The organism is Rhizobium sp. SG2393 (assembly GCF_042610495.1).
Taxonomy (GTDB): Bacteria; Pseudomonadota; Alphaproteobacteria; order Rhizobiales; family Rhizobiaceae; genus RU20A.
In genome coordinates this window covers 1,587,779-1,642,713 of the sequence record NZ_JBHGAP010000001.1, presented here as the reverse complement: position 1 = coordinate 1,642,713, position 54,935 = coordinate 1,587,779, and the positions used below count along the sequence as shown (strand labels likewise).

Here is a 54,935-nt window from a genome sequence, read left to right as displayed (position 1 = left end):
CTTTGCAGACGACCCCTCGGCAGCCGCCACGCCGGCTGCGACCCTCACGCTCCTCACGGCGGGCTACAGCGAACATTGACGAAAACGACAATGCCGGACACGCGCGCGTCCGGCATTTCCGTACTCTTGTCATTCACGCGTGTCAGGCAGCAACCGCACCCGGCACTGCACCGCCGGCATCCGTCAGAAGGAAGGCTTCGCCGCAGGCCTTGGCCAGCGTGCGCACGCGCAGGATATAGCTCTGGCGCTCGGTGACGGAGATCACACCGCGGGCGTCGAGCAGGTTGAAGACGTGGGAGGCCTTGATGCACTGGTCATAGGCCGGCAGCACGCATTTGTGCAGCATGCCGGGCTCCGAAGGGTGGCCGGCGGACAAAAGCGCCTGGCACTCCGTTTCGGCGTCGATGAAATGCTGGTGCAGCATCGCCGTGTTGGCATATTCGAAATTGTGGCGCGAATATTCCTGCTCGGCCTGAAGGAAAACCTGGCCGTAGGTGATCTTCTCGTCGCCCTCGCGGCCGTTGAAGTTGAGATCGTAGACATTGTCCACGCCCTGCACATACATGGCGAGACGCTCGAGGCCGTAGGTCAGTTCGCCCGAGACGGGTGCGCATTCGATGCCGCAGACCTGCTGGAAATAGGTGAACTGCGAGACTTCCATGCCGTCGCACCAGCACTCCCAGCCCAGCCCCCAGGCCCCCAGCGTCGGGCTTTCCCAGTCGTCTTCCACGAAGCGGATGTCGTGCAGCAGCGGATCCAGCCCGATCGCCTCCAGCGAGCCGAGATAGAGTTCCTGAAGGTTCGACGGGTTCGGCTTCAGGATGACCTGATACTGGTAGTAATGCTGGAGACGGTTCGGGTTTTCGCCATAGCGTCCGTCGGTCGGCCGGCGCGAGGGCTGCACATAGGCCGCGCGCCAGGGCTTCGGGCCGAGCGCGCGCAGCGTCGTTGCGGGGTGGAACGTACCGGCGCCGACTTCCATGTCGTAGGGCTGGAGTACCGCGCAGCCCTTGTCCGCCCAGTAGGCGTGTAGCGTCAGGATCAACGCCTGGAACGAACGCTTCGGATTCATGTGGTCGGGAACGGTGGTCATGGTGAAATAGCCCGAATGCCGTGGAGATGGCCGGACGAGTGCCACGAGAGGGGGAGGAAGGTCAACAGTGAAGGTCGGTGCCGCGGCGCCAACCGCCTTGGCTCAATCCTTCTTCACCCGATATTCGCCCGTCACGGGATCCTTGATCAGCGTGCCCTGCGTGCCGGTCTGCTGCTCGCGGCGCACGCGTTCGCGCTGGCGGGCGAGGCGTTCGGCGTCGGCGATGAACTTGCGGTAGCCGAGCCAGGCGATGCCGGCGATCAGCAGGATGAGGATCAGTTGCGGCATCGGCCCCTCCGGTGCATGGGTCGGCGGCGTCCTGAGCGGACGCGGCCGGGCGGCGGAGTGTTATCCGCCGGTCCCGTCTTTTGTTCTTTCGGCCTTAAAGGCCGTATCGGCTCCACAATGCCCTTTCCTCCGCCGCTTCGGCAAGGCCTGAAGCAAGCGAGGCGGCGAGCGGCCGGGCGGCATCGCCGAGACTGGCCGAAACGCCGGGGACCCGGCGGCCGAAGAGGCCGCGGGCCGGCTGGATGAGGCGCAGTTCCGCCTTGGCGCCGAAGCGGCGCTTCAGCGTGCCGCTGAGATCGCCGATGCCATCCACGAGGCCGAGTTCGCGGCCCTTCGTGCCGGTCCAGAAGAGGCCGGAGAAGAGCGTCGGATCATCGGCAAGCTTCGTGCCGCGGCGGGCCTTCACCATGTCGATGAAGGTCTGGTGGATCTCGAGCTGCAGGCTCTTCAGATAGTCGATGTCGCTCTCGCGCTCCGGCTGGAAGGGATCGAGGATCGCCTTGTTTTCGCCCGCCGTATAGACGCGCCGCTCGACGCCGATCTTCTTCAACAGTTCCGGAAAGCCGAAGCCGCCGGAGACGACGCCGATCGAGCCGACGATAGAGGAGGGGTCGGCGAAGATCTCGTCGCCCGCCACCGCGATCATGTAACCGCCGGAGGCGGCCGCATCCTCGACGAAGACGATGACGCGCTTGTTCTTCTCCTCGGCGAGATCGCGGATGCGCTGGTAGATGAGCCGCGCCTGAACCGGCGACCCGCCAGGCGAATTGATCGACAGTGCCACCGCCGGCGCTTCCTTTACGGAGAAGGCGCGTTCGAGCAGGGGCGCCACGCTTGCGAGGTTGAGGGCGGGGCGGAACTGGCTGCCACCGGCGAAGATCGCGCCGTTCAGGCGCACCACCGGGATGACGGTGGTCTCGCCGCGAAACTTGCGGGGCAGCAGCTTTTTGAGAAACGCTTTCATGTCGTGCCTTGCTGAAACAGTCGGTCTGGATGGACCGGATGTAGGGATTGGCTGCCGCCACGCAATGGAGGGCCGATAAAAGCCTGCGTGATCGCCTGCGCGGTGCCGTGGCGTCTACCCCGCCGGCCGGCCCTTCCGGGCATAGGCGGCGCGGCCGTTGTTGAAGTCATCCACATCGTCGGCGAAGCGGTGTCCGTCCTCGACATGCATGATGAGTGGCGCGCGGATGGTGAGGCGCGCCCGGCTCTGCTTGATCGCCGTGACGAGGATACGCACGGCGTTTTCGCCGGTGCGGGGGTGGAGTGCTGTGATCTCGATACCGCCGAGCCGGCGGCCGCAGGCGTCGATGATCTCGGCAATCGATTCCGGCCGGGCGATCAGCGAAAGCTGCCCGCCGGGTTTCAGCATGGCTGCGCCGGTGCGGATCCACGACGCCATCAGCCCGTCCGTCATCGCATGCGCCTCGGCCTTCAGCGCATCCGGCGTGCGGCGGTCGGCGCCGTCGTTGAAGGGCGGGTTCATGATGACGTGGTCGAAGGCATCGTCGGCAAGGCCGGCTGCGACGCGGGCGCGGCCGGTCAAGGTCACATCCGCCTCGACCACGGCAAGGCGGGGCGCGAAGAGGGCATTGGCGGGATGGGCGACGGTTTCCCGGGCAAAGGCGGCCATGACCGGCGAGCGCTCGACCAGAAGCACCTCCGCAAGGGGCAGCCGTGCGGCAACCGCAAGACCGGCGGCACCCGCGCCGGCGCCGAGATCGGCGACCCGCATCGGCCCGTCGCCCGTCACCAGCGCTGCCAGCAGCATGGCATCCATGCCGGAGCGATGGCCGCGCTTTTCCGGCTGCACGACATGGAAACGTCCGCGATGGAAGGCATCCACGGTGCGTCCGAGATCGGCCGCGTCCCTCGATGCCGGTGCGGCTGGTGACGTTACCATCCGCCTTCCTCCTCCGGCGGGCGAAGCTCGTGGGCGAGGCCGGCATCGGCAAGGATGCTGCGCGCTTCTTCGGCATCCTCGCTCGGCACCAGCAGGCGGCGCGGCAGCAGGCCGAGCGAGCCTTCCAGAACGCTCATGCCCTGGTCAGCCACGAGGCAGGCGATCCCTGCCTCCTTCAAAAGGCTCTGCGAAAAGGAAAGCACGACGGCGTCGTTGGTGCGGATCAGTTCTTTCATGGTCTCGCCCGTGGCCCTTGTTGCGGCCTTGCCGTCTTCATCCGCACCCTTCCGGGGCAGGTTTCCCTTGTGTCTTTCGGACGACGAGACAATTCGCCTCTTGCCGCCCGGTGCCCCGGTTTCTATTGTTCTTTTCAGAAATGCAACAGGAGTCCGGGTTTTGGGCGTCGTCGTATCGCTGGAAGACAGCAAGAACAGGCAGGCATCGGTGAAGCCGCTGGTGGATCTCACCAAGGGCGACATGGAGCGGGTGAACCAGCTTATCCTCTCCAAGGCCGGCTCCGACGTGCAGATGATCCCTGAGGTGGCCAACCACCTGATTTCGTCCGGCGGCAAGCGGCTGCGCCCCATGCTGACGCTCGCCTCCGCCGCCATGTTCGGCTATGCCGGCGACAGCCACATCAAGCTCGCCACCAGCGTCGAGTTCATGCACACGGCAACGCTCCTGCATGACGATGTTGTGGACGAAAGCGACCTGCGCCGCGGCAAATCCACGGCCCGCACCATCTGGGGCAACCAGGCAAGCGTGCTCGTCGGCGATTTCCTGCTCGGCCAGGCCTTCCGCATGATGGTGGACGTCGGCTCGCTGGATGCGCTCGACGTGCTCTCCACCGCCGCTTCCGTGATCGCCGAGGGCGAGGTGCTGCAGCTCTCCGTCGCCAAGAACATGGAGACGACAGAGGACGATTACCTGCAGGTGATCCGTGCCAAGACGGCCGCGCTCTTTGCCGCCGCCGCCGAAGTCGGGCCGATCATTGCGGGTGCCTCGCGCGCCGAGCGCAATGCGCTGAAATCCTACGGCATGAACCTCGGGCTCGCCTTCCAGCTCGTCGATGACGTGCTCGACTATGGCGGTTCGGCCGCCGAGCTGGGCAAGAATGTCGGCGACGACTTCCGCGAGGGCAAGATCACCCTGCCGGTCATCCTCTCCTATCGCCGTGGCACGCCGGACGAGCGTCAGTTCTGGCGCACGGCGATCGAGGGCGGGGAGAATGGCGACGAAAACCTGGAAAAGGCTCTCGCCCTCATCACCCGCTACAATGGCCTTGGCGATACGATCGCGCGCGCCCAGCATTACGGCACCATCGCCCGGGACGCGCTGGCGCCGATGCCGGCCTCGGCGCTGAAATCGGCCCTGCTCGAAGTCATCGACTTCTGTATCGAACGCCTGAACTGAGCCGGGCGGCAGAAGGCGTGATATGGCGGCGTCGGGCGGCCGCGCACTGCTGTGCGACGGTTCACACCCTTGCGGCAATGCGGCAAAAAAGTCATGCTTCACCACGATACCGACGCATTGCTTTGGAATGAGTCGCGTCGCGGGCGCCGCGCGGGTTGCGGCCAGAAAGGCTTCTTATGCGGAAAGATCGTTTTCTACGTCTCCTGAACGGCGCGGCCATCATCGCGGTCATGGGCCTTGGGGCCGCCGTGGTTTCAGCCGAAGACAAGCCGGCCGAGCCGAAGGCCGAGGTGACCTTCGAGACGCGCGACGTCAACACGTTTTCGGGCGCGTATCTCGCTGCCCGGACGGCCGATATCGACCGCGACTTCGTGACGGCGACGGAACTCTACCGCAAGGCGCTCGCGCTGCAGCCCGACAATGCCGATATCGCCCAGCGACTGATGATCACCTATCTCATGAACGGTGACTTCAAGAAGGCCGTGGAGTCGGCCGATACGCTGAAGTCGGATGCTTCCGTCGAGCGTATCACCTCCATGGTGCGCGGCGTGGATGCCATCCAGTCGAAGAACTACCGCAAGGCTGGCGAGATCCTGAAATACGAGGGACCGAACGACCTCGACCGCCTGATGACGGGCCTGCTGCAGGCCTGGGCCATTGCCGGCGAAGGCAAGACCAAGCAGGCGCTTTCGGCCGTCGACAAGCTCGAGGGGCCGGAATGGTTCGGCATCTTCAAGAATTACGTCTCCGGGACCATCGCCCTGCAGGCGGGTGACCTGGATGCTGCGCGCAGCCGCCTGAACACCACCATTCTCGACCGCGATGGCGCGAGCGGCGCGCCGGATACCTTCATGCGCGCCGTCTTTGCGCTGGCTCGCCTCGAGGCGAATGCGGGCAACAAGCAGAAGGCGCTCGACACGATTGCCGTCGGCGAGGGCGTCGTCAACAATTACACGCCTCTCGATGCGCTGCGTGCCAGCATCGAAAAGGGTGAGAAGCAGGTGCAGCAGGTGGCAACGCCTGCCGACGGTGCGGCATCCGTGCTGTTTGCCGTCGCCGCAGCGCTGAACCGTGGCGGTGCCGAAGATATCGTCACGCTCTATCTCCAGACGGCGCGGGCGCTCGACCCCGACAGCGCCGACATCCTGATCATGCTCGGCGGCATTGCCGAGACGCTGAAGAAGCCGGAGCAGGCCGTGGCGCTTTACCGGCAGGTGCCGGACGATTCGCCCATGCGTCGCCTGTCGGAGCTTCAGCTCGGCCTCAGCCTCGCCTCCGTCGGCCGCGTCGATGAAGCCAAGACGCATTTGCAGGCCCTGATCGACCAGGATCCGAAGAACATGCGCAGCTATCTGGCGCTCGGCAGCGTGTTGTCGGATGCCAAGGACTACAAGGCCATGGGTGCGCTCTATGATCGCGCCGCCGAGGCCATCGGTCCGACGCCGCAGCGCAGTGACTGGACGATCTTCTTCCAGCGCGGCATCGCCTATGAACGTCTGAAGGAATGGCCGAAGGCCGAGCCGAACTTCAAGAAGGCGCTGGAGCTCAATCCCGACCAGGCCCAGGTATTGAACTATCTCGGTTATTCCTGGGTGGACATGAACATGAACCTCGACGAGGCCATGAACATGATCCGCAAAGCCGTAGAGCTGAAGCCGGATGACGGCTACATCGTCGATTCGCTCGGCTGGGCCTATTTCCGCCTCGGCAAGTTCGACGAGGCTGTGGTGGAACTGGAGCGTGCTGCCGAGCTGATGGCTGGCGACCCGACGATCAACGACCATCTGGGGGACGCCTACTGGCGTGTCGGCCGCAAGCTGGAAGCGACGTTCCAGTGGCGTCAGGCGCTGGAACTGAAGCCGGAGCCGACGGAGATCCCGAAGATCCAGGCCAAGATCGACAACGGCCTGCCGCCGCTCGACAACACGATCCCGGCTGCCGATGCCGGCAACGGCGTGCAGCCGAAGAAGGAGCCGGAAGCCGACGTGGCGACCGGCAAGAAGTCCTGATCCGCCCCGGAGCGGAGCGGTGACGGCGGACACATGGGTGGACCGGCAGGCGGGCCTGCCGGTGGCCATGGCTGAAGGCCCTGCGGGTGCTCTGCCGGACATGGCACTGACCCGTCTGGCGCCGGCCAAGATCAATCTGGCGCTTCATGTCGTCGGCCAGCGGGCCGATGGCTACCACCTCCTGGAAAGCATCGTGACTTTCGCGGATGCCGGCGACCGGGTCGGCGTGACGCCGGCGGAGGCCGACCGTTTTACCGTCAGCGGGCCGTTTGCCTCTCTCGTGCCACTTGGCGCGGCGGGTGTCGAAGGCAATCTGGTGCTGAAGGCGCGCGACGGGCTGAGGGCGCTTGCGGCCGGGCATGGGCTGCCTGCCGGGCCCGTGCATCTTCATCTTGCGAAGAACCTGCCGGTACAGTCCGGTATCGGCGGCGGTTCGGCCGATGCGGCGGCTGCGCTCGCCCTGTTGTGGGATCTCTGGGGGCTCGGTCGTCACTTCGCGATCCCGTCTGCGGCGTCTCATCCGGACATGGCGGCGCTTGCCCTGTCGCTCGGTGCCGACGTGCCCATGTGCCTCTCCGGCGTGCCTGCTCTTATCACCGGCATTGGCGAGGGCATCACGCCGCTTCCTGATCTGCCCGGCCTTTCCGTGCTTCTCGTCAATCCGCTGGTCGGCGTTTCCACGCCGGCAATCTTCCGCCGCCTCAGCGACAAGAACAATCCGCCACTCGTCATGCCTTCCGCGGCGGCAGGCGCGTCGGACTGGCTTGCCGCCCTTGCCGGCATGCGCAATGATCTGGAGCCGCCGGCGCGCGCGCTCGAACCTGTCATCGATACCGTGCTCGCGGCCCTTGCCGCAGCCGGAGCGCGGCTTGTCAGGATGTCGGGCTCGGGGGCCACCTGTTTCGGGATCTTCGAGGATGATCATGCCCGGGACAGGGCGGCCGCGCGGTTTGCCGCCGATTTCCCGAGCTGGTATGTCCAGCCCTGCCACACGAAAGGAACAGGCCATGCCCCGGCTTGACCCCGACAGACCCTTCGTCCCGGTCCGGTTCGCCGTTCTGACCGTGTCCGACACGCGCACGGTGGCCGACGACCGCTCCGGAGATACGCTTGCCTCGCTTATCGAAGGCGAAGGCCACCAGCTGGCCGCACGCGCGATCGTGCCCGACGACAAGGCGGCCATCGTCCGGACTGTCACCGGCTGGATCGAGGCGGGTATCGTGGATGTGGTGGTCACGACGGGCGGTACGGGCTTTACCGGACGCGACGTGACGCCGGACGCGATCGAGCCGCTGTTCGACAAGCGCATGGAAGGCTTTTCCGTCGTGTTCCATCGCCTCTCCTATGAGAAGATCGGGACCTCCACCGTGCAGTCGCGCGCGACCGCCGGCCTGATCGGTGCGACCTTCGTCTTCGTGCTGCCCGGCTCGCCCGGCGCCTGCCGCGATGCGTGGGAAGGGGTGCTGAAGCCGCAGTTCGACTATCGGCACCGCCCCTGCAATTTCGTGGAAATCATGCCGCGGCTGGACGAACACCTGAAGCGTGGCGGTTAGGGTCAAAACCCGATCCGAATACTTGTCCTGAGAGGTTTTGACCCTGACGCATCATCCGGCCGGCGTGAAGCCGGGGTCGACGGGATGTTGTTTCATTCTGCCAGATCGACGAGCGATCCGAGCGCCTTGAGGGCCGGACGGGGGCGTTTGCCGATCGGGCCTGTCCCGCGGCATTCACCGGCCGTGCTGACGCCGCGCTACCCAGGCGGGGGCAATTTCGGTTCGCATGCGTTTCGCGCCGCTCAAGGCGGCAAGTTCGCTGGGCGTGCGGCCATGGGTGGCAAGGCGCAGCGCCTCGCTCTTGCGCAGCAGGCAGCCATGCTCAAGGGCGGCCGGGCGGCTGAAGAGGCGGGCAATAAGCGAACGGCGAAGCTGGCGTGCCGGTGTCAGCCGGACGGGGCCGCCACCAAGCGCCATATGCTCGGCCATCTCTTCCACCCAGCGGCCCATGGGGCGGGCGCCGGGTTCCAGCATCAGCAGCCATTCGCCGCGCGTGCGGCCAACGGCGTCTGCAAGCGTCGTATCTGTGAGAAACAGGCAGCCGGCCGCATCGGCCACGGCCGAACTGCCGTCCTTCGAGCCGCGATCGAGGATCACGACATCGCTGACCAGACCTTCCACGGCGCCGGCCACGAGCACTGTCAGCGTCGCTGCCAGCTCCGCCTCGTCGTCCAAAATCTCGATCAACACACTCAGCATAAGGTTTCGTATCGCATCGCACACCAAAACGCCACATGGCAGCGGCTGCATTGATGAAAGCGCTTTTAACGCCGTTAACGGCACGGCCAGACCGGGCAGCGCAACATCCCCTCTGATAGTTTGTTCTTGCAATGTTCTCATTCTCGCGCTAGATAAAGCGTCACCGGATGCCGGCCATGGGGCCGGCGGATCGGAGAGGATCCATGGCAGAGCTGAGTGAACTCAGGCAGGGCGCGCTTGCTCCCGGCCACCGGGCAGATGTGGCCGATGCGCTGGTGGAGCGCTCGGGTGCACGCATCGAGGTCGACCGCCGGCGCGGGCGTGGCGCCGGGCTCAACCCCAGCGGTCGTTTCGAGCCGGTCTCGCGCGAGGCCTTTGACGATGGCTGGCAGACGCTGGAAGAGCTTCCGCCATTCCGCACCGAGGTGCAGGTGGAAAAGCCGCGCAGCATCATTGCGCGCAACGACAGTCCCGACATTCCCTTCGACCGCTCGGTCAATCCCTATCGGGGCTGCGAGCATGGCTGCATCTATTGTTTCGCGCGGCCGACCCACGCCTATATGGGGCTTTCGGCCGGGCTCGATTTCGAGGCGAAGCTGTTTGCCAAGCCGGATGCGGCCAAGCTGCTGGAGCGGGAACTGGCCAAGCCCGGCTACAAGCCCAGGCCGATCGCAATCGGCACGAATACGGATCCCTATCAGCCGATCGAGCGGGAATGGCGCATCATGCGGCAGGTGCTCGAAGTTTTGCGCGATGCCCACCATCCGGTGATGATCGTGACAAAATCGGCGCTGGTGACCCGCGACATCGACATTCTCGCTCCCATGGCGGAGAAGGGGTTGGCCCGTGTCGGCCTGTCCGTCACCACGCTCGACCGGAAGCTTGCCCGCAGCATGGAGCCGCGCGCCTCGACGCCGTCAAAGCGGCTGGAGGCGATCCGGCAGGTGACGGAGGCCGGCATTCCTGCCGGCGTTCTCGTTTCGCCGATCATTCCGGCGCTGAACGATCACGAGATCGAGCGCGTGCTGGAGGCCGCGAAGGCGGCCGGCGCCACCGAGGCCAGCTATGTGCTGCTGCGCCTGCCGCTGGAAGTCAGTCCGCTCTTCCGCGACTGGCTGCTGCGGGAATATCCCGACCGCTATCGCCATGTCATGTCGCTGGTGCGCTCCATGCGCGGTGGCAAGGATTACGATGCGGAATTCGGCAAGCGCATGAAGGGGGCAGGGCCCTATGCCTGGCAGATCGGCCGCCGCTTCGAACTCGCCGCCAAGCGCCTGGCGCTCAATCTGGCGAAGCGGCAGCTGAACTGCGAGCTCTTCGTGCCGCCGCGCGGGCACGGGGTGCAGCTGTCTTTGCTCTGATACGGGTGGACGGGCAGGATGGCCTGGGCACGTTTGGAGGAAAGGGCTTGCGGGCACCGGATTTCCGGCGCGCAGCGGAACGGGAGCGATGCGGTTCACCAAAAACCGAAGGCGCCTCCGCTTCTCTCGGAGACGCCTTCTTTCGCTCCCGGCGAGAGCCCGGACGGTCGGCCGCAGGGTAGCCTTTTGTCCGGGTATGCTTTCGAGAGGTCAGTTTACCCTGAGTTCGAGGGTCGACGGATCAAAAACCTGTGATTGGACTTCGGGCGTGGTCGTCGGCCCGCTATCGGTCAGGCCGGCCGTCGCTGTCTCGACGGGCTTGCCCGGCTCGGTCGCGCCAACGGATGCGGTCTGCGCGGTCGTATCGACGCCGCCGGCGGCAACGAGCGTGCCGGCGGTGGTCGTGGCAGCCGCCGCGAGCGAGCCGCCGGTGGTGCTGTCCACGCCGCGGAAAAGGTCCGGCGGCAGCGCGCTGACGAAGGTGACCGGCGAGCCGCCGAGCCAGGCCTCGGTGCGCAGCATTTTCAGCTGCCCGTTGACGGTGCGGATTTCGCGACGCTCCGTGCCCGGCTGAACCGTCGGAACCTGATAGGCGCTCGCCGTTTCCTTCTTTGGAAGCGAAACGCACTGGGCGCAGGTGATGGTTTCAACGCTTCCGGCCGTGTCCGATGACGGGCCGGTGGTGATGAGCTCGATCGAGCTTGCAGCGGCAGGGCCGGCGCCAAGCAACAGGGCGGACATGAGCACGGAACGCATGAAACAACTCTCCATATCAGGGGGAGAGCGTACCCGCTAAATCTTACGGTCCGGTCAGGAGAAATGGTTAACGTCTTCCCGTTTCGCGCGAGAGCGGAGGCATCCCCGATCCCGCTCGTCGTGGCGTCAGTGCGGGAAATCTGGGCTCGATGGGTTTCGAACCTTCGGGCATGTCACCTAGAAGCGTATCGCTGTTTCAGGAAAAGAGCTGCAAAAGCAGGATCCTACAGCATGCCGCGTGAATCCCGGGTCAGGCAGCATGCTGTTGCACGCGTTTCTATTGCCGGTCGATGGCCCGCCAGCCGATGTCGGAGCGCGTGAAGCCGTTTTCGAAGCGCACGGCCGCGACGGCCTCGTAGGCCGCATCACGGGCGTCTTTGACGCTGGTTCCCAGCGCGGTGACATTGAGGACGCGCCCGCCGGTTGCCACCAGTTTCCCATCCTTCAGCGCGGTGCCGGCGTGGAACACCTTGGCGCGTTCGGTATCAGCAGGCAGGCCGGCAATCGGCTGGCCCTTGTCGTAGGCCGCAGGATAGCCCTTGGAGGCGACGACCACAGTCAGGGCGGCGTCGTCGCGCCATTCGGCTGCCATGTCGGCGAGGCGACCGGTCGCGGCAGCGTGCAGGATTGGCAGGAGATCGCTCTTCAGCCGCATCATCAGCACCTGACATTCCGGATCGCCGAAGCGGACGTTGTATTCGATGAGCTCCGGTCCCTTGGCGGTGATCATCACGCCGGCGAAAAGCACGCCCGAGAAGGGGTGGCCGCTGTCGGCCATGCCGGCAATGGTCGGCTCGATGATCTCGGCCATCGTCCGGGCGATCATCTCGTCGGTCATGACAGGGGCGGGGGAATAGGCGCCCATGCCACCGGTGTTCGGACCGGTGTCGCCGTCGCCCACCCGCTTGTGGTCCTGGGCAGACGCCAGCGGCAGCGCCGCCTTTCCATCGGTGATGCAGAAGAAGCTTGCTTCCTCGCCGTCGAGAAAGGCTTCGATCACCACTTCGGCGCCGGCTGCGCCGAAGGCGCCGGCAAAGCAGTCGTCGATGGCGGCCAGCGCTTCATCAACGGTCATGGCGACCGTCACGCCCTTGCCCGCCGCAAGACCATCGGCCTTGATGACGATGGGTGCGCCTTCTGCCTCGACATAGGCGCGGGCCGAAGCCGCGTCGGAAAAGCGGCGATAGGCGCCGGTCGGGATGTTGTAGCGGGCGCAGATGTCCTTGGTGAACCCCTTGGAGCCTTCCAGCTGCGCGGCGGCCTTCGATGGGCCGAAGACGGCGATGCCGGCCTCACGCAGCCTGTCGGCAATGCCGGCCACCAGCGGGGCCTCGGGGCCGACCACGACGAACTCGATCGCGGTCTCCTTGCAGAAGGCAATGACGGCGTCGTGATTGTCGATATCCAGGGAAACGAGCGTGGCTTCCTCAGCAATCCCCGGATTGCCGGGGGCGGCGTAGAGCGCGGTCAGGAGCGGCGACTGCCGGAGCTTCCAGGCCAGCGCATGTTCGCGTCCACCCGAACCGATCAAGAGAACCTTCATCGTACACCCCCATTCGACCATCGTCATCGCCGTTTCCGCCCCTTGCGGTCGACAGGCTGCGGTTAAGGGCCGGGGCGTTGGAGGTCAAGGAAAAATCCGGTGGCAGAGGAAACGCGGCGCCGACCGCTCACACCCCGTCCGCGCAATCGCGTCGATTGCCGCCAGACTGCGTCAACGCGGTGATCGCGCCCGTCTTGACCCTGCGCGCGCCGCGCGGCAATCAAGGGGCATGATGACATCTCGTTCAGACACTGCAACCGGCAGCGCTGCCGCACCCGACACCGGCCGCGTGGCCGATGCCCCCTCGCAGAACTGGGTCTATCGGGTGCTGCCGCGCAGCCTCTGGCCGCATGCGCAGCTTGCCCGCTGGGATCGACCGATCGGCTGGCAGCTCCTGCTTTGGCCCTGCCTCTGGTCGGCGACGCTGGCGGCCGGGGCGCAGGCTGCGGTGGGGCCGGTGGCTCTCGGCACCTATGCCTGGCATCTCGTGCTCTTCCTTATCGGCGCGATCGCCATGCGGGGCGCGGGTTGCACCTATAATGATCTCGTCGATCACCGCATCGACATGGCGGTGGCACGCACGCGGTCGCGGCCGCTGCCATCGGGACGGATCGAGCGGAAGGCGGCTTTCGTGTTCATGGCGCTGCAGGCGCTGGTCGGGCTCGTCGTGCTTCTGCAGTTCAACGGGTTTTCCATTGCGCTCGGCATCGCTTCGCTGGTGGTGGTGGCTGCCTATCCCTTCGCCAAACGCGTGACCGACTGGCCGCAGCTTGTGCTCGGGCTTGCCTTCTCCTGGGGGGCGCTCATGGGGTGGGCAGCGGCTTTCGGTCGGCTCGATGCCGCACCGGTGCTGCTCTATGTCGCCGCAATCCTCTGGACCATCGGTTATGACACGATCTACGCCTATCAGGACCGGGAGGATGATGCCCTGGTCGGCGTGCGCTCCACGGCGCGGCGTTTCGGTGACCGCCCACGGCCCTGGCTTGCTGCCATTTACGGCGGCGCGGTGCTGTTCCTGGTGCTGGCCTTTCTTGCCGGCAACGCCGGCTTGTTGGCCTGGGTGGCGCTTCTTGTCGCGGCCGTCATGCTCGCATGGCAGATCCTGGTGCTCGACATCCGCGATCCCGCCGACTGCCTAGCGCTTTTCCGGCTCAACGGCACGGTCGGGCTGATCCTGTTTGCCGGTCTTGTCGCTGCGCTCGTCTGGCGGTTGATCGTCTGATCGGCGGCTGCCGAACGCCAAAGGAAACCCCGCGCCGGGGTCAGCACGGTGCGGGGCTCGGCATGTCACCGAAAATCCTGATATCGACGGACCAAGGGCAGGCTGGGGGCAGCGCCATCGAAGGTCTGCGCGGTGGCGGGGATCACGCCCAGCTCGGTTCCGAGCGCTTGTTGCGGCGGTCGCGGCGCAGATAGGCGGCGACGAGAATGCGGGTCAGGCGAGCGAAACGGTTGATCATCTGGCGCATCGGGAACCTCCTTGTCTGTTGCGACCAAAGCTACGGGTGGGCTATGGCACGAACGTGGCGGGAGGCCTGTTTCCTTGGCAACACATTGACTTTCAAAAACAAAAAACCGACCGCAGGGGGTCGGTCGGCTTTTTGCACTGGAGAGAATGTGGCCGAAATCAGGAGCGCGCGATGATCTCGCGGCCGTCGATCCTGAGGGTGACGCCGAGCTTGCCGGTGGAGCGGCGAACGAGGAAGCGCGGGCGGCGGTCGGCGAAGTAGGAGTAGCGGCGACGCTGGCGAGGACGGGCGGTGCGAACCTCGCCCAGATGCTCTTCCAGCGGACGGGCGACGCCATCGGCTTCCACCATCAGCATGGGGATGCGGTAGGATTCGGCCCAGGCGCGCCAGTCGGCGGCGATGTCGCAGAGGTCGTGCGCCACCAGAAGCGGTACGCAGAGTTCGGGATCCTCGTGGTGTAGTTCCAGCGTCACCGTCACCAGGCCGTCGCCATGGTCGATGGCGCGGGCAGCCACACCCTTGAAGGCGCGGGCCGGCAGGGCGATGGAGAGCGGCAGGCCGCTCGAGGGTAGGATCTTGCGCAGCACCGCGCCGCGCTCGTCGAGCTGGATGGTGACACTACCGGGATACCCAGGCACTGCGAAGCTTGCCTGTTGCGGGAAGCGCTGCGGATCGAGTCTCAGCGTATTTCCGAGCCATGCCGGCTGGGTCAGTGTATTGCGCATCGTGTATTCGCCCTTGTTTTACCCTGAGAGCTGCTTTCCGCAGTCTTCTCGTCGGGACGTTTTCCGTCCTCTGATGGGCTCAATGTACGGGCGGCCACTTTGAGGGCGCTTAATTTTCGCGGTTAAGAAAACTTTGCATTTCTCGATGGTTAGCAAAGGCCAACGGGTCAGGGTTGCCAGTGTGTGAAGCTTTTGCGCAAAAATTTCCGCGTCGGCGGCACTGCCTCCGGTGAAGGGAAGAATGGGCGACAGGTTCGCGCAAGCCTGGCGGCCCACCGTCGCCGGCGGGCGCGTCGCAGGTCTCCCCTGGGGCGCCGGCCTGTCGGTTAACGCGCTGTCAATGCCTCAGTGGCAAGCTTTCGGGCGGAGCCGGTGCCGGAGCAGCCCGTCCTTGTCGCCGAAGGCCTGCGATCCGCATGAGGCGGTCAGCGGCGAAACGAGAAACGATCCGGTCGGGCGCAGGCGCCGTGCCAGGGTCCGCAATGCCCGGAGAACTCCTGTGACATCGACGTTTCTGGATTACAATCTGATCGCCCGCGACATGAATGCGAGCCTGAACCGCGTTGCCAAGGAAAAGCTGGTGGCGCGGGATGCCGAATATTACAAGAACAATATCGGCAAGGTCACATCGATCGACGACTTCCTGAAGGACTACAGGCTCTACTCCTACGCCATGAAGGCGCACGGGCTAGAAGACATGACCTATGCCAAGGCCTTCATGAAGAAGGTCATGGAAAGCGACCTGACCGACGACAAGAGCTTTGCCAACAAGCTGACGGACGACCGTTACCGCAAGTTTGCCGCTGCCTTCAACTTCGCCAAATCCACCGCCGTCGCGCAGACGGGAGCGCAGACCGACAGCATCATCGGGCTCTATACGAACAAGGTGCAATCGCTGTCCGATACGCTGACGGCGGAAAGCAATTACTACGGCGCCGTGATCGACAGCGTCAGCACGGTCGATCAGCTTCTCACCAATGAGAGGTTGAAGGACTTCGCGCTGAAGGCGCTGAAGATCGATCCGACCTATGTTTCCTTCGATCACCTGAAGAAGGTTCTGACCAGCGACCGGAACGATCCCAACAGCTATCTGAATACGCTGAACTACGGGTCAAACACCGATACGCTCGACAAGTTCAAGGCGCTCAACGCCGCCTTCAACTTCCAGACGGACGGAACGCTGGCCTCCGGCACGAAGCCCCAGAACGATACGCAGAAGGCGTCGATCCAGGAGGGCTACATTCTCAACGGCAGCACGCGTGCCACGCGTGCGGCGGCGCTCGCGAACGACCAGTATTATCGTGACACGATCGGTTCCGTCACGAAGGTCGGCGACATCCTGTCCAATCCGCGGCTGTTGTCCTATATCGTCACAGCCTTCGGTCTGCCGACCAGCACCCTGACTTCGACATTCGAAAACATCGTCACAAGCGACCTCAACGATCCCACGAGCTATGCGAATACGCAGGGCGGTGAGTTCAACAAGGCCTACAAGGCGATGGCCGCCGCCTTCAATTTCCAGACGGATGGAACGCTGGCCGCCGGCGCAAAGGCGCAGACCGATGCGCAGATCACCACGACATCCAACGGTTATTTTTCCTTCTATGACGACAAGGATGATGCTGCAGACGAGGACCTGATCAAGAGGTTCAAGTTGGAAGTCGGAACGATCACCAAGGTTGACGATCTGATCGCCAGCCAGCGCATGATGCAGCTTGCGTCCGTCGCCTTCGACATCAAGCCCGGCGAATACAGCGTGCGCACCCTCAAGCGTGTGCTGACCAGCGATCTCAACGATCCCGCAAGCTATGCCAACAAGCTCGGCGACGACCGGCTGATCAAGTTTGCCAAGGCCTTCAACTTCAAGGCGGACGGTACGACGGCGGCGCCGCGGCTGGCGCAGGATGAATCCGAAATCCTGAACGTGTCGAAGAAATACGTTCTCGAGAAGAGCCGTTTCGGCACCGAAGCGGACAAGAAGAAGGCACAGGACGAGGCCTCCTACTACAGTTCGAAGATTGCCGGTGTCGAAAAGCTGGACGATTTTCTCAAAGACCGGCGCCTCGTGGATTTCGTGCTGACGGCCTATGACATGGATCCGAAGAAGGTGACGACGGCCGATCTGAAGAAGATGTTCCAGGCCGATCCGAACGATCCCAAGAGCGCGTTGAACACGACGACGAACCGCGAATTCAAGGTGCTGGTTTCGTCCTTCAATTTCGGCACGGACGGCAAGATTACGCGCCGGCCGGATACCGAGATCCAGACACGCCGCGGCGTGACCGAAACGCAGGAATTCTACCTGAACCAGACGCTGGAACAGGATGCCGGCGCGCAGAACGAGGGTGTGCGGCTGGCGCTGTATTTCGAGCGCAAGGCCAGTTCCCTCTCGTCGGCCTACGATATCCTTGCCGATCCCGCACTCCTGTCCTTCGTGCAGACCACGTTCGAAATTCCGAAGGAGATGTCGAGCGCCGGCGTGGAAATCCAGAAGGCGCAGATCGACAAGGTGCTGACCGTCAAGGATCTTCAGGATCCCGAGAAGGTCAACAAGCTCGTGAAGCGCTTCACGGCCATGTATGATCTCGCCAACGACCAGACAGTGTCGCCCGCCGTTACGCTGATGTCGGGCGGAAGCTCGGTCGGCATCAGCGCCGATACGCTCTTTACCTTGTCGCAACTGCGCCTTGGTGGCCGCTAAGAGACTGCCTGGGAGCCTCGGTCGGGACCGGCCTCAACCGGTCCCGTAGGGGTCTCAGCGCGTCGGGATCGGCACGTCGCCGCGGTAGTCGTAGAAGCCGCGGCCCGACTTGCGGCCAAGCCAGCCAGCCTCGACATATTTCACCAGCAGCGGGCAGGGGCGGTACTTCGAATCCGCCAGGCCGTCATGCAGCACCTGCATGATCGAGAGGCAGGTGTCGAGGCCGATGAAGTCTGCGAGTTGCAGCGGGCCCATCGGGTGGTTGGCGCCGAGCTTCATGGCGGTGTCGATCGCCTCGACGGAGCCGACGCCCTCATAGAGCGTGTAGATCGCCTCGTTGATCATCGGCAGCAGGATGCGGTTGACGATGAAGGCCGGGAAGTCTTCCGCCACCGTGATGGTCTTGTCGAGCGAGGAGACGAAGGCGCGGGCGGTCGCGAAGGTCGTTTCCTCCGTGGCGATGCCGCGCACGAGTTCCACGAGCTTCATCACCGGCACCGGGTTCATGAAATGGATGCCCATGAAGCGCTCCGGCCTATCCGTGGCCGATGCAAGGCGCGTGATGGAGAGCGACGAGGTGTTGGTGGCGAGGATCGCCTCCGGCTTCAGCACCGGGCAGACGGTGCCGTAGATCTTGCGCTTGACCTGCTCGTCTTCCGTCGCCGCCTCGATGACGAGATCCATGGAGGAGAGATCATGGGCGTCGGCCGAGCCCTTGATGTGGGAGAGCGCGCGCTTGCGGTCCTCGTCGGTCATCTTTCCGGACGAGACCTGACGGGCGAGGTTGCCATGGATCGTTGCGAGGCCTGTCTCGATCCGCTCGGCGGAGACATCGTAGATGTGGACGTTGTAGCCGGCTGCGGCCGAGACGTGTGCAATGCCGCACCCCATCTGCCCCGCACCGATAATTCCGACGTTCTTGATCATCGATCCCGCTTCCATTGTGAGCTGGCCGGACGAACCGGCGTCCGAAACGAAAAACCGGGCCGCCCTTGGGAAGCGGCCCGGTTTGATTGTTAAAGCGACAGGCGATGTTTTTCCAGTGGATTCGCCCGGGCGCCCATCGGTCTCAGAGCGCCTTTTCCAGTTCCGGCAGGATCTCGAAGATGTCGCCGACGAGGCCGTAATCGGCGACCTGGAAGATCGGGGCTTCCTCGTCCTTGTTGATGGCGACGATGACCTTGCTGTCCTTCATGCCGGCCAGATGCTGGATGGCGCCGGAAATGCCGCAGGCGATGTAGAGCTGCGGGGCCACGACCTTGCCGGTCTGGCCGACCTGCCAGTCGTTCGGCGCGTAGCCGGCATCGACCGCTGCACGCGACGCACCGACGGCTGCACCGAGCTTGTCGGCGACGGGCAGGATGACTTCCTTGAACTTGTCCGAAGAGCCAAGGGCGCGACCACCGGAAACGATGATCTTCGCCGAGGTCAGTTCCGGACGGTCCGAGGAGGAGAGCGCGTCGGCCACATGGGCGGAGACGCCCGGGTTCGCGGCAGCCGAGACGGTCTCGACGGCAGCCGAGCCGCCGGCCGGTGCTGCGGCAAAGGAGGCCGTGCGCACGGTGATGACCTTCTTGGCGTCGGTCGACTGCACTGTCTGGATCGCGTTGCCGGCATAGATCGGGCGCTTGAACGTGTCGGCCGAGACGACTTCGATAATCTCGGAGACCTGCGCGACATCGAGCAGGGCGGCAACGCGCGGCAGGACGTTCTTGCCGACCGAGGTGGCGGCGGCCAGAATCACGTCGTAGGAACCGGCAAGCGAGACGATGAGGGCGGCGAGCGGCTCGGCAAGGCTGTGGCCAAGCGCTGCGTCGTCGGCGACGAGCACCTTGGAAACGCCGGAAAGCTTGGCAGCCTCGTCGGCGACGGCGGATGCGCCGGCACCGGCGACCAGCACATGCACGTCGCCACCGATCTGGGTGGCGGCCGTCAGTGCCTTGGCGGTCTGGTCGGACAGCGTCTTGTTGTCGTGGTCAGCCAGAAGAAGAATGGCCATGGTCTTAATCTCCTTGTTTCTGCCTGATCAGAGAACGCCGGCTTCGGTCTTGAGCTTGTCGACGAGCTCGGCGACGGTCTTCACCTTGATGCCGGCCTTGCGGCCTGCGGGCTCCTCGGTCTTGAGGACCTTGAGGCGGGGCGCGGTATCGACGCCGAAGTCGGCCGGGCTCTTCTTGTCGAGCGGCTTCTTCTTCGCCTTCATGATGTTCGGCAGCGAGGCGTAGCGCGGCTCGTTGAGGCGCAGGTCGGTCGTCACGATCGCCGGCAGCTTGACTTCGATGGTCTGGAGACCGCCATCGACTTCGCGCGTGACGTTGGCCTTGGAGGCATCGACGATCTCGACCTTGGAGGCGAAGGTGCCCTGGGCCCAGCCGAGCAGGGCGGCGAGCATCTGGCCGGTCTGGTTCGAGTCGTCATCGATCGCCTGCTTGCCGACGATGACGAGGCCGGGCTGTTCGGCTTCGACGACGCCCTTGACGATCTTGGCGACGGCGAGCGGCTCGACGGCATCTTCGGTTTCGACGAGGATGGCGCGGTCCGCACCCATGGCGAGTGCAGTGCGCAGCGTTTCCTCGGCCTTGGCCGGGCCGACTGAGACGACGACGACTTCGGTTGCCTTGCCGGCTTCCTTGAGGCGCAGCGCCTCCTCGACGGAGATTTCGTCGAAGGGGTTCATCGACATCTTGACGTTGGCGAGTTCAACGCCGGAACCATCGGGCTTGACGCGGATCTTGACGTTGTAGTCCACCACTCGCTTGACCGTTACGAGGATTTTCATGGGAACCCTTCCTGAGAACACGTTGCGCGCAAGATGCATCTTCGACCGTGTGGCCGATTGTCGGTTGGCGACATCGATACGCGATTTTTGTCCAAATTCAATCTTTGCCCGTGGCCCTGCGGCTTCCTCCCACAGAATTGAGCGACGTTTACGTACACGTAAATATTGACGGGATCAAGACCGATGCATCAGGGCTGCGGATGTGGCACGGCGCCGCAGGCCGAGCGCAGGCGCAAAAGCCTGCAAAAAGGGGAGTTTGGGCCTCGTGCGGTTGTCAGCTTTGGTCATTGGCCCTTGCCCCAGGGGCCTGGGCCCTCACCACCGGCATCGAGCCGTGTGGCCTGGATGGCCGGAACGGAGCGCGGGCGTACGGCGCGGGGCGTGACGATGGTGCGGTCGAAAAGCGGCACGCCGGTGCGTCGCAGAAAGACAACCAGAACGAGGCCGGCGACAATGCCGCCGACATGGGCGCCCCAGGAGGTGGTGCCCTCCCGGTCGATGGCGAGCATCAGAAACTGCTGGCCGACCCAGAGCAGGAGGGGGATGACAGCGGGGAGCGGCAACGGAATGCGCATCAGCACGAGCACCCAGACGCGCACCTTCGGATGCAGCATGAGATAGGCCGCCACCACGCCGGAGATCGCCCCGGATGCGCCGATGAGCGGCGCTTCGGAGCCCATGTTGACGAGCCCATGAGCGAGCGCTCCGGCGGCGGCGCAGGCGAGGTAGAAGGCGAGGAAGCGCAGGTGCCCCATCGCATCCTCGACGTTGTCGCCGAAGACCCAGAGGAACAGCATGTTACCGGCCAGGTGCCAGAAGTCGCCGTGCAGGAAGGCGTAGGTCAGGTAGGTCGCCTGTTCCGGCACGACGACGAAGGCAGGATCGAGATCGGCATACTGGAAGGCGACGGCCGGGATATAGCCGAAGCCGAGAATGGCGGCTTCGGCGGTCTGCTCGCTCGCCATCGGCCCCGTCACCAGCCAGATCAGCACGTTGATGACGATCAGCGCGATCGTCACATATTGCCGGTCGATGTGCTTCAGGTCGTTGGCGTCGTGCAGGGGTATGAACATCCGGTCTCCGGCCGTTTCGTTGCCGCTGGCCTGCGGTCGCTCATCGGTTCTTGCCGGGCACCCATAGCACGTCGGTGCGGCCGCGGTCATTGGCGGTGCGGGCGGCGACGAAGAGGAGGTCGGAGAGGCGGTTGACGTAGGCGATCGCGGGCGCGCCCACCGTTTCATGGGCGGCGAGGGCGACCATGTGCCGCTCCGCCCGGCGCGCAATCGTGCGGGCCAGGTGCAGCGCGGTGGACAGCGGATTGCCGGCCGGCAGCACGAAGGAGGTCAAAGGCTCCAGATCGGCGTTCAGTGCGTCGATCTCGGCTTCCAGCCGGTCGACCTGGGCCTGCACGATGCGCAGTGGCTCCCAGGCCGGAGGTTCGTCCGTTTCCGGTGTGGCGAGGTCCGCGCCGAGGTCGAAGAGGTCGTTCTGGATCGCTGACAGCATGGCCTCGATCTCGGGGTACTGCGCCGTCGAGAGCCGCGCCATGCCGATGACGCTGTTCAACTCGTCCACCGTGCCATAGGCCTCGATGCGCAGGTCGTCCTTGCGCCGGCGCGGGCCGGAGACGAGGCCCGTCGTGCCGTCGTCGCCGGTGCGGGTGTAGATCTTGTTGAGCTTGACCATGCCTGTCTGTGTCCTCTGCCGGATGGATTATGCGGGGCGTCCGCCGCCGGTGATCCACAGCACCAGCATGATGAGAACGATGGCGACGGCCTGCAGCACGACGCGGGCCTGCATCAGCTTGTTCGAGGTGTTGCCGCTGCCGCCCTTGGCCATGTTGAGGAGGCCGCGTACGAGCACGATGACGACAAGGCCCATGACGAGCAGGGTGAGGCCTGTGAGAAAACTGGACATGGGACTTTCCCTTTCAGACGATCAGCCGAGACGGCCGATGAAGCGATAGAAGAGGTCTGCCGGCAGCAGCTTCTTCAGGAGGGCGCCCTGGCGCGCGGGCGTCGTGACGATGTAATGCGGTTTCGGCCGCCGGGCGTTCAGCGCGTGGCTCAAAACGGCGTAGACCGCGTCCGGCCCGAGCTTGCCCTTGGCGGGGCCGCTCACGCCCTTCAGCCGGCGAAGCTGGCGGTCGTATTCGGCGGCGTGGACCGAGCCCTTGATGTCGATGTGCCGCTCGATATGGGTCAGCGCATTGGCCATGAAGCGGGACTCGATCGGTCCGGGCTCGATCAGCGAGACCCCGATGCCGCTGCCGGCAAGCTCCATGCGCATGGTCAATGTCAGTCCTTCGAGTGCGAATTTCGAGGCGTTGTAGGCGCCTCGCCACTTATACGGCACGATGCCGAGGATGGATGAGCACTGCACGATGCGGCCTTGACCCTGGCGGCGCATGACGGGGATGATGCGCCGCGTCAGGTCGTGCCAGCCGATGACGTTGGTTTCGAGCTGCAAGCGCAGCGCCTCGGTCGGCAGGTCCTCCACCGCGCCGGCCTGGCCATAGGCGCCGTTGTTAAAGAGCGCGTCTAGGCGACCGCCGGTCTTTGCGAGTACAGCCGCCACCAGTGCGGCAATCGTGTCGGCCTGCGTATAATCCATGATATGGGTTTCGATGCCGTCGGCCTCAAGGCCGGCGCGGTCTTCCTCGCGCCGGACGGTGGCAAAAACCCGCCAGCCGTCGGCCTTCAGCGCCCGGGCGCAATGGGCGCCGATGCCGGTGGAGCAGCCGGTGATGAGGATGCTGCGGCTGCCTGCCGGTGGCGCCGTCTGCGCACGCGTCTCCATCATGGTGCCTGCCTTTCCTGCGGTCTGATCGCGTGTCCGGCCGGGCGGGAATCTCGCCCCAGCCGGTGGAATTTCCGGTCCCGTTTCCCATATTCGAGCACAGGTTACAATTGCTCCGCGCTGTCGCGGGCGGGGCGCAGACGGGGCGGATGAGGATGCGCAATGCGCTTGGCGTGGCATGGAAGGTGGTCTTCGATGCCGTCTGGCACTTCTCCGAGGATGACGGCTGGGCCATGGCAAGCCATGTTGCGCTGTCGAGCCTTCTTGCGCTCTTTCCCTTCCTGATCTTCGGCACCGCGCTCGGCTCCTTCCTTGGCGCCGACCAGTTCGCCCAGACCGCCGTGCACGTGATATTCGACACCTGGCCGGAATCGATCGCCCGGCCGATCTCGCAGGAGGTCGTTGCCGTGCTGACCACGCCGCGCGGCGGGCTGCTGACGGTGTCGGTGCTGGCGGCGGCATACTTTGCCTCCAACGGGGTGGAGGCGCTGCGCGTCTCGCTCAACCGCGCCTATCGCGTTGCCGAGACCCGGCCGTGGTATCGTACCCGTGTCGTCAGCATCGGTTTCGTGCTGGCCGGCGTGGTGGCGCTGGCTCTCATCAGCATCCTGCTCGTCGCCGTGCCGCTTGGCTTGCGCTTTGCCGGCGAGTGGCTGCCCTTCCTCAGCGGCGTGCTGGCGATCATCGACGATTGGGGCTTCCTCGGCGTTCTGGCGATCCTGCTCGTTGCGCTCGCCATCTGCCATCTCTACCTGCCGGCCGGAAGGCGCAAGATTGCCGATGTGTTGCCGGGCATCCTGCTGACGATGATCTTCTGGACCGTCGGCGCCTACGGGTTTGCCGCCTATCTCTCGAGCTTCGCGACCTACGCCTCCACCTATGCGGGGCTCGCCTCGATCATGATCGCGCTGGTCTTTCTCTACATGATCGGCGCGATGTTCATCATCGGCGGCGAGATCAATGCGGCGATCATGAAGTACAAGGTCAAGCGCATGGTGATCCAGCACTGGCGCAACCGTCGCGAGGCCGCGCCTGTGGACGAAAGCGCCGTCAGCGACGCCGAGGCCTCAGCCCTGATCGCCCAGAACCAGCGCACGTAGCGCGTCTGCCGACATGCCGGCTTCGCGATAGGCGGCGATGGCCGTGTCGCCGTTGCTCTTCGACAGCTTGCGGCCATCGCTGCCGAGAATGAGGCGATGGTGATGGTAGACGGGCTCTGGAAGCTCCAGAAGCCGCTGGAGCAGGCAGTGGACGCTCGTCGCGTAAAAGAGGTCGCGGCCGCGCACCACATGGGTCACGCCCTGTTCGGCGTCGTCGACCGTCACCGAGAGGTGATAGCTCGACGGGGCATCCGACCGGGACAACACGACATCGCCCCAGGCGGCAGGGTCAGCCTCGATCGTGCCTGCTTCACATTCATGGCCTTCGCCCGTTTCGTTCCACATCAGCGGCCCGCCGGCCGCCTCGACCGCCCGTGCCATGTCCAGCCGCCAGGCGAAGGGTTTGCTGCCTTCGGTCAGGCGGGCGCGGGCAGGGGAAGAGAGATCCCTTTCGCGGCCGGGATAGAGCGGCGCGCCATCCGGGTCGCGCGGCCAGGGCTCGCCGGTCTCGGCTTCGGCCTTCGTCACGGCAGCGCGGATCTCGCCACGGCTGAGGATGGAGGGGTAGACCAGGCCCATCCTTGAGAGGCGATCCAGCGCGGCCCGGTAGGCCGGCAGGCGCTCAGACTGGCGGCGCGGCGGTTCCGGCCAGTCAAGTCCCAGCCAGTGCAGATCCTCTATGATGCCGGCCTCGAATTCCGGCCGCGCGCGGGTCTGGTCGATATCCTCGATGCGCAGCAGGAAGGTGCCGCCGGCCTTTCGCGCCATCCGGTCATTCAGGAGGGCGGAGAGGGCGTGGCCGAGATGCAGCCGGCCATTCGGGCTGGGCGCGAAGCGGAAAACGGGTTGCGTGGTCATGGCGAGTTGGGACATGGCGATCAGGCCCCGCTTCTGCCATGAAATTGCGCGGCATGCCATCGCGCGGCGGCAGCTTCGGAGGGACCGGATGGCGGACAGCTGGAACGGACACAGGCGGATCGAGACGCAGGGCGACATTGCCGAGGGGCTGATGGCGCTTGCGGCTCTCGATCCGCGGCTCGTTGCGGTCATCGCCGCGACGGGGCCGGTGCCGCTGAGGCGCGGGCCGCCGGGCTTCGCGGGGCTGGCGGAAGTCATCGTCGGGCAGATGGTGTCGAAGGCGAGTGCCGCCGCGATCTGGGCCCGGCTCGCGCCGGCCGGAAGCTTGCTGACGCCCGACGCCATGGCGGGAATGGACGAGGCCGGCTGCCGCGCCGCCGGCCTGTCGCAGGCCAAGGCCCGGGCGCTGAAGGGCGTGGCGCAGGCCTGCCTTTCGGGCGATCTCGATCTCCATGCCGTCTGCGATCTTCCCGGCGAGGCCGCCATCGCGGCGCTGACGGCGTTGCCGGGCGTGGGGGCGTGGACGGCGGAGGTCTACCTTCTGGTCCATGCCGGCCACCCGGACATCTTTCCGGCCGGTGATGTCGCGCTGCGTGCGGCGGTTGGCCGCGCCTTCGGGCTCGATCCCCGCCCGGATATTGCCGCAACGCGGGCGTTGTCTGAAGGATGGGTGCCGTGGCGCAGCGTGGCGGCCCGGCTTTTCTGGGCTTACTATGCCCGGCACGTTCGTCCCACCGGCGGACTGGCTGCGGGCGAGGCGGGCGGTGCGGGAGCGGGAGGGCCGGCGTGAAGGCGTGAGGGCGGGCTTTTTGTTTCCGCTTCACAATCCTGTCGTGACGCGCCTAATATAGAAGGGCAGATGCCGAATCGATCAGGAGAAGATGCTTGACGATTGCAGTCTCACCGCAGGCCTTGCCGGCGCTCGTTCTGAACGCTGACTTCCGGCCGCTCAGTTATTATCCCTTGTCGCTGTGGTCCTGGCAGGACGCGATCAAGGCGGTCTTTCTTGACCGCGTGACCATCCTCGCCGAATACGACCAGGCGGTGTCGTCGCCAAGCTTTTCCATGCGCCTGCCGAGCGTCGTGTGCCTCAAGAGCTACGTGCAGCCTTCGCGTCACCCGGCCTTCACGCGTTTCAACGTGTTCCTGCGTGACAAGTTCGAGTGCCAGTATTGCGGCGCGACGGATGACCTGACCTTCGACCACGTCATTCCGCGCTGCTGCGGCGGCGAGACGACGTGGGAGAACGTGGTTGCCGCCTGCTCGCCCTGCAATCTGCGCAAGGGCGGCAAGCTGCCCAAGCAGGCCGGCATGTTCCCCAACCAGAAGCCCTATCCGCCGACGGTGCAGGATCTGCACAACAATGGCCGGCTCTTCCCGCCGAACCACCTGCACGAAAGCTGGATGGACTATCTCTACTGGGATGTGGAACTGCAGCCGTAAGGCTTGTGGCCAGCATGCCCGTTGATTGCCGGCTGACGATCAGGCCTTGCGCAAAGCGCGGACGCCGATGGCGGCAAGGATCAGGCTTGCAATCACGTTCCAGCCGGCGAAGGACAGGCCGAGCACACGCAAAGCTGCCTGCGTGCAGGAAGGGCCATGCTTGCTGTCGAGATCGCCCAGCAGGTCGTTGACGTTGCTGGACACGCCCTGGGCGCCGGTGGCGCAGCTTGACGGCCCTTCCCAGAAGCCCCATTCGACGCCTGCGTGATAGACGCCCATGCCGGCGCCGACGAGCATCATGATGACGAGAATGGCGAGCAGAAGCCGGACCAGCCAGCGCGGCGCGCCAAAGCCGATCGCGGCGAGCGTCGCGACGCCGACACCGATGCCGTAATAATAGGGCTCTCGCTGCATCAGGCAGAGCGCGCAGGGGATATAGCCGCCGATATGTTCGAAGCCGAGCGCGGCGCCGACCGTCGCGGCCATGCCGAGCGTCAGCACCAGGGTGGGCAGGAAGGCGGGGGAGCGGGCGCTGAGGGCTGTCATGGCGGGGCTCTGTTCGATCACTTGACGAGGCGGTAGCCGACGAAGAGGAGGATGAGTGCGGCGGAAACGAGGCCGGCGATGAGGCCGAGGCGCTTTTCCAGGAAGTCGCGGATGTTCTCCCCGTAGCGGCGCAGCAGCCAGGCGATGAGGTAGAAGCGCGCGCCGCGGGCCACGATGGCGGTGGCGATGAAGAGGCCGAGATTGATGTTGACCGCGCCGGAAAGGATCGTCACCACCTTGATCGGCGGCAGGTGCGCGAGACCCGAGGTAATCAGCAGCAGCACGATCGTCTCGTAATCGACCGAGGTCTTCAACTGCTCGAAGGCGTCGAGCTTGCCGTAGAAGGCGAGCACCGGTTTGGCGACCGCCTCATAGGCGTAATGGCCGAGATACCAGCCGGCAATGCCGCCGAGCACGGAGCTGACGGTGGCGATCAGCGCATAGCGCCAGACGCGCTCCGGCCGGGCCAGCGCCATGGGCAGGAAGAGCACGTCGGCCGGTACGAGGAAGATCGAGCTTTCGACAAAGGCGATGACCGCAAGCCAGACTTCCGCCGATTTCTTGGCGGCCAGCGACAGGGTCCAGGCATAGAGGCGGCGCAGCATGACGCAAGCTTTCCGAAGGGTGCATCGCCGGGAGGGCGCGGTGCAGATCGCCCGGTTCTACTGTAAGTGCGGGGGAAACGGAAAGGTGCGTCAGCAGCATTTTCGGTGTTGCGTTAACGCGGGTGCGATAGCGTTGCTGCAATGCGACATCGGTGGCGCCCCGATCTTCCGCACCGGCCGATCCGTCTTTTCGCATCGCCGGCGCCAGAAACCCGTTGACCGCCCTTTCGCCGCCCGTATAAACCTCCCGGACTACCCCGCGTGCCCCATTGGCGGAACTGGTAGACGCGCTCGACTCAAAATCGAGTTCCGAAAGGAGTGCTGGTTCGATCCCGGCATGGGGCACCACCGCTCTTCTGCAGTATCGTTTTCATCGTCTGTGACAGCGCGTTGATGTGCGGAGAAACGCCGCCTTCCCAATCTAGCGAACGACGCCCCAGGCCAGCGTTTCGTTGAAGGCGTGGCGTTCTGCATCCGTCACTTTCTCGGCTGCGAGGACATGGCGTCCCGCATCCGTCAGGCGCAGCACCGTTTCGCGCGGCTTGCGCGTCTTGAGGAAGGCCCAGACGGAATAGGCGTCTCGGCGGCTCAGGGTGACAAGGCCCTTTTCGATCAGGAGACGCATGTCGGCGGTCAGCGGTGGGACGTTTTCGCCGTTGATGACCATGCCGTCAGGCCACCAGGATATGTGGTCAAGAAGGGCAGCCAGCCGCCGGCTGCGTGGAAGGTGGCGGAACGGTGTCTTTGTCCTCTTGCGGGGCGCGCGTCCTTCGGCTGCTGCTTGGCGGGCGGCTGCGACCTGCGCCTGCCATGTTTCGCGCGCCTGTTGCGCCAGGGATGTTCCTGCCAGCCGTCCCATGAAAGCACCTCTGCGTGTCCGTTGATCGCTCCTCAGTAAAGGCGTGATGGAGCCCGCGCTGTTTCGAGGGTGACAGTGATCCCGGCCGGCGTATCGCTCTCTCATGGCTGGCGGATCGCGTGTCGTGACGGCTGGCTTATGTCGATGCGCTCCGTCGAAAGGAGCGTGGTTGGCTGTCATATGTCATGATTAATCACTCTCCCTTCAGGTGGCATTAATAACAATAGTCCAGATACTTAAAGCATATTCTAAAAGATCAACTCAAGATTTTGATCGATTTAGAAAATTCAATCCGGGAGTTGGGGCCGGGAGCTTTAGGGGGCTATTGTGGGCGTGTTTACCAATATTCGTATCATCAAGAAGATCGGGCTTGCCCTTCTTCTTCTGCTTGTCATCAGCTTTGCGGTGGCGGGTCTCAATTTCACTTCGATTTCGGAGCAGGAAGCGACGTCGGCGATGACAGCGCACACCTACCAGGTGATCGGCGAGGCCAATCTTGCGCTTGCTTCCATGATCGACCAGGAGACCGGCATTCGCGGTTATCTCGTGTCCGGCGACGAGAAGTTCCTGGAGCCGCAGAAGGCGGGCTCCGCCGCCTTCAAGCAGCACTGGCAGACACTGAAGGGGCTGACGTCCGACAATCCTGCCCAGCAGAAGCGCCTTGACGGGCTGTCTGCCCTGGCGGCGCAGTGGGAAGGCAAGGTTGTGGATGCCATCAAGACCGCGATGGCCAAGCCGGATTCTCTTGATGCCGCCCGCGCGATCGAGGCATCCGGTGCGGGCAAGCAGTCGATGGACGCGATCCGCGCCGAAGTCGCCGCCCTCATTGGTGCGGAGAAGGAACTGCTGACCGTTCGCGCCGCGGCTGCCGCGGATGCCGCGACATTCGCCAAGCGCACCACGCTTGCGGGCAGTGCGCTGCTTCTGCTGATCGGCGGCTTCTCGCTGTTTGCGCTGTCGCGCACGCTCGTTCGCCCGCTGGTCGCTGTCAACGAGGGCATGATGCGGCTGGCGTCCGGCGATACGCAGTTTGCCGTTCCCGCGCTCGGGCGGGCTGACGAAATTGGCGAGATGGCCTCGTCGCTTGAGAGCTTCCGCGTCGCGATTGCCGAAAAGCAGGCCGTGGAGCAGCGCTTGAATGCCGAGCAGGCAGCCAGCGAAGAGGATCGTCGCCAGAAGCGTGTGGCTGAAGAAGCCCGCGTTGCGGAGATGGCGGCGGCAACGACCGGCATCGGCAATGCGTTGCAACGTCTTGCCGAAGGCGATCTCACCTTCCGCCTCGATACGCCTTTTGCCAGCGATTTCGAAGGCTTGCGCGCCAATTTCAACGCAGCGATCGCACAGCTGACCGAAACCATGCGGGCCGTCAGCCATGCGGCGGGCTCGATCGACGGGGGCACGCAGGAACTGTCCACCTCGGCCAATGACCTGTCGAAGCGGACGGAGCAGCAGGCCGCCGCACTGGAAGAGACGGCAGCGGCGCTGGATGAAATCACCTCGAATGTCGGTTCCTCGACAAAGCGGACGGCCGAAGCCCGGACCAAGGCCGAGCAGGCAAACGAATCCGCGCGTCGCTCCGGCGCGATCATGAAGGATGCCGTCAGCGCCATGCAGCGGATCGAGAAGTCGTCCGCCGAGATCGGCAACATCATTTCCGTCATCGACGAGATCGCGTTCCAGACCAACCTGCTGGCGCTCAATGCCGGTGTGGAAGCGGCCCGTGCGGGCGAGGCCGGCAAGGGCTTTGCCGTCGTCGCCCAGGAGGTGCGCGAACTTGCCCAGCGCTCGGCCAAGGCCGCCAAGGAGATCAAGGAGTTGATCCGGACCTCGGCCGACGAAGTCGCAAACGGCGTGCGTCTCGTCACGGAAACGGGTTCGGCGCTGCAGGTGATCGAAAGCCATGTCGTCGACATCAACGAGCAGTTGAACGCCATCGCCACGGCTGCCCAGGAGCAGTCGGTCGGTCTCCAGCAGGTCAACACGGCCGTCAACCAGATGGACCAGTCGACCCAGCAAAATGCGGCGATGGTGGAAGAAACGACGGCGGCCAGCGCGGCGCTCGCCAACGAGGCGGAGCGGCTTCGCAGCCTGATCGGCCAGTTCCGCGTCGCCGGCGGCGTGGCCGCAGCGATGGGCGCCCGCCCGGCAGCATCAGGGTCCAGCGCGCGGCAGATGATCAACCGCGTGGCTGAGGCCTTCACGCCGAAGAAGCGCGTGGCAGGCGGTGGCGCCAGCGGCGGCTGGGACGAATTCTAGAGTATTTCCGGTGAAAACCGGTTCACCGGATACTCTGTCCTCTTGTCTTGACGCAGTCCGGACGCAAAACCGCTGACGCACTTGTGAAGGACGTGCCTGAGAGCGCCGATCTGACAGGATCAGATCGGCGCTCTCAGCGTTCTTCTTTAAAGCATAATCTTGTCGATCCTGGTTTCACTCCGGTCGGATTGTGCTCCAAGCCACGACGTTTGCAGACAACGAAAGCGACTGACACGCAACGGCGCGCCATCCGGGATCGGGTGGCGCGCCGGCGCATTCAGGATTGGTGCTTTGCCATGGGCGGAATCAGGATGCCTCGGAAGGCGTGCGGTGGAGCTGTCGATGCTTTTCAGCGCGACTTTGCAATCCTCAATTGGCCTGTGATCTTTGAAGTATAACCCTGAGATTCATGTCGGGTTTTTTCCATTGTCACCTTTCCGTGATCTTTTCCCGAACTCTAACGAAACAACCCAAAACCCTTTATTTCGCTAAATCCTTAATTAACGGATTTCTTCAATCCTCTCATCAGTTTATTCTTCATTGGAGGGGATCCATGTTGCGCCACATTCGTCTTGTGCCGAAGATCGTCGGCATGCTGGTTTGTCTTGGAGCTGTGGGCATCGGCGGCGCCGTGGTCGGCGGCATGCAATTGCAAAAGATCGATGCAAGCTATTCGGCCATGCTGGAAAATGAACAGAGGGGTGTTCTCTACACGGTGCGCGCCAACCGCGCCACGCAGACGCTTCGCGCGCTGACGGCGGAGATCGTCTTCTCGACGGATGACGCGCTGATCAAGGATCTTTTGACCCAGATCGAGACGTCGCGCGCCGATCTCGTGAAGTTCCTGGATACGGCACGGGCCGCCATGCCCGCAGACAAGGACATACAGGCGCTCAGCACCGAGGCGAACCGGGTCGCCTTCGATATCTGTCTTCCGCTTGCAAAGCGCGGCGCCACGACCGTAACCCAGGCGGAAGTGCAGGCGCTGGCAGCGGAATATTACAAGACCTGCCAGCCGGAAATCATCAAGCTGACGAAGCTTTATGCCCAAAACACCACGCGGCTGGTGGAAGGCTCGGATGCACAGTCGGCCGTTCTGACCGATGCCGCCCGCAGCACCACGATCTGGCTGGTGGGATCGATGACGCTTGCGACGCTTGCCTTCGTGGCCCTCGCGATCCTGCTGGTGCGCAAGGGCGTGACCGGACCGATCAGCACCCTGCGTGAAACCATGACCCGTCTGGCCGGCGGCGACCTCAGCGCAGTGGTGGGCGAAACCGACCGCCGCGACGAGATCGGCGACATGGCCCGTACCGTGCAGGTCTTCAAGGACAATGCCGAGCGTGCCCAGGCTGTCGATGCGGAAGCCCGCAAGGCGCGGGAAATGACCGAGGAAGAGCGTGCCCGCAACCGCGAGCTGGAACGCGAGCGTGCCGAGAAGATGGCGGTTGCCACGCAGGGCATCGACCAGGCGCTGCAGCATCTGGCGCAGGGCGACATGACGTTCCGTCTCGATCGCCCCTTCTCCGAGGAGTTCGAAGGACTTCGCAACAACTTCAATGCCGCCATCGCCCAGCTTGCCGAAACGCTCCGTACCGTGAGCCAGACGGCCTCTTCGATCGACAGCGGCACGCAGGAATTGTCGGCCTCGGCCAACGATCTCTCGAAGCGCACCGAGCAGCAGGCCGCAGCACTCGAGGAGACCGCCGCTGCCCTGGACGAGATCACCTCCAACGTCTCGTCTTCCGCAAAGCGCACCGACGAGGCCCGCACCAAGGCCGAGCAGGCCAACGAGTCCGCCCGCCGTTCTGGCACCATCATGACGCAGGCCGTCAGCGCGATGGAGCGGATCGAAAAGTCGTCCGCCGAGATCGGCAACATCATTTCCGTCATCGACGAAATCGCATTCCAGACCAACCTTCTGGCGCTGAATGCCGGTGTGGAAGCGGCACGTGCCGGGGAGGCCGGTAAGGGCTTTGCCGTCGTCGCCCAGGAAGTGCGTGAACTTGCCCAGCGCTCTGCCAAGGCCGCCAAGGAGATCAAGGATCTCATCAAGACATCCGCCGACGAGGTTGCCAACGGGGTGCGTCTCGTTACGGAAACGGGCTCTGCCCTGCAGATCATCGAGGGTCATGTCGTCGATATCAACGAGCAGCTTAGCGCCATCGCCACCGCCGCCAAGGAACAGTCGATCGGCCTGCTTCAGGTCAACACCGCCGTCAACCAGATGGACCAGTCGACGCAGCAGAACGCCGCGATGGTGGAGGAAACGACGGCCGCCAGCGCGACGCTCGCCAGCGAAGCCGAGCGTCTTCGCAGCCTGATCGGCCAGTTCCGCATCGATGGCGGCGCACCGGCACCGGCGGCCGCACGTCCCGCGGCGTCGTCCGGCTCCGGCGCACGGCAGATGATCACGCGCGTGGCCGAGGCCTTCACGCCGAAGAAGCGGGTCGCCGGCGGCGGCGCCAGCAGCGGCGGCTGGGACGAGTTCTGAGAGGCGGGAAACGGCTTCCCGCTATAAGACACAATCGCGCCATGTGCGGAGCGCTATCCGGAACCGGGTGGCGCTTTGTCGTTTTCCGGCACCGGCCGTGCCGGCCTATCCGGCGCCCGGTGCTTCCTTGATCTGCCTGAGTTCGGCGATCAGCCAGTCCCTGAAGATTGCCGCTTCGGGCGCGGTGCGTTCGGCGCCATGGGCGGTCAGGATATAGTGCGCGTCCGCGATCGGGATGCCGTCCGCAAGCGGCAGATGCAGGTCGCGTTCCTCCAGATAGTTCGTCGTATAGCTTTTCTGCACGATGCAGGGTCCGAAGCCGACGGCCGTCAGTTCGAGCGCGATCAGCGAATTGTCGGTCATCGTGTTGATGACGAGCGTGGTCTCGTCGATGCCGTTGCGGCGCAGGAGTGTCGTCCAGCGATCTTCCGAACCCATGATGTGCACCACGCCGCCCTTCATGAGGCCGATCAGCCTGTCACGCTCGCTCTTGCCGGTGAGCCGGTCAGCGCGCCTGGCGACGACGACGGACGGTTCCTGCCAGAGCGGGCGGACCTCGAAGTCGCTCCAGTGGCCGTCGCCGAAGCGGATGTCGACATCGACGCTGGTGGATTTGTCGGCCCAGACGGCGGCGAGCAGCCGGATCTTGATATGCGGGTAGAGCGCCTGGAACTTCGGCAGCAGCGGCGCGATCCAGGTGGTGGCGAAAAGCACGGAGGCGCGCACGGAGATGTGGGTCTGCTGGCTGCGGCCGAACATGCCGACGGTGGAGACGGCGAGTTCGTCGAAGACCCGCGTGACGCTCGGCAGATAGGCGCGTCCGACGGTGGTCAGTTGCAGGCCGCGCGGCAGGCGCTTGAAGAGCTGGACGCGGAAGTGCTGCTCCAGCGCGCGCACCTGATGGCTGACGGCGGCGGGTGTCAGATTTAACTCGGCGGCGGCGGCGGAAAAGCTCAGCGCCCGCGCCGAAGCCTCGAAGGCACGCAGCCATTGCAGCGGCGGAAGGGCATAGGCCATGGTCGATCCCGCTTCAAACAAAACGATGCCTAACGCCAATAAAGGTTTGTTTGACTTTGGCCAATGGCAGATCGAACCTGCGCGCAAGACCGCAGCGGGAATCAGGTGTTTCCAAGCTGCGCCAGCGCCAGAGGGGCGGCATCGTGAAGACGTTCGACTATATCGTCGTGGGAGCGGGCTCTGCCGGCTGCGTGCTGGCGGACCGGCTTTCGCGGGACGGGCTCCATACGGTTCTGGTGCTGGAGGCCGGCGGGTCCGACAACAGTTTCTGGATCCGCACGCCGATCGGCTACGGCCGCACCTTCTTCGATCCGCGCGTCAACTGGATGTACAACACCGAGCCGGATCCCCAGACCAACGGCCGGACGAGCTACTGGCCGCGCGGCAAGGTTCTGGGCGGGTCCAGTTCCATCAATGCGCTCGTCTACTGCCGCGGGCTTCCCGGCGATTTCGACGACTGGGAGGCTGCCGGCGCTGGTGGCTGGGGCTGGAATGCGGTCCGGCCCCATTACGAGGCGATCGAGCGGCGGGTTCTGGCCGATGGCACGGTCGAGGGCAGCGGGCCGCTTTTCGTCAGCGATGTCAGCCGTGATACGCACGCCTGCAACCGGCACTACTTCGCAATGGCGCGCGAACTCGGCCTGCCGGTGACGGAGGACTGCAACGGTCCGTCGCCGGAAGGCATCACGCGCTACCGGATCACGACGCGTCGCGGCCGGCGGTGGTCGGCGGCCGATGCTTTCCTGCGGCCGGCGCTTGCCCGGCCGAACGTGACGCTGGTCGCCAACTGCCTTGTGGAGCGCATCGTGATGGCGGGCCGGCAGGCGACCGGCGTGACGGTGCGGACCGGGCAGGGGCGGGAGACGTTTCACGCGGCGCGCGAAATCATCGTCAGCGCCGGTGCGGTCAATTCGCCGAAGCTGCTGCAGGCGTCGGGCATCGGGCCGGGCGCGCTGTTGCAGCAATTCGGCATCCCTGTCGTCATGGCGAACGACCATGTGGGCGGCAATTTGCAGGACCATCTCGGCATCAGCTATTACTACAAGGCGAGCGAGCCGACGCTGAACTCGGTGCTGTCGCCCTGGTGGGGCAAGGCGATGCAGGGCGCGCGCTATCTCCTGACGCGGCGGGGGCCGCTCAGCCTTTCCGTCAACCAGTGCGGCGGGTTCGTGCGCTCCGACGCCCACCTTTCGCGGCCCGACCAGCAGATCTACCTCAACCCGATGACCTATACGACGACGCCGTCGGCGAAGCGGCCCCTGATCCGGGTCGACAGCTTTCCGGGCTTCATCCTCTCCTTCCAGCCGGCGCGGCCGACCAGCCGGGGCTGGATCACGCTTGCCGCGCCGGATCCCGATGTCGCGCCGAAGATCGTGCCGAATTATCTCTCGACGGAAAAGGATCTGGCGGACGTGATCGCCGGCGGGCGGCTGATCCAGCGGATGGCGCGCACGGCGGCCATGCGGGCCTTCACCAAGGCGGCGATGGCGCCCGACATTCTCGCGCTGGATGACGCCGGCATTCTCGAGGATTTCCGCAGGCGGTGCGGCAGCGTCTTCCACCCCGTTTCCACCTGCCGCATGGCGCGCGATGCGGGGGAGGGCGTGCTCGACAGCCGGCTGCGCGTGTTCGGCGTGACAGGGCTTCGCGTGGCCGATGCCTCCGCCTTTCCGAACGTCACCTCGGGCAACACGAACGCCCCCACCATCATGCTCGCCCACCGCGCCGCCGATCTCATCCTGGCGGATGCGGCCGGCGCGGAAACCGAAAGGATGTCCGGATGAAGCTCGACCGCATCGAAACCTTCGTCGTCGCCAATCCGCCGCCGCGCCATGGCGGGCGCTACTTCATCTTCGTGCGCCTGACGACCGCTTGCGGCATCAGCGGCGTCGGCGAGATCTACAACGCCACCTTCGGCCCGGATCTGTGCGCGGCCATGGCGGTCGATATGTTCACCCGCCAGTTCGAGGGCCGCGATCCGCATTCCATCGAGGAAATGTGGCGGCGCAGCTATGGCGCCGGTTACACGATGCGCCCCGACGTGACGGTCATGGGCGTGCTGAGCGGCCTCGAAATGGCGTGCTGGGACATTATCGGCAAGGCGGCGGACCAGCCGGTCTATCAGCTGCTGGGCGGGCGCGTGAATGCGCGGCTGCGCAGCTACACCTATCTTTACCCGGCCGAAGGCGACGTCTATCCCGATCCGTCGCTGCCGAATGTCTACAACGATCCCGACCTCGCCGCGGAGGCCGCGCTGAAGGCGGTGGAGCTCGGCTTCACGGCGGTGAAGTTCGATCCGGCCGGTCCCTATACGATCTATGACGGCCACCAGCCGCGGCTGGAGGATCTGGAACGCTCGGAAGCCTTCTGTGCACGCATCCGCGAGGCTGTCGGGACGCGGGCGGATCTCCTGTTCGGAACCCATGGCCAGTTTACCGTGTCGGGCGCGAAGCGCCTGGCGCGGCGGCTGGAGGCCTATGATCCGCTCTGGTTCGAGGAGCCGATCCCGCCGGAAAACCCGGCCGACATGGCAGAAGTCGCGCGCTACACGGCCATTCCCATCGCGGCTGGCGAGCGGCTCTGCACCAAGCATGAATTTGCCCGGCTGCTGGAGGCAGGTGCCGCCTCGATCCTGCAGATGAATCTCGGCCGCGTGGGTGGCCTGCTGGAAGCGAAGAAGATTGCCGGCATGGCGGAGACGCGCTCGGCCCAGATCGCGCCGCATCTCTATTGCGGGCCGGTGGTGGCGGCGGCGAACATCCAGCTCGCCACCTGCAGCCCGAATTTCCTGGTGCTGGAATCGATCGGGCGCTTCGACGGCCCCTTCATGCAGTTCCTCAACGAGCCGATCGGCTGGGAGGACGGCTATGTCATACCGCCCACGGCGCCCGGCCTCGGTGTCACGCTCAACGATGCGGCGATCGCCGCCAATCCCTACACCGGCAACGAACTTCACCTGAACCTCGTCATCGAGCCGCTTCTCCCTTGAGCCGTTCGGACGTCCTCCAATCGAAAGGTCCTGCAATGCGCTATGGTTTCATCGGGCTCGGCAATCTCGGCGGTCATCTGGCGGCCAGCCTGCGCAAGAGCGGCTTCGAGGTCGTGGTGCATGACCGCGATCCGGCAACGGCTGACCGGCTGCTGGCGCTCGGCGCGACCTGGGCCGACAGTGCCGGCGCGCTGGCTGCCGATTGCGATGCGGTGCTGACCTGCCTGCCGTCGCCGACCGTCTCCGAAGCGGTGCTCGGCCAGATCCTGGAAACGGCGAAGCCGGGAACGACCTGGATCGAGATGTCGACGCTCGGGCGCGACGAAATCCTGCGGCTGGCGGATATGGCCGCAGCCAAGGGCGTTTCGACCATGGAACTGCCGGTGACCGGCGGCGTGCATCTGGCCGCGCAGGGGCGCATCACGATGCTGGCCGGCGGCGACAAGGCGCTCGTTGATCGCCACATGCCGGCGCTGGAAGCGATGGGCGAGCAGATCTTCTACATGGGCCCGCTCGGCAGCGCCGCCGTCATCAAGGTCATCACCAACATGCTTGCCTTCATCCACCTCGTCGCCGATGGCGAGGCGCTGATGCTCGCCAAGCGCGGCGGGCTCGATCTGGCGCAGTCCTGGAAGGCGATCAAGGCGAGTTCCGGCAACAGTTTCGTCCACGAGACCGAGGGCCAGTTGATCCTCAACGGCAGCTACGACGTGGGCTTCAACATGGATCTGGCGCTGAAGGATCTCGGCTTTGCCATGACCTTCGGTCGCGATTTCGCCGTGCCGCTGGAACTTGCCGGCCGTACCCACGAGATCTTCCTGAAGGGCAAGCAGGCTTATGGCGGCGGCGCGCAGTCGACGCAGATCGTCAAGCTGCTGGAAGATGCTGTCGGCACCGATCTTCGCGCCGACGGTTTTCCCGCACGGCTTGAGTAAGCGCGGACGCAAAGGCGCGCGGCACCGTGTGGACGGTCCGCGCGCGATTGACATCGATCAGGTTCGAAGGCCTCAGGCCTGCAGGCCGCCGAGGCGGGAGAGGAGACGCAGCGCCTCGATGCGATCCGGCTCCCAGAATTCCAGACGCGTGCGACCGTCATTGCGGCGCGAGATGGCGAAAGCTTCGCGCTCCATGCCGATTTCCATCAGGCGATCTTCGAGCGCAATCGGGTCGGCGGCCAGCGGGCCAAGCGGATCGAGAACGACGTACTGCGTCTGCATCTTGACTTCTCCTCAGCGTTATTGCCGCCATCCAGCCTTTCGGGTCCGGCCGGGAGTTGCGGATTTATGATGCGATGCAGCATGTCACATTCTTGGCGCGTTTCAATATCAACCAATTGTTAACCTTACCTTTTAGACGAAAAATTTACGTTTTGCACATGCGAAACGATTTGATTTTTCGCCTCACGGGCCGGTTGCGAAATCTTCGATGATCGGACAGTCGGGTCTGTCGTCTCCATGGCAGGCGGAGACGAGGTGTTTCAGGGTTTTCGTCATCGCCGCGATGGCCGCCTGCTTGCGTTCCAGCTCGGCGATATGGTCGAGCGCGATGGCCTTGACGTCGGCGCTGGCGCGGCTTCGATCCTGCCATAGTGCGAGCAGCACGCGCATCTGCTCGACCGAAAAGCCGAGATCGCGGGCGCGGCGGATGAAGCCGAGGCGGTGCAGGTCGTCCGTGCCATAGACGCGGTATTGCGAACCCGGCATGCGGTCGGGCACGATCAGGCCGATTTCCTCGTAGTAGCGGATCATCTTGGCCGAGATGCCGCTGAGGCGTGCTGCCTCGCCGATATTCATGCCGGCACCTTCCCGGGTTGGCCGGCAAAGGCGCGCAGACGGAGTGCATTGCCGACCACGAAGGCGCTGGAAAGGGCCATGGCGCCCGCTGCCAGCATGGGCGACATGAGCGTTCCCGTCAGCGGATAGAGCGCGCCGGCGGCCACGGGGATGAGGCCGACATTGTAGGCGAAGGCCCAGAACAGGTTTTCGCGAATATTGCGCATGGTGGCGGCGCTGAGCCTGACGGCGCGGACGACGGCGGTCAGATCGCCCGACATCAGCACCACGTCGGCGCTTTCGATGGCGATGTCCGTGCCGGTGCCGAGCGCGATGCCGACATCCGCGGAGGCGAGCGCCGGCGCATCGTTGATGCCGTCGCCGACGAAGGCGACATGGCCTGCCCTGCCGAGCCTTGCCCTGATCTCTTCCAGGGCCGCCACCTTGCCGCCCGGAAGGACGTCGGCCACGACATGGTCGATGCCGAGATCCGCGGCAATGCTCTGCGCCGTGCGCTGGTTGTCGCCGGTGATCATGGCGAGCTTCACGCCGACGCGCCGGAGATCGGCGAGGGCTGCGGCGGTCGTCGGCTTGATGCGGTCAGCCACCGCGCCGATGGCGGCCACGCTGCCGTCGATGGCAACGAAGAGCGGCGCGCGGCCGGCGCTGGCGAGGCTTTCGGCCTGTAGAGCGAAGGTGGAGAGATCAATGCCGGCTGCCTCCAGCGCGCGGGCGGCGCCGACGACGATATTCTGCCCACCCACCGTTCCACGGATGCCGAGACCGGGATCGGCCTCGACGCCGGTGGCGGACGACAGGCTAAGGCCCTCCCGTCTGGCTGCCGCGACGATCGCCGCACCGACAGGGTGTTCCGAGCGGCTTTCGAGACTTGCGGCACGTGCCAGCACTTCCAAACGCTCAAAGCCGGGGGCGGTCCAGAGATCGGTGAGCTCCGGGCGACCTTCGGTCAGCGTGCCGGTCTTGTCGAAGGCGATGAGATCGACGTCGCGGAGGCGCTGCAGCGCGTCGCCCTTGCGGAAGAGGATGCCAAGCTCGGCGGCGCGGCCGGTCGCCACCATGATCGAGGTCGGCGTGGCCAGCCCCATGGCGCAGGGGCAGGCGATGATGAGGACGGCGACCGCATTGACGAGTGCGCCCCCCATGCCGGCCTCAGGCGCAAAGACGAGCCAGGCGATGAAGGTCAGCGCCGCGGCAGCCATGACGGCCGGGACGAAGCGGGCGGTGATGCGATCGACAAGGCCCTGGATCGGCAGCTTTGCCCCTTGGGCCGTCTCCACCATGCGGACGATCTGGGCGAGCAGCGTGTCGGCGCCGACCTTGGTGGCCTCGAAAGCGAAGGCGCCATTGCCATTGATGGTGCCGGCGACGACCGGGCTGCCGGGCGTCTTTTCCGCCGGCATGGGCTCGCCGGTCACCATGGCTTCGTCCACGTGCGAGCGGCCCTCACGCACGATGCCATCGACCGGTATCCGCTCGCCGGGACGGATGAGGACGATGTCGCCGGGGCGGACGGTTTCCACCGCGACATCGACCTCGGCACCGTCACGCCGAAGGCGGGCGGTCTTCGGGGCAAGGCCCGCCAGCTTGCGGATGGCATCTCCCGCCCGGCCGCGGGCGCGGCCTTCCAGGAAGCGTCCGGCGAGAATGAGCGTGACGATGACGGCGGCGGCTTCGAAATAGATGTCGGCGCGCCCATCCGGCAACAGGCCCGGCAGGAAGGTCGCGACCGTTGAATAGAGCCAGGCGGAGCCGGCGCCCAGCACGACCAGCGCGTTCATCTCCGGCGCGCGGCGCATCAGGCTCGTGATGCCCTGGCGCAGGATCTCGCGTCCGGGGATGGCAAGCACCAGTGTAGCGAGCAGGAATTCGGCGATGCGCAAGGGCTCGACGCCGAGCGCACTGACGATGACATGGTGGAAGGCGGGAAAGAGGTGGCCGCCCATTTCCACGATGAAGAGCGGCAGCGTCAAGATGGCCGCAAGCCACATGCTGCGGCCGAGCGCATCCGTCTCCGCGCGGCGCAGGGCGTCGAGATCGAGGGCAGGCCTGCCGGGCTCCGCCTGAAGTGCCAGCGTGCCGAAGCCGGCAGCGGCCACGGCCGCATCAAGGTCGGATTGCAATGTGGTCGGTGTGGTGGAAACGGCAGCAGTGCCGGCGGCAAGGTTGACGCTTGCGGAGGCCACGCCCGGTACGGCAAGCAGGGCCGCTTCCGTGCGGCCGACGCAGGAGGCGCAGTGCAGGCCGGTGACGGCGAAGCGTCGCTCCTCCAGAACAGGGCGAAAACCGGTGCCGTCGATCGCAGCGATCACGGCCGGCATCGCCTGCGGCAGGGCGGCGCGATCGGCAAACTCGACCGTGGCACGGTGGGTGGCGATATTGACGCTCGCCTGGGCGACGCCCGGCACGGCACGGATCGCCTTTTCGACGCGGCCGGCGCAGGAGGCGCAGTGCATGCCCTCGACGGGGATATCGGCCGCGAGCGCGTGGCCGGGGCGTCCACCGACGACAGGGTGGATCGTCTGTCCTGTTGCGTGGCCGCCAGGTCTCGTCGCCATATCCATCGTCGTCTCCTTGCCCGTCTTCGGCCATCGCCGTGACGGGTCCTGCATGCTTGCGACCGCACGGGGTCAAAGCGGTGTCTGTGCGGTTTCGTTCCCATGGATAAGGGTTCCCATCATGGGAAGGTCAAGCCCTGTTGACGCAAAGAGTTGACAGCCGCGACAAATCTCATGATGGTGGGCGCATTCCGAGGGGGGCATCGAACGATGCTGAGATGGCGGTGAGCCGGACCCTTGAACCTGATCCGGGTCATACCGGCGTAGGAACGGAAAAAAGCGGCTGCTGCTGCTCATCTCCCATTCCCCGCTTCACCTGGATCTCCGTGGCACGACAGGGAGATCGACAATGGCTTATATGTCTGGACTGACGGAACCGCCGGGCGCTTGCCGCATGCCGGAGCGGCTTCATGATTTCGAGCATTCCCGCGCGGGTGCCTGAGCCGTGCGCCCCGCCGATGCTTTCGGCGGGCTGACGCTGATGCTTGCCCTGTGGCAGGCCGTGGTGTCGCTCGCCAGTCCTCCCGCCTATCTGCTGCCGGCGCCTGTCGATGTGCTCGGCGTCTTCTTTCGCCTGGGCGGCTCTCTTGCGTTGCATGCAGGTGCGACGGGGCTGGAAGCGCTTGCGGGATTTGCGGCCGGCAGCCTGCTTGGGGCGGGAACGGCCTTTCTCTTTGCGGCGCTGCCGGCGGTCGGGCGCTTTGCCTGGCCCGTGCTGATGGTGGTGCAGGCCGTGCCTGTCTTTGCGCTGGCGCCGCTGCTGGTCATCTGGTTCGGCTTCGGCCTTGCCTCGAAGATCGCCATGGCGACGCTCGTCATCTTCTTTCCCGTTGCCTCGACGTTCGCCGATGGGCTTCGCCGCACCGATCCGGTGCTGATCGATGCGGCGGCGCTCACACCCGCCTCGCGGCTGCAGGTGCTTCTCAGCCTGCGCGTGCCGCTGGCGCTGCCGGCCCTGATCTCGGGGCTGCGCATCGCTGCGCCGCTCGCGCCGCTTGCCGCCGTCGTCGGCGAATGGGTCGGGGCCTCCTCCGGCCTCGGCTTCCTGATGGTGCAGGCCAATGCCCGCATGCAGACGGCAACACTCTTTGCCGCCCTCATTCTCGTTGCCGCCATGAGCGTCGGTCTACGCCTTGTCGTGGATCGGCTGACGGCCGGGCTCACGCCCTGGGCGCGCGACAACACCCTCGACCTTCATCCGATCCGGAGACTGGACCCTGCATGACACGCTTTTTCACGACTTCTTTCCCGGCGGCCATCCTTGCTCTCCTCGCCACGCTGGCCGCCGCACCGGACACGCATGCCGCCGAGAAGCTGACGGTGATGCTCGAATGGTTCGTCAATCCCGACCATGCGCCGCTGGTGATCGCCAGGGAGAAGGGCTATTTCGCCGATGAGAATCTCGACGTGACGCTGGTGCCGCCGGCCGATCCGTCGTCGGTGCCGCGTCTGGTGGCGGCGGGCGAGGCGGATATCGGCATCCATTACCAGCCGAACCTCTATCTCGACCACGCCGCCGGCCTTCCGCTCGTCAGGATCGGCACGCTGGTGGAAACGCCGCTGAACACGCTGACGGTGCTGGCTCAAGGGCCGATCAAGACGCTTGCCGATCTCAAGGGCAAGACGGTCGGCTATTCCGTCGCAGGCTTCGAGACGGCGCTCCTGTCGCGCATGCTGGGTTCGCAAGGGCTGACGGCGAACGACGTGACGCTCGTCAACGTCAACTTCTCCCTCAGCCCCTCGCTGATTGCCGGCAATGTGGATGCGACGATCGGCGGCTTTCGCAATTTCGAGCTGACACAGATGGATATCGAGGGCCACAAGGGCCGCGCCTTCTATCCCGAGGAGCACGGCGTTCCCGCCTATGACGAACTGATCTATGTCGTCGACAAGGCAAAGTTGGCCGATCCGCGCCTGCCGCGCTTTCTGGCAGCTGTGGAAAAGGCAACCATCGAGCTGACCAACCATCCGGATGAGGCTCTTTCCACGTTCATCAAGGCCTATCCCGACCTCGATGACCGGCTTAACCGGCAAGCCTTCACCGATACGCTGCCGCGGTTTGCCAAGCGGCCAGCCGCGCTCGATACGGCGCGCTACGCCCGCTTCGGCGCCTTCATGGCCGAGAGCGGGTTGATCGACGTGGCGCCGCCGGTCGCGGATATCGCCGTGGAGGTGACGAAGTGACCGTCGCGCTCGCCCCCGTCGATGCCGATGTCGCGGCAAGGCTTCTGGAGAGGGTCCGCACGCGCCGGCCGCGCGTGCATTGCCTCATGAACACCGTGGTACAGAAATTCGTCGCCGATGGCGTGACGGCGGTCGGCGGCATCCCGTCCATGACATCGTCGGAAGAGGAGGTCGCCGTCTTCGTGCGTCGGGCCGATAGTCTGACGGTCAATCTCGGCACGCTGGATGCGGCCCGGCGCGCGGCCATCGGCGTGGCGGCGTCCGTTGCGGTCGCGGCGGGAAAGCCGTGGATTGTCGATCCCGTCCATTGCGACTATTCGCCGGCCCGCCTCGCCTTTGCGCGGGAGCTCTCGATGCTTGGGCCCGCTGCCGTCCGTGGCAATGCGGCCGAGATGATGGCGCTCGGGCTGAGGGCAGGGCTGGAGGGTGGCCCGGCGGTAGTGATCACCACCGGGCCAGTGGACCGGCTCCTTTCGGCCACGCGCTCGCTGAGGGTCGAGAACGGCCATCCGCTGATGGCGGGTGTGACGGGCACGGGGTGTCTCGCCGGTGCGGTGATCGCCGCCTTTCTCGCGGTCGAGCCGGACGCACAACTGGCCGCCGCGGCAGCGCTTGCGACGACCGGAGTGGCGGCCGAACGTGCCGCGCCCGGCGCGCGCGGGCCGGCGAGCTTCGGCATCGCCTTTCTCGATGTGCTGGCGACGCTGTCGCCGGACGATCTCCTGACCCATGCGAGGATCCATGATGACAGAGCGTGACGGGGCGCAGACCGGCGCCTCCGGCCTTTCCGGACGACCCATCGACTACCGGCTGAACGCCATTCTGGATGCGTCGCTGATCAAGGACGCAGACGAAGACGGGGCCGAAAAGCTTGCCGCCCTTGCGGTGGCCGCGGTGCGCGGCGGCACGACCATCCTGCAATATCGCGACAAGACGGGTTCGACGCGCCGGATGGTGGACAATGCTTGCATCATCTTGCGGGCCATTGCTGGCTCCGGCGTGCCGCTTGTCATCAACGACCGGGTGGATGTGGCGCTCGCGGCCGGTGCCGACGGCGTGCATCTCGGGGCTGATGACATGGAGATCGAGACCGCGCGGCGTCTGCTCGGTCCAGGAGCCATCATCGGCATGACGGTGAAGCGGCCGGTAGAGGCGCAGGCGGCCGGGATCGCGCCGATCGACTACGCCTGCATCGGCGGCGTGTTCGAGACGCTATCGAAGCGCAATCCCGATCCGCCGGTGGGGCTCGACGGCTTTGCCGGGATGCGTGCCCTGATCCGCTCTGCCCGACCGCGCCTGCCTGTCGGAGCCATTGCCGGCATCACGCCGGAGCGTGTGCCGCCGCTGGTGGCGGCGGGGGCCGATGGCGTGGCGGCGATCTCGGCGATTTTCGGGGCGGCGGACGTGGCGGGTGCCGCCCGCGCGCTGCGGCTGGCGGTGGATACGGCCCGGGGAGGGGTGATGGCATGACGGCGATTGCACTGACCATTGCAGGATCCGATTCCGGCGGCGGTGCCGGTATCCAGGCGGATCTGAAGACGTTCTCGGCGCTCGGCGTCTATGGTGCAAGCGTCATTACGGCGGTGACGGCCCAGAATACGCGCGGTGTCACAGCCGTTGCGGATATCGCCCCCGAGATCGTGGCCGCGCAGTTGCGGGCGGTGTTTTCCGATCTGCCTGTGGCGGCGGTGAAGATCGGTATGGTGTCACGGGCAGAGACGATCGAGGCGATCGCCGAGGGCCTTTCGGCTTTTGCGGGCCCTGTCGTCGTCGATCCCGTGATGGTCGCGACATCTGGCGACCGGCTGCTGCGGCCGGACGCGATCGCTGTGCTTATCGAAAGACTTCTGCCGCGCGCGGCGATTGTGACGCCGAACCTTCCGGAGGCCGCACTGCTGACGGGCGGAAGCATTGCGCAGACGCCCGAGGCCATTCGCGCCCAGGCCGCCCAGTTGCTCGCTGCCGGCGCCGGAAGCGCCCTGATGAAGGGCGGGCATGGAAAGGGGCCGCTTTGCGTCGATTATCTCGTGGAGGCGGATGGCATCCTGACGCTGACGGCGCCCCGCATCGATACGGCCAACGATCACGGTACGGGCTGCACGCTGGCGGCGGCAATCACGGCCGGGCTCGCCCGCGGGCTCTGCCTCACCGATGCGGTGCGACAGGCAAAGGCCTATCTCCAGGCAGCGCTCGATGCCGGTCGAGCGCTGAGGGTCGGTGGCGGGCGCGGGCCGGTGCATCATTTCCATGGCTGGTGGCCGGCCGGCGATGCCGCGCCGGATGCAGGCGATGCGTCGCGGTCCCGGTCTTCCGGGCGATAGAGCGGCGCGCTGTCACCGCCCGAAGTGTCAGGTTCGCAACGTGCCGCTGCGCACCAGCGACTCGACCGGCAGGCTGATGGTTGCCTTCAGTCCGTCCGGTCCCCAGTCGCGCTCGATGCGCCCGCCCAGTTGCCCCTCGACGCTGATGGCCATCAGGCGGGAGCCGAAGCCCTGCGCAGAGGGCGTTTCGGTGATGGGCGGCCCGTTTTCCTCCAGCCAGGTGACCACATAGGTGCTTCCTTCGGTGCGGGTGCGGATGTTGAGCTGCCCGGTCGAGACCGACAATGCGCCATATTTGGCGGAGTTGGTGGCGAGTTCATGGAAGAGGAGCGCCAGCGGCGTCGCGACACTGTCGCCGATTTCGATGTCGTCGCCTTCGATGAGGATACGTTCGCGGGCCTCGGAGAAGGGCGCAAGCAATTCGTCCAGCAGGCCCATCAGCGTCTTGTCGATATCGACCGGCCGGGAATCGCGGCTGTGCGGGCGCACGAAATCGTGGGCGCGGCCCATCGCGTCGAGGCGCCGGCGCAGCTGTTCGGCAAAGGGGCGGATCTCCGGCATCTGGCGGGCCTGAAGGCTGATGATGCCGTTGATCACGGAGAAGATGTTCTTGATGCGGTGTGACAGTTCGTGCGCCACGATCTCGCGTTCGGCGGCTGCCATCTTGGCGTCGTGAATGTCGGTGCAGGTGCCATACCAGCGCGTAATCCGGCCCGTGCTGTCGCGAACGGGCAGCGCCCGGCCGAGAACCCAGCGGTAGGCGCCGGAGCGATGGCGCAGGCGATATTCGATCTGGTAGGGCTCGCCGGTTTCCAGCGAGTGGCGCCAGAGCGACCAGGCGCGGTCCTGGTCTTCCTCGTGGAACATGCCGTTCCAGCCTTCGCCGTCCGTCGTACCGTCGGGCACGCCGGTGAATTCGTACCAGCGGGCATTGTAGTAATCGTGGAAGCCATCGGGCCGGGTGGACCAGACCATTTGCGGCATGGCATCGGCGAGCGTGCGGAAGGCGGTTTCCGCACGGGCATGGTCGTCAACGGCCTGGCGCTGTTTGGTGATGTCGACGGCAACGCCCGGGAAGCGGATAGCGGCGCCGGTATCGTCCAGCAGCGGTCGGCCTTCCGCCAGCAGCCAGCGATTGGTGCCATCGGCTGCGCGCACACGGTATTCCTGGGAATAGGTGGCGCCGGTTTCCATCGCCGTGGTCATCGCCGCCTTGACCCGTTCCAGATCTTCGGGGTGGATGGCATTGAGGAAACGCTCGATCGGCTGGTTCGGGTCGCCGTCATCGATGCCGAACAGGGCCGCGAAACGCTTGTCGGTCTCGACGCGGTTTTCGGGTATCAGCCAGTCCCATGTGCCGACGATGGAAGAGGAGCTCAGCGCCAGCTCCATCTGTTCGCGGCTGGCCGCGAGCGCCTGTTCGGCCTGCACGCGCTTGGTCGTTTCGCCGACGATGGCGAGGACGGCCATCACCTGGCCACGCTCATCGACGACGGGGCTGTAGTCGAGGTCGAACCAGACATCCTCCGGCACGCCGCTGCGCAGCAGCACCAGCTTCTGGTTTTCGAAGCTGACGGTCTCGAAACGGGCGATGGTCTCGATGATGCTACGGTTGAAATCCTGCACTTCCGGCCAGACGTCGAACACGGACTTGCCGAGGCAGGCCGGATGCTTGCGCCCGCAGATCGTCGCATAGCCCTCATTGTAGATCAGCAGGCCGCGTGCGCCGACAAGCAGCGTCATCGGCACGGAGGAGGCGAGGATGGTGCGGACCGTCACCGCAAGGGTCGGCGGCCAGGACGCGATGGGTCCAAGCTCGGTCGTCTCCCAGGGATGATTTGCAATGAGGCGCCGCATCTCGCCATTGCCCAGGTTTCCAGAGATTGGCGTCGTCAGGGCGGGAAACAGCGGATCGTTCATGCACACTCTCTTGGCACGGTCTCTTGGCGGGCTTGCTGGCGGCATGCTCCCTCGGCGAGGCTTCCGGGAAAAGGTCGTCTGGCCGACGACCCGGCGGCTGGATCACGGCAGCACGCCCCGCTTGAGATCCCTTCCGTCCCGATCACCGGTCGTGGCCCATGGAGCAAAACACACACGCTCGCATGACGATATAGGCAAGCGCCGCATAAAGTCAGGGCTTGTCTCCTCAAATTTTCGTCGGTCCGAAGCTGCCTTCCGCCCTATTCGTTAAAGGTGCCTCTCAGGCCGAGTGGCAGGGTCTGCGCCCGCCTGTCGCGAGACCGTGATGGCGGCGGCCAGGAACAAAGGGTCGAGCACGGATTTTTTACGGATAGCGCGTCACGCGCAAAATAATCTCTATCAATCGGGTCGAGATTGGGCGATAAGGATTATGACAATTCCAAGGCAGTCTTTTGGCTGTCAGATTGGCAGGAGGTTCCATGCAGGTTCATCGTCAGGCTTTGTCGGTTTCCTATACGAATTGCGCCGCCCTGACCGGGCGTAAGGCGCCGAAGATCGCGATCGTTCCGGTCGTTGTCTGCCTTGCCGCTTTCACCTTTGTCTCCGCCATCGTGTTCGGCGTTCTCTGAGACTTCGCTCTTGCTAAAACGAAAAGGCCGCTCCGGTTTCCGGGCGGCCTTTTTCATGCGCCGCGGTTCGGGTTGGCTCAACCCGCGGAGAGATGTTCGTGGATGGCGAGCCAGCCGCCTGCATCGGTGCGCCGGAAAACGATCGTCTCGCGTTCCTGGCTGGTCAGGCGCTCGCCCCCCATTTCCAGATCCGTTTCCACCCGGTGGACGAAGATGCCGGTGTCGCCGACGATGCGGGCCAGCCGGTCGGTTGAGCGGCAGGCATGCACGCGAAATCCGTCGTCTTCCTCCCAGCGCTGCCACTGCTGCTGATAGGCAGCACGCGAGGCAAGCGGTTCTTCCAGCGTGTAGAAAAGGAATGTCGCCTCCGGCGCGAAGCCTGCGAAATAGGTGTCGCGGTCATGGCGCCCGAAGGCCGTCACGATGGCATCCGCTGCCGCCATGAGGCCGTTCATATCGGCATGCTGTTGCGTCGTATCCGTCATGCACTCGTCCTTCCGGTGGAAAACGGACCCGGGCTGCCCGGGTCGGCGGTGACGAGCGCTGCAAGCGGCGCATTCTGCCGCGCGACGGCAGCCTTCAGGGCGCCGATCGTCATCTCCTCGTCCTTCACGAATTCGATGAACATCATGTTGAGATTGTTGAAGACCATCTGGCCGAGCGCGGCCGCGTCGAGCCCCATGCGGATCGTTCCGCGCCCCTGCAGATGCTCCATGAGAGAGGAGACCTGATCACAGAGGCGTCCGTCGAGTTCGGTATAGCGGCGGGAGAAGGGGCTTTCCGGCTGCTGGATCGAGATGGCCATGGCGGTGCGCCACATGGCCTTGCTGAGATAGACGAGCGAGTGGTCGTAGTAGCAGCTGACCAGCGCATGGATGGATTCGGCAACCGAGGGCGGGGGATTGTCCACGACGGAACGGCCGGCATCCAGCACCTCCTCCACTTCCATGGAGACGGTCGCCACGAGGATGTCACCCTTGTTGGCGTAGTAATTGTAGAAGGTGCCGACGGAGACTTCGGCGCGCAGCGCGATGTCCTCGATGCGGGCCGCATCATAGCCCACCTCGCGAAAAAGCGCCGTGGCCGCCTCGAGAATGCGCCGGTTGCGATCGGCCTTCTGGCGGGCACGCAGCCCGGTTGGCCGGCGGGCTGGTGTGTAGGGGCCTACGGATTGCGGGCCGGTCGGTAAGGGGCCTGTCACGGGTGTCGTTCCAAATATTGAATGTCTTCAGAATTCATGTTGACTTAAAAATTGAACTCATTCAATCTTTTTTCGAAGGCGCCGGAACGAGCGTCGCATGAATGATCGAGAAGGCGATGCCGTGACCTGACGGGAGGTCGGTGTCGCCTTGGCCAACCAGAGGGCAAGAGATGTCGAAGACCACCACCGGCGCAATCCTGCGTCCGCTTCTTTCCACCGCTGCTGCCGTTTCCATTACCATGTCCTCGCTCGCAATCGCGCCGGCCCCGGCCTTCGCGACGGAAGAGCTGAACGCACTGGTATGGTGCGACCACACCGACCCCGCGCTGATCGAGCCCTTCGAAAAGGCCAATGACGTCAAGGTCAACCTGAAGGACTATGAGGGCACCGGCACGGCGCTGTCCCTCATCGAGCAATCGCAGCCGGGCGACTGGGATGTGCTTGTCATCGACGGCGTCGATGTGCATCGCGCCGTCGACATGAACCTGCTTGCCGAGCTTCCGGCCGATGCGCTGCCGACCGCGGATATCTTCCCGGAAGTGCGCATGGAAGCCAACAACATGAAGGACGGCAAGACCTATGCCGTCACGGAGAAGTTCGGCTACAACACGATTTCCTACGACAAGACCAAGGTGGATCCGAAGGACATGCAGGACATGTCCGTTCTGTGGTCCGACAAATACAAGGGCCGCATCGCGCTCTACGATTACTACCTGCCGATCATCGGCCTCGTCGGCCTCGGTCTCGGCAAGAAGACGGCCGATCTTTCGGATGCCGACTTGCCGGCGATTGCCGAAAAGCTGAAGCAGATGAAGGCGGTTTCCAAGCAGGTGAGCGACGTCGTCTCCTCGCAGACGGCGCTGGCGACCGGCGAGGTCGATATCCTCGTCGGCGGCGGCGAGTGGATCACGGGCGTGCTCTCGGGCGAAAAGCCCAATCTGGACTGGACGATCCCGGAGCAGGGTGCCGTTCGCTGGGCGCAGTCGATCGGCGTGATGAAGGACAGCAAGAAGCAGGATCTGGCGCTGAAATTCGTCCAGTACATCCTCAGCCCCGAAGGCCAGGCGCGGCTTGCGACGTCCTCCTGCTATTGGGCGATGCCGGCCAACAGCAAGGCCGGAGAGCACCTGACGGATGCGCAGAAGGCGGCGCTGCGCTGGGACCAGCAACCGGAATACCTCAAGAAGACGCAGCTCTATCCGATCCCCAGCTCCGAACTCGACAAGAAGTTCCAGGATGCGTGGACGGAGATGCTGCAGCAGTAAGGCCAGCATGGCAGGTCGTGGCGGCAGATCCCTCATCCGGCTGCCGCCACCTTCTCCCCGTGGGGAGAAGAGACCCTTTGTGGCCGCTGGCCGCCTCATGATCGGAACCGTTCGCTGAAGCCTCTCGGCATGGCTTTTCTCCTCTCGGGGAGAAGGGGCCTGCAGGGCGGATCAGGGGGCGCTCCGCGCCAGGATCGCAGCTTTCCGACTTACCCCATCCACAGGACACGCGCCCAGATGACACCGCAATCCGTTGATCGGGCCGAGCAGCGCAAGGGTCTCGCGCTCGTCGCACCCGCGCTTCTCTTCACGCTCGCCTTTTTCGTCCTGCCCTTTCTCTTCATGGCAGCCATGAGCCTGTGGACTCGGGACGGGCGGGAGATCGTGCGGTCCTGGACGCTCGACAACTACATCCGTTTCTTTTCCGAAAGCGCGATGTTCCAGGGGCTCGTCAATTCACTGGAGATTACGCTGACCGTGACGGTCATCTCCGTCGTGCTCGCCTATCCCCTGGCCTGGATCATCGCTGAAAAGGTGCCGCAGCGGTTCCAGCGGGTGGCGCTGTTGCTCGCCATCCTGCCGTTCTGGACCTCCTATGTCGTGCGCTCCTACTCCTGGCTGCTGGTGATCTCGAAGGGTGGCGTGATCAATCAGGCGCTGATGGGGATCGGGCTGATTTCCGAGCCGCTGGAGATCTCCGCGACGCGCAGCGCCACCGTCATCGGCTTCGTACACTTCTTCGTCATGCTCCTGACGCTGACGATCTATTCGAACCTCATCCAGCTTTCGCCCAACTACCGCAAGGCTGCGGCCGATCTCGGGGCGAACGGGTTCCAGACCTTCCTCCATGTCATCCTGCCGCTGACGCTTCCGGGCATCATGACGGGTGCGTTCCTTACCTTCGTGCTGTGCATCGGCGACTATGTGACGCCGCAGATCCTCGGCGGCAACAACGAGCTGGTGCTGCCGCAGATCATCATGCTGCAACTGGGGCGGCGGGCCGACCTGCCGATGGCGGCGGCGCTCTCCATCGTGCTGATGGTGGCGGTGACGATCGCCTACATTGCCTGCGCCCGCTGGCTGAAGATCGAGAGGGCTTGATGTCATGATGCGGCTTCGCCTCTCCACGCTTCTGTCGGGTGCCTATCTCATCCTTGCCTACGGCTTCATCTTTCTGCCGGTGGCGGTGCTGGTGCTGTTTTCCTTCCAGGACGGGCGCTTGCCGGTGCCGCCGTTCAACGGCTTCTCGCTGCAATGGTACGAGGCGGTCTTTGCCGACCGCAAGCTGACGACGGCCCTTCTCAATTCGCTCGTCGTCGCCCTCCTGTCGTCGGCGGTGTCCTGCCTGCTCGGTTTCTTTGCCGCCTATGCGCTGGCGAGGGTAAAGCTGCCGGCGACCGCGCTGCAGCGCGGCCTGCTGATCGCGCCGATGACGGTCAGCTACCTCATCATTGCGCTCGGGCTTCTGGCGCTGGTCAATACGCTCGGAATCGGCCTGTCGCTCTGGACGGTCGGCATCGGCCATGTCGTGATCAACCTGCCGCTCTGCTTCTCCATCATCTATGCCTCGATGGGCGATCACCACATCAACATCGAGCGGGCCGCACGCGACCTCGGGGCTTCCGACCTCAAGGTCATGGCGCTCGTGACCGCGCCGATGCTGTTGCCGTCGATTGCCGCCGCCTTCTTCCTTTCCGTCACCTTCTCCTGGGATGAATTCATCATCGCCTTCCTCCTGTCGCGCTTCGATGTGACGCTGCCGGTGGAAATCTGGAGCATGCTGCGCTCGGGGCTCAACCCGAAGACAAATGCGGTCGGCTCGCTCGTCTTCCTCGTTTCCGTCGCCGTGCTCGTCGTGCTCGAACTGACGCTCCTTCGAAAGTCGCCCCGCCCATGACCTCCGCCGTCTCCATCGAAAACGTATCCCGACAGTTTGCCGATTTCACCGCACTTGGCGGTGTCTCGCTCGATATCGCCGCCGGCGAGTTCATTGTGCTTTTGGGGCCCTCAGGCTGCGGCAAGACCACGCTGCTCTCCATTCTCGGCGGCTTTCTGGCGCCGAGCGGCGGACGCGTTCTGGTCGACGGCAAGGACATGACGCATGTGGCGCCGGCCAGGCGCCCGACGACGACCATCTTCCAGGACTACGCGCTCTTTCCGCACATGACGCTCGCCGACAATGTCGGCTTTGGCCTGCGCATGCGCGGCATGGGCAAGACGGCGCGGCGGGAAAAGGCGCTCTCCTTCCTCGATCTCGTCGGTCTGCGCGCCTCGGCCGGCAAGAAGCCGCATGCGCTTTCCGGCGGTCAGCGGCAGCGCGTCGCGCTCGCCCGCGCGCTTGCCGTCGATCCGGAGGTGCTTCTGCTCGATGAGCCGCTCGGCGCGCTCGATCTCAAGCTGCGCCGGCAGATGCAGGATGAGCTGAAGGCGATCCAGAAGCGGATCGGCACGACCTTCGTGCATGTGACCCACGACCAGGAAGAGGCGATGGCGATCGCCGACCGGATCGTCGTCATGAACCGCGGGAAGATCGAGGATGTCGGTGCGCCGGAGGCGGTCTACATGCGGCCCCGCTCACTGTTTTCGGCGGGTTTCATGGGAGAGGTGAACATGATCCCCGGCCGCGTGCTTGAAAGTGCCGCGGGGCACGCGCGCGCGGAGACGGCGCTGGGGATCGTGTCCCTGCCGCAATCGGCGTTCACGGCCGGGCCGGTTTTACCCGGCCATCCCGTCACGCTCTGTGTCCGGCCAGAGCAGTTCCGGGCCGGTGAGATGCGGGGCGGGGAACCGGGCGAGGGCGTGCGCCTGTCGCTCGGCAGCGGCGTCATCACCGACGCGGCCTTCTTCGGCACGCATCACCGGGTGCATCTGAGCCCGGCGGCAAGCCCCGGTCTCAGCCTTGTCGCGCACCTGCCGCAATCGTCCCGGCCTGTGGTCGGAGACAGACTGGCCCTTGCCACGGAGGCCACGGGTGTGGTTGCCTTGCCCGGTCATCCTCCGGGAACGGCTGAAACAGGCAAAACGGCATGAAGAAGCGCATCGCAGCGGCAGACTGGTACCGGGTGACGCGTCTTTCCGACGATGTCTCGCTGATCGCCGAGCCTTACATCCAGGAATTCTACCGCTGCAATGTCTGGCACGTGCGCGGGCGGGACGGCGACATGCTGGTCGACAGCGGCATGGGCGTGGTTTCCCTGCGCGAATGGGTGCCGCTCGTGACGGAACGGCCGCTGACGGCGGTGGCGAGCCACACGCATTTCGATCATATCGGCTGCCACCACGAGTTCGAATGCCGGGCGGTGCATGCGGCGGAGGCCGATCTTCTGGCGCATCCGACGCGCGAAAACACGCTTGCCGACCCCTATGTCACCGACGACATCTTCGATGCGCTGCCGCCGGAGCCCTATTGCTCCAGGTGTTACGCCGTCAAGGCAGCCCCCGCGACGCGCATTCTGGAGGATGGCGACATCATCGATCTCGGCGACCGGACCTTCGAGGTGATCCACACGCCCGGACATTCGCCGGGCGGTATCGCGCTTTACGAGAAGGCCACGCAAATCCTGTTTTCAGGCGATATCGTCTATGACGGTCCGCTGATCGAGGACACCTATCACGCCAATGCGGAAGACTATTCGCGTTCGATGGAGCGGCTGCTGAGCCTGCCGGTGCGGCTGGTGCATGGCGGGCATTTCCCGAGCTTCGACGGCGCGCGATACCAGCAACTCATCCGCGCCTGGCTGGACGACAAACATGAGAACGCATGACGGGAGACGAAATCATGCTCGACAAACGCAAGTTCTACATTGACG

The 54,935-nt window shown here is 64.9% G+C and carries 55 protein-coding genes, 1 tRNA gene and 1 riboswitch (2 of these 57 running past the window's edge); of the genes, 29 read left to right on the top strand and 27 right to left on the bottom strand.

Annotation, left to right across the window (positions count from 1 at the left end):
- Nucleotides 1-79 carry the 3' portion of a hypothetical protein gene (locus ACED18_RS07755; protein ID WP_377290600.1) on the top strand. The gene continues 473 nt to the left of window position 1, outside the view, so only the last 79 of its 552 coding nucleotides appear in the window; its start codon lies off the left edge, out of view; it ends in the stop codon at nt 77-79.
- Nucleotides 80-142: 63 nt separating this feature from the next.
- Here ACED18_RS07755 and ACED18_RS07750 read toward each other — a convergent pair whose 3' ends face one another.
- The 5 genes from ACED18_RS07750 to ACED18_RS07730 all read right to left on the bottom strand — a co-directional run bounded on the left by ACED18_RS07750 (nt 143) and on the right by ACED18_RS07730 (nt 3,520).
- On the bottom strand, nt 143-1,093 hold the full coding sequence (locus ACED18_RS07750; RefSeq protein WP_377290598.1) for a glycine--tRNA ligase subunit alpha: 951 nt from the start codon (nt 1,091-1,093) through the stop codon (nt 143-145).
- 102 nt (nt 1,094-1,195) lie between these two features.
- On the bottom strand, nt 1,196-1,381 hold the full coding sequence (locus ACED18_RS07745) for a hypothetical protein (protein ID WP_377290596.1): 186 nt from the start codon (nt 1,379-1,381) through the stop codon (nt 1,196-1,198).
- 94 nt (nt 1,382-1,475) lie between these two features.
- Entirely contained in the window at nt 1,476-2,345 is an 870-nt protein-coding gene (locus ACED18_RS07740) for a S49 family peptidase (RefSeq protein ID WP_377290594.1), read from the bottom strand.
- Between the two features lie 114 nt (nt 2,346-2,459).
- The gene (locus ACED18_RS07735; RefSeq protein ID WP_377290592.1) at nt 2,460-3,284 is read right to left on the bottom strand and encodes a tRNA1(Val) (adenine(37)-N6)-methyltransferase; all 825 of its coding nucleotides are present in this window, start codon (nt 3,282-3,284) and stop codon (nt 2,460-2,462) included.
- Nucleotides 3,278-3,520: a DUF2007 domain-containing protein gene (locus ACED18_RS07730; RefSeq protein WP_377290590.1), complete on the bottom strand. Its 243-nt coding sequence runs from the start codon at nt 3,518-3,520 to the stop codon at nt 3,278-3,280. The genes ACED18_RS07735 and ACED18_RS07730 overlap by 7 nt, the downstream gene beginning before the upstream one ends.
- A gap of 160 nt (nt 3,521-3,680) precedes the next feature.
- Here ACED18_RS07730 and ACED18_RS07725 point away from each other — a divergent pair, with 160 nt between their 5' ends.
- From ACED18_RS07725 to moaB, 4 genes are all read left to right on the top strand, one after another.
- The gene (locus ACED18_RS07725; RefSeq protein ID WP_377290588.1) at nt 3,681-4,697 is read left to right on the top strand and encodes a polyprenyl synthetase family protein; all 1,017 of its coding nucleotides are present in this window, start codon (nt 3,681-3,683) and stop codon (nt 4,695-4,697) included.
- A gap of 176 nt (nt 4,698-4,873) precedes the next feature.
- Nucleotides 4,874-6,706 (top strand): tetratricopeptide repeat protein, encoded by a 1,833-nt coding sequence (locus ACED18_RS07720; protein WP_377290586.1) that lies wholly within the window; start codon nt 4,874-4,876, stop codon nt 6,704-6,706.
- 67 nt (nt 6,707-6,773) lie between these two features.
- Entirely contained in the window at nt 6,774-7,727 is a 954-nt protein-coding gene (locus tag ACED18_RS07715; protein WP_377291107.1) for a 4-(cytidine 5'-diphospho)-2-C-methyl-D-erythritol kinase, read from the top strand.
- Nucleotides 7,714-8,259, top strand: a complete 546-nt coding sequence (gene moaB / locus ACED18_RS07710) for a molybdenum cofactor biosynthesis protein B (RefSeq protein WP_377290584.1) — start codon at nt 7,714-7,716, stop codon at nt 8,257-8,259. The genes ACED18_RS07715 and moaB overlap by 14 nt, the downstream gene beginning before the upstream one ends.
- Nucleotides 8,260-8,433: 174 nt before the next feature.
- Here moaB and ACED18_RS07705 read toward each other — a convergent pair whose 3' ends face one another.
- Entirely contained in the window at nt 8,434-8,958 is a 525-nt protein-coding gene (locus tag ACED18_RS07705; protein ID WP_377290582.1) for a glycosyl transferase, read from the bottom strand.
- 203 nt (nt 8,959-9,161) lie between these two features.
- Between ACED18_RS07705 and ACED18_RS07700 the strand changes: the two genes are divergently transcribed.
- Nucleotides 9,162-10,319, top strand: a complete 1,158-nt coding sequence (locus ACED18_RS07700) for a PA0069 family radical SAM protein (RefSeq protein WP_377290580.1) — start codon at nt 9,162-9,164, stop codon at nt 10,317-10,319.
- Between the two features lie 210 nt (nt 10,320-10,529).
- On the opposite strand, the gene ACED18_RS07695 is transcribed toward ACED18_RS07700, so the two are convergent.
- Nucleotides 10,530-11,075 carry a plant virulence effector HPE1-like domain-containing protein gene (locus ACED18_RS07695; protein WP_377290578.1) on the bottom strand — a complete coding sequence of 182 codons (546 nt, stop codon included), beginning with the start codon at nt 11,073-11,075 and terminating at the stop codon, nt 10,530-10,532.
- Between the two features lie 277 nt (nt 11,076-11,352).
- Nucleotides 11,353-12,618 carry a phosphoribosylamine--glycine ligase gene (gene purD / locus ACED18_RS07690; protein ID WP_377291105.1) on the bottom strand — a complete coding sequence of 422 codons (1,266 nt, stop codon included), beginning with the start codon at nt 12,616-12,618 and terminating at the stop codon, nt 11,353-11,355.
- Between the two features lie 232 nt (nt 12,619-12,850).
- On the opposite strand from purD, the gene ubiA reads away from it, so the two are divergent.
- Complete coding sequence (gene ubiA / locus ACED18_RS07685; RefSeq protein WP_377290576.1) at nt 12,851-13,840, top strand: 4-hydroxybenzoate octaprenyltransferase; 990 nt, start codon at nt 12,851-12,853, stop codon at nt 13,838-13,840.
- Between the two features lie 405 nt (nt 13,841-14,245).
- On the opposite strand, the gene ACED18_RS07680 is transcribed toward ubiA, so the two are convergent.
- Nucleotides 14,246-14,812 carry a DUF6101 family protein gene (locus ACED18_RS07680; RefSeq protein ID WP_377290574.1) on the bottom strand — a complete coding sequence of 189 codons (567 nt, stop codon included), beginning with the start codon at nt 14,810-14,812 and terminating at the stop codon, nt 14,246-14,248.
- 499 nt (nt 14,813-15,311) lie between these two features.
- On the opposite strand from ACED18_RS07680, the gene ACED18_RS07675 reads away from it, so the two are divergent.
- A complete protein-coding gene (locus tag ACED18_RS07675; protein WP_377290572.1) occupies nt 15,312-17,513 on the top strand; it encodes a DUF1217 domain-containing protein in 2,202 nt (733 codons plus the stop codon).
- A 54-nt stretch (nt 17,514-17,567) separates the two neighbouring features.
- Here ACED18_RS07675 and ACED18_RS07670 read toward each other — a convergent pair whose 3' ends face one another.
- The 7 genes from ACED18_RS07670 to ACED18_RS07640 form a co-directional block, all read right to left on the bottom strand.
- The gene (locus ACED18_RS07670) at nt 17,568-18,440 is read right to left on the bottom strand and encodes a 3-hydroxybutyryl-CoA dehydrogenase (protein ID WP_377290570.1); all 873 of its coding nucleotides are present in this window, start codon (nt 18,438-18,440) and stop codon (nt 17,568-17,570) included.
- 142 nt (nt 18,441-18,582) lie between these two features.
- On the bottom strand, nt 18,583-19,512 hold the full coding sequence (locus ACED18_RS07665) for an electron transfer flavoprotein subunit alpha/FixB family protein (RefSeq protein ID WP_377290568.1): 930 nt from the start codon (nt 19,510-19,512) through the stop codon (nt 18,583-18,585).
- A gap of 27 nt (nt 19,513-19,539) precedes the next feature.
- A complete protein-coding gene (locus tag ACED18_RS07660; protein WP_377290566.1) occupies nt 19,540-20,292 on the bottom strand; it encodes an electron transfer flavoprotein subunit beta/FixA family protein in 753 nt (250 codons plus the stop codon).
- 284 nt (nt 20,293-20,576) lie between these two features.
- On the bottom strand, nt 20,577-21,365 hold the full coding sequence (locus tag ACED18_RS07655; RefSeq protein WP_377290564.1) for a rhomboid family intramembrane serine protease: 789 nt from the start codon (nt 21,363-21,365) through the stop codon (nt 20,577-20,579).
- A gap of 40 nt (nt 21,366-21,405) precedes the next feature.
- Entirely contained in the window at nt 21,406-21,978 is a 573-nt protein-coding gene (locus tag ACED18_RS07650; RefSeq protein WP_377290562.1) for a cob(I)yrinic acid a,c-diamide adenosyltransferase, read from the bottom strand.
- A 27-nt stretch (nt 21,979-22,005) separates the two neighbouring features.
- Nucleotides 22,006-22,209 (bottom strand): twin transmembrane helix small protein, encoded by a 204-nt coding sequence (locus tag ACED18_RS07645; protein ID WP_377290560.1) that lies wholly within the window; start codon nt 22,207-22,209, stop codon nt 22,006-22,008.
- A 21-nt stretch (nt 22,210-22,230) separates the two neighbouring features.
- A complete protein-coding gene (locus tag ACED18_RS07640; RefSeq protein ID WP_377291103.1) occupies nt 22,231-23,091 on the bottom strand; it encodes an SDR family oxidoreductase in 861 nt (286 codons plus the stop codon).
- A 155-nt stretch (nt 23,092-23,246) separates the two neighbouring features.
- Between ACED18_RS07640 and ACED18_RS07635 the strand changes: the two genes are divergently transcribed.
- Nucleotides 23,247-24,191 (top strand): YihY/virulence factor BrkB family protein, encoded by a 945-nt coding sequence (locus ACED18_RS07635; RefSeq protein WP_377290558.1) that lies wholly within the window; start codon nt 23,247-23,249, stop codon nt 24,189-24,191.
- Here the strand turns inward: ACED18_RS07635 and gluQRS are convergent.
- The gene (gluQRS, locus tag ACED18_RS07630) at nt 24,159-25,064 is read right to left on the bottom strand and encodes a tRNA glutamyl-Q(34) synthetase GluQRS (protein ID WP_377290556.1); all 906 of its coding nucleotides are present in this window, start codon (nt 25,062-25,064) and stop codon (nt 24,159-24,161) included. The genes ACED18_RS07635 and gluQRS overlap by 33 nt on opposite strands.
- Before the next feature lie 73 nt (nt 25,065-25,137).
- Between gluQRS and ACED18_RS07625 the strand changes: the two genes are divergently transcribed.
- Nucleotides 25,138-25,839 (top strand): DNA-3-methyladenine glycosylase family protein, encoded by a 702-nt coding sequence (locus ACED18_RS07625; RefSeq protein ID WP_377290554.1) that lies wholly within the window; start codon nt 25,138-25,140, stop codon nt 25,837-25,839.
- Between the two features lie 95 nt (nt 25,840-25,934).
- A complete protein-coding gene (locus ACED18_RS07620; RefSeq protein ID WP_377290552.1) occupies nt 25,935-26,492 on the top strand; it encodes an HNH endonuclease in 558 nt (185 codons plus the stop codon).
- Nucleotides 26,493-26,531: 39 nt separating this feature from the next.
- Here ACED18_RS07620 and ACED18_RS07615 read toward each other — a convergent pair whose 3' ends face one another.
- Together ACED18_RS07615 and ACED18_RS07610 are read right to left on the bottom strand one after the other, a co-directional pair.
- Entirely contained in the window at nt 26,532-27,038 is a 507-nt protein-coding gene (locus tag ACED18_RS07615; protein WP_377290550.1) for a disulfide bond formation protein B, read from the bottom strand.
- A gap of 17 nt (nt 27,039-27,055) precedes the next feature.
- Entirely contained in the window at nt 27,056-27,643 is a 588-nt protein-coding gene (locus ACED18_RS07610) for a YqaA family protein (protein ID WP_377290548.1), read from the bottom strand.
- 263 nt (nt 27,644-27,906) lie between these two features.
- Here ACED18_RS07610 and ACED18_RS07605 point away from each other — a divergent pair.
- Nucleotides 27,907-27,991, top strand: a tRNA-Leu gene (locus ACED18_RS07605).
- A 73-nt stretch (nt 27,992-28,064) separates the two neighbouring features.
- Here the strand turns inward: ACED18_RS07605 and ACED18_RS07600 are convergent.
- Entirely contained in the window at nt 28,065-28,502 is a 438-nt protein-coding gene (locus tag ACED18_RS07600; protein ID WP_377290546.1) for a hypothetical protein, read from the bottom strand.
- A gap of 333 nt (nt 28,503-28,835) precedes the next feature.
- On the opposite strand from ACED18_RS07600, the gene ACED18_RS07595 reads away from it, so the two are divergent.
- The gene (locus ACED18_RS07595; protein ID WP_377290544.1) at nt 28,836-30,758 is read left to right on the top strand and encodes a methyl-accepting chemotaxis protein; all 1,923 of its coding nucleotides are present in this window, start codon (nt 28,836-28,838) and stop codon (nt 30,756-30,758) included.
- Between the two features lie 553 nt (nt 30,759-31,311).
- The gene (locus ACED18_RS07590; RefSeq protein WP_377290542.1) at nt 31,312-33,252 is read left to right on the top strand and encodes a methyl-accepting chemotaxis protein; all 1,941 of its coding nucleotides are present in this window, start codon (nt 31,312-31,314) and stop codon (nt 33,250-33,252) included.
- A gap of 105 nt (nt 33,253-33,357) precedes the next feature.
- On the opposite strand, the gene ACED18_RS07585 is transcribed toward ACED18_RS07590, so the two are convergent.
- On the bottom strand, nt 33,358-34,269 hold the full coding sequence (locus tag ACED18_RS07585; RefSeq protein ID WP_377290540.1) for a LysR family transcriptional regulator: 912 nt from the start codon (nt 34,267-34,269) through the stop codon (nt 33,358-33,360).
- Between the two features lie 143 nt (nt 34,270-34,412).
- Between ACED18_RS07585 and ACED18_RS07580 the strand changes: the two genes are divergently transcribed.
- The 3 genes from ACED18_RS07580 to ACED18_RS07570 are packed head-to-tail and all read left to right on the top strand — an operon-like array spanning nt 34,413 to nt 38,193.
- The gene (locus tag ACED18_RS07580) at nt 34,413-36,053 is read left to right on the top strand and encodes a GMC family oxidoreductase (RefSeq protein ID WP_377290538.1); all 1,641 of its coding nucleotides are present in this window, start codon (nt 34,413-34,415) and stop codon (nt 36,051-36,053) included.
- Nucleotides 36,050-37,258: a mandelate racemase/muconate lactonizing enzyme family protein gene (locus ACED18_RS07575; RefSeq protein WP_377290536.1), complete on the top strand. Its 1,209-nt coding sequence runs from the start codon at nt 36,050-36,052 to the stop codon at nt 37,256-37,258. The genes ACED18_RS07580 and ACED18_RS07575 overlap by 4 nt, the downstream gene beginning before the upstream one ends.
- A 35-nt stretch (nt 37,259-37,293) precedes the next feature.
- Nucleotides 37,294-38,193, top strand: a complete 900-nt coding sequence (locus ACED18_RS07570; protein WP_377290534.1) for an NAD(P)-dependent oxidoreductase — start codon at nt 37,294-37,296, stop codon at nt 38,191-38,193.
- Nucleotides 38,194-38,265: 72 nt separating this feature from the next.
- Here the strand turns inward: ACED18_RS07570 and ACED18_RS07565 are convergent, their stop codons facing one another.
- The 3 genes from ACED18_RS07565 to ACED18_RS07555 form a co-directional block, all read right to left on the bottom strand.
- Nucleotides 38,266-38,475 (bottom strand): hypothetical protein, encoded by a 210-nt coding sequence (locus ACED18_RS07565; RefSeq protein ID WP_377290532.1) that lies wholly within the window; start codon nt 38,473-38,475, stop codon nt 38,266-38,268.
- A 183-nt stretch (nt 38,476-38,658) separates the two neighbouring features.
- Nucleotides 38,659-39,051, bottom strand: coding sequence for a Cu(I)-responsive transcriptional regulator (gene cueR, locus ACED18_RS07560; protein ID WP_377290530.1), 393 nt, complete (start codon nt 39,049-39,051; stop codon nt 38,659-38,661).
- Complete coding sequence (locus ACED18_RS07555) at nt 39,048-41,504, bottom strand: heavy metal translocating P-type ATPase (protein WP_377291101.1); 2,457 nt, start codon at nt 41,502-41,504, stop codon at nt 39,048-39,050. The genes cueR and ACED18_RS07555 overlap by 4 nt, the downstream gene beginning before the upstream one ends.
- Before the next feature lie 286 nt (nt 41,505-41,790).
- Nucleotides 41,791-41,893, top strand: a riboswitch (TPP riboswitch).
- A 158-nt stretch (nt 41,894-42,051) separates the two neighbouring features.
- Between ACED18_RS07555 and ACED18_RS07550 the strand changes: the two genes are divergently transcribed.
- The 5 genes from ACED18_RS07550 to thiD are packed head-to-tail and all read left to right on the top strand — an operon-like array spanning nt 42,052 to nt 46,111.
- The gene (locus ACED18_RS07550; protein WP_377290528.1) at nt 42,052-42,831 is read left to right on the top strand and encodes an ABC transporter permease; all 780 of its coding nucleotides are present in this window, start codon (nt 42,052-42,054) and stop codon (nt 42,829-42,831) included.
- Entirely contained in the window at nt 42,828-43,790 is a 963-nt protein-coding gene (locus tag ACED18_RS07545) for an ABC transporter substrate-binding protein (RefSeq protein ID WP_377290526.1), read from the top strand. The genes ACED18_RS07550 and ACED18_RS07545 overlap by 4 nt, the downstream gene beginning before the upstream one ends.
- Nucleotides 43,787-44,548 carry a hydroxyethylthiazole kinase gene (locus ACED18_RS07540; protein ID WP_377290524.1) on the top strand — a complete coding sequence of 254 codons (762 nt, stop codon included), beginning with the start codon at nt 43,787-43,789 and terminating at the stop codon, nt 44,546-44,548. The genes ACED18_RS07545 and ACED18_RS07540 overlap by 4 nt, the downstream gene beginning before the upstream one ends.
- The gene (gene thiE / locus ACED18_RS07535) at nt 44,535-45,260 is read left to right on the top strand and encodes a thiamine phosphate synthase (RefSeq protein WP_377290522.1); all 726 of its coding nucleotides are present in this window, start codon (nt 44,535-44,537) and stop codon (nt 45,258-45,260) included. Before ACED18_RS07540 ends, thiE begins: the two co-directional genes overlap by 14 nt.
- Nucleotides 45,257-46,111 carry a bifunctional hydroxymethylpyrimidine kinase/phosphomethylpyrimidine kinase gene (gene thiD, locus ACED18_RS07530; protein ID WP_377290520.1) on the top strand — a complete coding sequence of 285 codons (855 nt, stop codon included), beginning with the start codon at nt 45,257-45,259 and terminating at the stop codon, nt 46,109-46,111. The genes thiE and thiD overlap by 4 nt, the downstream gene beginning before the upstream one ends.
- Nucleotides 46,112-46,138: 27 nt before the next feature.
- On the opposite strand, the gene ACED18_RS07525 is transcribed toward thiD, so the two are convergent.
- Nucleotides 46,139-48,031 carry a PAS domain-containing protein gene (locus ACED18_RS07525; protein ID WP_377290518.1) on the bottom strand — a complete coding sequence of 631 codons (1,893 nt, stop codon included), beginning with the start codon at nt 48,029-48,031 and terminating at the stop codon, nt 46,139-46,141.
- A gap of 479 nt (nt 48,032-48,510) precedes the next feature.
- Between ACED18_RS07525 and ACED18_RS07520 the strand changes: the two genes are divergently transcribed.
- On the top strand, nt 48,511-48,660 hold the full coding sequence (locus ACED18_RS07520; protein WP_377290516.1) for a hypothetical protein: 150 nt from the start codon (nt 48,511-48,513) through the stop codon (nt 48,658-48,660).
- Nucleotides 48,661-48,737: 77 nt separating this feature from the next.
- On the opposite strand, the gene ACED18_RS07515 is transcribed toward ACED18_RS07520, so the two are convergent.
- Together ACED18_RS07515 and ACED18_RS07510 are read right to left on the bottom strand one after the other, a co-directional pair.
- Nucleotides 48,738-49,145, bottom strand: a complete 408-nt coding sequence (locus tag ACED18_RS07515) for a YybH family protein (protein ID WP_377290514.1) — start codon at nt 49,143-49,145, stop codon at nt 48,738-48,740.
- Complete coding sequence (locus ACED18_RS07510) at nt 49,142-49,792, bottom strand: TetR/AcrR family transcriptional regulator (RefSeq protein WP_377291099.1); 651 nt, start codon at nt 49,790-49,792, stop codon at nt 49,142-49,144. Before ACED18_RS07510 ends, ACED18_RS07515 begins: the two co-directional genes overlap by 4 nt.
- Before the next feature lie 239 nt (nt 49,793-50,031).
- On the opposite strand from ACED18_RS07510, the gene ACED18_RS07505 reads away from it, so the two are divergent.
- The 6 genes from ACED18_RS07505 to ACED18_RS07480 all read left to right on the top strand — a co-directional run.
- The gene (locus ACED18_RS07505; RefSeq protein ID WP_377290512.1) at nt 50,032-51,126 is read left to right on the top strand and encodes a PotD/PotF family extracellular solute-binding protein; all 1,095 of its coding nucleotides are present in this window, start codon (nt 50,032-50,034) and stop codon (nt 51,124-51,126) included.
- A 237-nt stretch (nt 51,127-51,363) separates the two neighbouring features.
- The gene (locus ACED18_RS07500) at nt 51,364-52,227 is read left to right on the top strand and encodes an ABC transporter permease (protein WP_377290510.1); all 864 of its coding nucleotides are present in this window, start codon (nt 51,364-51,366) and stop codon (nt 52,225-52,227) included.
- Nucleotides 52,228-52,231: 4 nt separating this feature from the next.
- The gene (locus tag ACED18_RS07495; protein WP_377290508.1) at nt 52,232-53,023 is read left to right on the top strand and encodes an ABC transporter permease; all 792 of its coding nucleotides are present in this window, start codon (nt 52,232-52,234) and stop codon (nt 53,021-53,023) included.
- Nucleotides 53,020-54,156, top strand: coding sequence for an ABC transporter ATP-binding protein (locus tag ACED18_RS07490; protein WP_377290506.1), 1,137 nt, complete (start codon nt 53,020-53,022; stop codon nt 54,154-54,156). Before ACED18_RS07495 ends, ACED18_RS07490 begins: the two co-directional genes overlap by 4 nt.
- On the top strand, nt 54,153-54,890 hold the full coding sequence (locus tag ACED18_RS07485) for an MBL fold metallo-hydrolase (protein ID WP_377290504.1): 738 nt from the start codon (nt 54,153-54,155) through the stop codon (nt 54,888-54,890). Before ACED18_RS07490 ends, ACED18_RS07485 begins: the two co-directional genes overlap by 4 nt.
- A gap of 14 nt (nt 54,891-54,904) precedes the next feature.
- Nucleotides 54,905-54,935, top strand: partial view of an aldehyde dehydrogenase family protein gene (locus ACED18_RS07480; protein WP_377290502.1) — the 5' portion only. 1,403 nt of this gene lie beyond the right edge of the window; the window shows 31 of its 1,434 coding nt (coding positions 1-31); the start codon lies at nt 54,905-54,907; its stop codon lies off the right edge, out of view.

Bases quoted from the DNA above. Each gene is read 5' to 3' on its own strand.
- ACED18_RS07730 (WP_377290590.1), bottom strand. From the start codon at position 3,520: ATGAAAGAACTGATCCGCACCAACGACGCCGTCGTGCTTTCCTTTTCG.
- ACED18_RS07590 (WP_377290542.1), top strand. From the start codon at position 31,312: ATGTTGCGCCACATTCGTCTTGTGCCGAAGATCGTCGGCATGCTGGTT.
- ACED18_RS07680 (WP_377290574.1), bottom strand. From the start codon at position 14,812: ATGCGCAATACACTGACCCAGCCGGCATGGCTCGGAAATACGCTGAGA.
- ACED18_RS07670 (WP_377290570.1), bottom strand. From the start codon at position 18,440: ATGATCAAGAACGTCGGAATTATCGGTGCGGGGCAGATGGGGTGCGGC.
- ACED18_RS07555 (WP_377291101.1), bottom strand. From the start codon at position 41,504: ATGCACTGCGCCTCCTGCGCCGGCCGCGTCGAAAAGGCGATCCGTGCC.
- ACED18_RS07570 (WP_377290534.1), top strand. From the start codon at position 37,294: ATGCGCTATGGTTTCATCGGGCTCGGCAATCTCGGCGGTCATCTGGCG.
- gluQRS (WP_377290556.1), bottom strand. From the start codon at position 25,064: ATGTCCCAACTCGCCATGACCACGCAACCCGTTTTCCGCTTCGCGCCC.
- ACED18_RS07750 (WP_377290598.1), bottom strand. From the start codon at position 1,093: ATGACCACCGTTCCCGACCACATGAATCCGAAGCGTTCGTTCCAGGCG.
- moaB (WP_377290584.1), top strand. From the start codon at position 7,714: ATGCCCCGGCTTGACCCCGACAGACCCTTCGTCCCGGTCCGGTTCGCC.
- ubiA (WP_377290576.1), top strand. From the start codon at position 12,851: ATGACATCTCGTTCAGACACTGCAACCGGCAGCGCTGCCGCACCCGAC.
- ACED18_RS07610 (WP_377290548.1), bottom strand. From the start codon at position 27,643: ATGCTGCGCCGCCTCTATGCCTGGACCCTGTCGCTGGCCGCCAAGAAA.
- ACED18_RS07500 (WP_377290510.1), top strand. From the start codon at position 51,364: ATGACACCGCAATCCGTTGATCGGGCCGAGCAGCGCAAGGGTCTCGCG.
- ACED18_RS07645 (WP_377290560.1), bottom strand. From the start codon at position 22,209: ATGTCCAGTTTTCTCACAGGCCTCACCCTGCTCGTCATGGGCCTTGTC.
- ACED18_RS07575 (WP_377290536.1), top strand. From the start codon at position 36,050: ATGAAGCTCGACCGCATCGAAACCTTCGTCGTCGCCAATCCGCCGCCG.
- ACED18_RS07495 (WP_377290508.1), top strand. From the start codon at position 52,232: ATGATGCGGCTTCGCCTCTCCACGCTTCTGTCGGGTGCCTATCTCATC.
- purD (WP_377291105.1), bottom strand. From the start codon at position 12,618: ATGAAGGTTCTCTTGATCGGTTCGGGTGGACGCGAACATGCGCTGGCC.
- ACED18_RS07720 (WP_377290586.1), top strand. From the start codon at position 4,874: ATGCGGAAAGATCGTTTTCTACGTCTCCTGAACGGCGCGGCCATCATC.
- ACED18_RS07520 (WP_377290516.1), top strand. From the start codon at position 48,511: ATGCAGGTTCATCGTCAGGCTTTGTCGGTTTCCTATACGAATTGCGCC.
- ACED18_RS07745 (WP_377290596.1), bottom strand. From the start codon at position 1,381: ATGCCGCAACTGATCCTCATCCTGCTGATCGCCGGCATCGCCTGGCTC.
- ACED18_RS07515 (WP_377290514.1), bottom strand. From the start codon at position 49,145: ATGACGGATACGACGCAACAGCATGCCGATATGAACGGCCTCATGGCG.
- thiD (WP_377290520.1), top strand. From the start codon at position 45,257: ATGACGGCGATTGCACTGACCATTGCAGGATCCGATTCCGGCGGCGGT.
- ACED18_RS07490 (WP_377290506.1), top strand. From the start codon at position 53,020: ATGACCTCCGCCGTCTCCATCGAAAACGTATCCCGACAGTTTGCCGAT.
- ACED18_RS07505 (WP_377290512.1), top strand. From the start codon at position 50,032: ATGTCGAAGACCACCACCGGCGCAATCCTGCGTCCGCTTCTTTCCACC.
- ACED18_RS07695 (WP_377290578.1), bottom strand. From the start codon at position 11,075: ATGCGTTCCGTGCTCATGTCCGCCCTGTTGCTTGGCGCCGGCCCTGCC.
- ACED18_RS07665 (WP_377290568.1), bottom strand. From the start codon at position 19,512: ATGGCCATTCTTCTTCTGGCTGACCACGACAACAAGACGCTGTCCGAC.
- cueR (WP_377290530.1), bottom strand. From the start codon at position 39,051: ATGAATATCGGCGAGGCAGCACGCCTCAGCGGCATCTCGGCCAAGATG.
- ACED18_RS07485 (WP_377290504.1), top strand. From the start codon at position 54,153: ATGAAGAAGCGCATCGCAGCGGCAGACTGGTACCGGGTGACGCGTCTT.
- ACED18_RS07660 (WP_377290566.1), bottom strand. From the start codon at position 20,292: ATGAAAATCCTCGTAACGGTCAAGCGAGTGGTGGACTACAACGTCAAG.
- ACED18_RS07635 (WP_377290558.1), top strand. From the start codon at position 23,247: ATGCGCAATGCGCTTGGCGTGGCATGGAAGGTGGTCTTCGATGCCGTC.
- ACED18_RS07715 (WP_377291107.1), top strand. From the start codon at position 6,774: ATGGCTGAAGGCCCTGCGGGTGCTCTGCCGGACATGGCACTGACCCGT.
- ACED18_RS07655 (WP_377290564.1), bottom strand. From the start codon at position 21,365: ATGTTCATACCCCTGCACGACGCCAACGACCTGAAGCACATCGACCGG.
- ACED18_RS07625 (WP_377290554.1), top strand. From the start codon at position 25,138: ATGGCGGACAGCTGGAACGGACACAGGCGGATCGAGACGCAGGGCGAC.
- ACED18_RS07705 (WP_377290582.1), bottom strand. From the start codon at position 8,958: ATGCTGAGTGTGTTGATCGAGATTTTGGACGACGAGGCGGAGCTGGCA.
- ACED18_RS07585 (WP_377290540.1), bottom strand. From the start codon at position 34,269: ATGGCCTATGCCCTTCCGCCGCTGCAATGGCTGCGTGCCTTCGAGGCT.
- ACED18_RS07640 (WP_377291103.1), bottom strand. From the start codon at position 23,091: ATGGAGACGCGTGCGCAGACGGCGCCACCGGCAGGCAGCCGCAGCATC.
- ACED18_RS07650 (WP_377290562.1), bottom strand. From the start codon at position 21,978: ATGGTCAAGCTCAACAAGATCTACACCCGCACCGGCGACGACGGCACG.
- ACED18_RS07600 (WP_377290546.1), bottom strand. From the start codon at position 28,502: ATGGGACGGCTGGCAGGAACATCCCTGGCGCAACAGGCGCGCGAAACA.
- ACED18_RS07565 (WP_377290532.1), bottom strand. From the start codon at position 38,475: ATGCAGACGCAGTACGTCGTTCTCGATCCGCTTGGCCCGCTGGCCGCC.
- ACED18_RS07545 (WP_377290526.1), top strand. From the start codon at position 42,828: ATGACACGCTTTTTCACGACTTCTTTCCCGGCGGCCATCCTTGCTCTC.
- ACED18_RS07740 (WP_377290594.1), bottom strand. From the start codon at position 2,345: ATGAAAGCGTTTCTCAAAAAGCTGCTGCCCCGCAAGTTTCGCGGCGAG.
- ACED18_RS07525 (WP_377290518.1), bottom strand. From the start codon at position 48,031: ATGAACGATCCGCTGTTTCCCGCCCTGACGACGCCAATCTCTGGAAAC.
- ACED18_RS07700 (WP_377290580.1), top strand. From the start codon at position 9,162: ATGGCAGAGCTGAGTGAACTCAGGCAGGGCGCGCTTGCTCCCGGCCAC.
- ACED18_RS07735 (WP_377290592.1), bottom strand. From the start codon at position 3,284: ATGGTAACGTCACCAGCCGCACCGGCATCGAGGGACGCGGCCGATCTC.
- thiE (WP_377290522.1), top strand. From the start codon at position 44,535: ATGACAGAGCGTGACGGGGCGCAGACCGGCGCCTCCGGCCTTTCCGGA.
- ACED18_RS07615 (WP_377290550.1), bottom strand. From the start codon at position 27,038: ATGACAGCCCTCAGCGCCCGCTCCCCCGCCTTCCTGCCCACCCTGGTG.